A 53,408-nucleotide genomic window follows, 5' to 3' on the forward strand; every position below is an offset into this window, starting at 1 on the left:
GCGCCTTCGGGCGCATCGGCCTCAGTGGTTCCGTCCCAGGCCGAGACGCCCTCGGCGGCCACGTCGGCTGGGGCGGGTGCGGCGCCGACCGAGGGCAGTACGCCGGTGGGGTCGCCTGCCGTGCGGTCGGAGGCTGATGGGGTGTCCGGCTCCGGGAGTGTGGTGCCGCTGGTGGTGGCGGTGGTTGTCGGGTTGGTGCTGGTGGCCGGGGTGGTGTTCTTCGTGGTGCGGAGGCGGGCCGCTGCCCGGTAGGCAGTGGTCGGGCGGTGATCCGTGCACGCGGTGGCGGTAGGGGAAGCCGGTCGTCGGATGTGGATGTCGATGGCCGGCGGGGGAGCCGGGGCGCGGTGGGCTGATGTGCGCGTGGGTGCGTGAGGTGGGCGTGCGGGGTGGGGGTGTGCGCCGGTGTCACCCGGGTGGGTGCTGTCAGTGGGGCCGGGGGGTCGTCAGGGTGGCGGTATGGATACGCAGGAAGCCCGGCGGGCGGCCCAGTTGCGGCGAGCGGCGGCCGCGGCGCTGATCGGTACGGCGATCGAGTTCTACGACTTCTTTCTCTACGGGACGGCGGCGGCGCTCGTCTTCGGTGGGGTGTTCTTTCCCGAACTGGGCAGGGTGGGGGCGCTGTTGGCGGCGTTCTCGGTGTACGCGGTGGCGTTTCTGGCGCGGCCGCTGGGGGCGGTGGTGTTCGGGCACTTCGGGGACCGGCTGGGGCGGAAGCGGATGCTGGTGGTGTCGCTGCTGCTGATGGGGCTGTCGACGGCCGCGGTGGGGCTGATGCCGGGGTACGAGGTGTGGGGGTGGTGGTCGCCGGTGGCGCTGGTGGTGCTGCGGGTGTGCCAGGGCGTGGGGCTGGGCGGGGAGTGGGGCGGGGCGGCGCTGCTGATCGCGGAGAACGCGCCGGCCGGGCGGCGCGGGCGGTACGGGGCGTTTCTGCAGCTCGGGCCGGTCAGCGGGTTCGTGCTGGCGAACGGGGTGTTCCTGGTGCTGCAACTGGTGCTGGACGAGAGGGCGTTCGCCGCCTGGGGCTGGCGGGTGCCGTTTCTGGCGTCGTTGGTGCTGGTGGCGGTGGGGCTGTTCGTCCGGCTGCGGATCGAGGAGACGCCGTTGTTCCGGGCAGGGGAGGAGCGGGGCCGACCGCCGGTGGTGGAGGTGTTGCGCGGGCACTGGCGGACGGTGCTGATCGGCTGCGGCGCGATCACCGTGGGGTACGCGCTGTTCTATCTGACCACCACGTACGCGCTGGCGTACGCGACGACGGGGCTCGGGGTGCCGAGCACGCTGCTGCTGTCGATGCTGCTGGTGGGCGCCGCGGGGAAGGGGGTGACGGTCTGGGTGAGCGCACGGCGCAGTGACCAGTGGGGGCGCCGGCGCACCCTGCAGATGGCGACGGGGCTCGCGATGGCCTGGTCGCTGGTGCTGTTCCCGCTGCTGGAGACGGTGCGCAGGCCACTGATGTTCCTGGCCCTGGCGGGGGCGATGGTGGTGCTGGGGTGTCTGCTGGGGCCGGTGGCGGCGTTCCTGCCGGAGCTGTTCCCGACCAGGGTGCGCTACACGGGGGCGGCGCTGACGTACAACCTCGGCGGTGTGGTGGGCGGGGCGACCACCCCGTTGATCGCGACCAGGCTGACCGAGGCGTACGGGACGGCGGAGCCGGTCGGCTGGTATCTGGCGGGGCTGGGGGCGGTGGCGCTGCTCTGTCTGCGGCTGCTGCCGGAGACCAGCGGTGCGGAGCTCGGGGCTGTCGGGGTGGACGGCGGACGCCGCCGGGCGCCCGTGCTGGGGGCGGATCCGGCGGCGTGACGCGGGTGGGGCGACCGGGCTCAGGCGGCCTGGGCGGCCAGGGCGGCGCGGCCGGCCAGCAGGACGGCGGTGTGCTTGGCGACCCGCTCGCCGAGGTGCTCGGCGGTGGCGATGTCGGCCTTGTGCACGGCGTCGGCGCCGAGGTCGGAGGGGGTGGAGGCGGTGGCACCGGCGAAGAAGCCGAGGCGGTTGAGGTCGTTCTCGGTGCCGGTGCTGGAGTTCCAGCCGGGCTTGAGGCCGAGGCTGACCCAGCTCATGCCGTGCTGGAAGGCCAGGGTCTGGAAGAAGCCCAGGGTGCCGGCCTTGTCACCGCTCTTGGAGGCGGAGTTGGTGAAGCCGGCGGCGACCTTGTCCAGCCAGGCGTCGCCGAACCAGCGCTTGCTGCTGGCCTCGGCGAAGGCGTGGAAGGCGCCGGAGGCGGTGCCCATGTAGGTGGGTGAGCCGAAGACGATCGCGTCGGCGGCGTCCAGCTGGGCCCACTGCTCGTCGGTGATGGTGTCGACGGCGACCGAGACGACCTCGGCGCCGGTGGCGGCGGCGCCGCGGGCCACGGCCTCGGCGATGACGGCGGTGTGGCCGTAGCCGGAGTGGAAGGCGATGGCGACGGTCGGGCGGATGGCGGTCATGGCGTGGGCGCTCCTGGGAGGGAGGGATGGGGGCACGGGAGAAAGCTCGAAGGGCAGGCCGGAAGGGGCGGCGTTCCCGGCCTCCCGAAGGTCTCCAATATAGACCAAGTCTCTATTGGTTACCAAGGGTGGATCGGAGACCTTCCCCGTTACCCTGGAGGGCATGACGACGCAGGAGCGCTCCCCGGCCGGGCCGGAGCGGGCCCATGAGCTCGATGTCTTCGCTCAGCTCTGTCCGAGCCGGGCCATGTTCGCGGAGCTGGCGGACAAGTGGTCGATGCTGATCCTGATGAGCCTCGGCGAACTCGGCCCGCAGCGCTTCTCCGAACTGCAGCGCGCGGTCGACGGGGTCAGTCGCAAGATGCTCACCCAGTCGCTGCGCACCCTGGAGCGGAACGGCCTGGTGCGTCGTACGGTGCACCCCGAGACGCCGCCGCGCGTGGTCTACGACCTGTTGCCGCTCGGCCGTGAACTGGCCGTGCTGGTGGCGCCGCTCGGGCGCTGGGCCGAGGAGCACACCGAGTTGATGCTCGCCGCCCGCGAGGAGTTCGACCGGGCGCACGCCGACGGCTGAGGCCGGTGCGGCCGGCCGGAGCCGATTTCCCTTCTGGCCCGCCAGCCGTGTAATGTCTTCCTTGTTCGACCGGTTCGCCCCTATAGCTCAGTCGGTAGAGCGTCTCCATGGTAAGGAGAAGGTCTGCGGTTCGATTCCGCATGGGGGCTCAAGTGAAAGGCCCTCGCCCAACGGCGAGGGTCTTTTTCGTGTCCCCGCACCGGCGTCGGGGTGTACGGGGGCGTGACGCGGCCTAGCGGGCCGGGCCCGGAATGCGCTGTGATGGTGCGTCATCGGCCGCCCGCCCCAACGGGCGTGGACGCGGGCCGGACCCCGACCTGGAGGGCGTCATGGGCGTTCGACTCGTGGTGGTCGACGACCACCGGCTGCTGGCCGAGGCGCTGGCCGCCGCGCTCCAGCTGCGCGGCCACCGAGTGCTCGCGGTGGGCTCGCCGGCCGGCGCGGCCGCCGACCTGGTGGCCGGCCGTCGACCCGAGGTGTGTCTGCTCGGGGTAACCGGTCCGGCCGAACCCGGCGCCTTCGACGGGCTGCGCCGGATCCGCCGGGAGCGGCCCGAGGTGGCCGTCATCGTGCTCGGGCCGGTCGGTGAACTGCGCGGTGTGGCAGGCGCGTTCGCGGCCGGGGCGGCGGGCTACGTGCCCAGCGACGAGCGGATCGAGGTGGTCGAGCGGGCCATCGCCCGGGCCCGGGCGGGCGAGGCGGCGGTCGCGGTGGACGTCCTGCGGGGCGCCTTCGACCAGTTGCTGAGACCGGCCGCCGAGCCGGACGACGAAGCCGTCCGGCTGCTACGGCTGCTGACCCGCCGTGAGGTCCAGGTACTGGCCCGGATCGCGGACGGCGAGGACACCGCGGCGATCGCGGCCGGGATGCGGATCGCCGCCAGCACCGCCCGGACCCACGTCCAGCGGGTGCTGATGAAGCTCGGCGCGCGCACCCGGCTGGAGGCGGCGGCGGTCGCGGCCAGGACCGGGCTGCTGGAGCGGATGGCCCAGGGCTGAGCGGGCGGTTCCGGCGGCGGCCGGGCCCGGCGGACGGTCGCGGCCGGATGGTCCGGAAAGGGCTCCCGGGTGGTCCGGAGCACCCCCGGCGGCCAGGGAGAATAGGCCCCAGTCGTACGTACGTCACCGATGGCCCGCCGAGGCGGCGGACCATCGCCCGCTGGAGGTCTCATCATGAGTAAGTACCTGGTCACGGGTGGCGCCGGCTATGTCGGCAGTGTGGTCGCCGCCCACCTGCTGGAGGCGGGACACCAGGTGACCGTCCTGGACGACCTCTCCACCGGCTTCCGCGAGGGCGTGCCGGCCGGGGCCGAGTTCGTGTCCGGACGCATTCAGGACGCCGGCGAGGTGCTGGACGGCTCCTTCGACGGGGTGCTGCACTTCGCCGCCTCCTCGCAGGTCGGCGAGTCGGTCGCGGACCCGGAGAAGTACTGGCGCAACAACGTGGCCGGCTCGCTGGAGCTGGTCGCCGCGATGCGCAAGGCCGGTGTGCGCAAGCTGGTGTTCTCCTCCACCGCCGCCGTGTACGGCGAGCCGGAGGTCGTCCCGATCGCCGAGACCGCCCGCACCTCGCCGACCAACACCTACGGTGCCACCAAGCTGGCCGTCGACCACCTGATCACCAGTGAGGCCGTCGCCCACGGCCTGGCCGCCGTCTCGCTGCGCTACTTCAACGTGGCCGGCGCGTACGGCGCGTACGGCGAGCGGCACGATCCCGAGTCGCACCTGATCCCGCTGGTCTTCCAGGCCGCCCTCGGGCAGCGCGAGCACATCGCGGTGTACGGCGACGACTACCCGACCGCGGACGGCACCTGCATCCGCGACTACATCCACGTCGCCGACCTGGCCGAGGCGCACCTGCTGGCGCTGGACGCGGCCAAGCCGGGCGAGCACCTGATCTGCAACCTGGGCAACGGCAGCGGCTTCTCGGTGCGCGAGGTGATCGAGTCGGTCAAGCGGGTCACCGGCCGGGAGATCCCGGTGGTGACCTCCGGCCGCCGGGCCGGCGACCCGGCCGTGCTGGTGGCCTCCGCCGAGCGCGCCCACCAGGCGCTGGGCTGGACCCCGCGTCGTCCGAACCTGGACGACATCGTCGCCGACGCCTGGAAGTTCACCCTGGAGAAGAACGGCCAGTAAGGCTCGAAGGCTCCGGTCCGAGGCGCCGCTCCCACCGGTCGGGGGCGGCGCCTCGGGCATGTCCGGGCGCCGGTCGTCGGCGTGCGGTCGTCGGTATGCGGGTCGTCGGCGCGCGGCCGTCAGTGCGTGGCAGTCAGTGCGCCGGGCGCGCGGCATAGGCGCGCAGGAACGCCTGTACGCCGGCCGTGATGATCTCCGTCGTCTCCTGCCCGGTGAGCGGATGCGCGCCCCAGTACGAGCGCTGGGTGACCTCGGTCCCGGTCAGCAGCACGAAGTGCTGGGCGGCGCGCGCCGGGTCGGGCGCGTCCAGGAGGCCCTGAGCGGCCAACTCGCCGAACCGGTTGCCGAGTTCGGCCATGGCCCGGCGCGGCCCGGTCTGCTGCCAGGCGTCCAGCAGAGCCTTCGGCAGATGTCCGGCCTCGGCGTTGATCTGCCGGACCAGCGCGAAGTGGTCGGCGAACTCCGTGAGCGCGCTCACCCAGGCCAGGCCGAGGGCGGTGAAGTCCGCCTCCAGGTCGGTGACCTTGGCCAGGGTGCGCCCGATGACCTCCAGGTGGGCGTCCCTGACCTGCCCCGCGCTCTCCTGGACGACGGTCTGGAAGAGCAGTTCCTTGCCCGCGAAGTGGTTGTAGATGGTCCGGGTGGAGACCCCGGCCTCCGCCGCGATGGCGTCGATGCCGGCGCGGGTGTAGCCGTCGCGACCAAAGACCGTACGGGCGGCCCGGGTGATGGCCTGACGCTTCTCGGCGAGCCCTCGGCGGGGCCGGGGCGTCGTCTCGTCCTGGCTGGTCATCGAGGCTCCTCCGAGAAAGATGCAGTCATCGTTTTACTCATTGCCATACACGTTGTACTTTACCTGACGTACCGTCCGGCCGGGCGGCGACCGTCCGGTGAAACGTCGCAACCCTGGAGACCGCAATGCCCGAGACCCTTCGTCAGGCCACGCCCGAGACGCCGGCCACGGCCCCGTACCGGCTCGCCGTCATCGTCGGCAGCAGCCGGCAGGGCCGCTTCGCGCCCACCGTCGCCGACTGGTTCCTGCGCACCGCCCGGGGCCGGGACGACCTCGACCTCGACGTCATCGACCTGGCCGACCACCCGCTGCCCCGCCTGGGTGACGAGCCCACCGCCGAGCAGGCCGGGCGGCTCGCCGCGCTCTCGCCGCGACTGGCCGCCGCCGACGCCTTCGTGGTGGTCACCCCCGAGTACAACCACAGCTTCCCCGGCGTCCTCAAGGACGCCATCGACTGGCACCGCGCCGAGTGGCAGGCCAAGCCGGTCGGCTTCGTCTCCTACGGCGGACTCGGCGGCGGGCTGCGCGCGGTCGAGCAGCTCCGGCTGGTCTTCGCCGAGCTGCACGCCGTCACCGTCCGGGACACCGTCAGCTTCCACGGCGCCTGGGCCGTCTTCGGCGACGACGGCGAGCCCGTCGACCCGGCCGTCCCGAACGGGGCCGCCAAGGGCATGCTCGACCAGCTCACCTGGTGGGCGCACGCCCTGCGGGACGCCCGCACCGCCCGCCCGTACGCGGTCTGACCTGCCCGCCCCGACCACCCGTCAAGAGCCGCGCACCCGGGCCGGGCCCCCGAAGCCCGACCGTCCAAGGGGCCGATGAGCGCCGCCGTACCCGCCGCCACCACCGCGGCACCCGCCCCACCCCGCCCGCGCACCGCCGCGGTCGTGGCCCTCGGCTCGCTGGTGACCGTCCTCGACGCCACGATCGTCGACGTCGCCCTCAACCGCCCTGCCGAGGGCTTCCAGGCCCCCCGGCCGCCGTCCACCACGCCGGCCGGCGGCCGGGGCGGCGGGGGGGGGCTGACGCCCCCAGGCACCGACACCCCCGCAACCACCGGCCCCGGGCCGCTTCCGAGCGCCAAGTGGCAGCAAATTCGCACCTCCTGACGAAACTTCACCAAACCCCCGCCCGGCCGCCCCCTACCCCGTACGCTGAATTCGGTACCGGTGGGGGCCGGCGCCTGGGCCCGACCGGCCGTCCGGGGGGTGGGCCGAGGAGACGTACCCAGGTCGCGGCACCGGAGTCTGGGCCGTCGCCCCGGGCGCGGGCCGGGTCTAGCAGGGGGGAAGTGGCAATGGGGCGGATCCGCGTCCTGGTGGTCGACGACCACCGGATCTTCGCCGAGGCACTGGCCGCGGCGCTCACCGCCGAGCCCGACGTCGAGGTCGGCGCCGCCGGCAGCGCGGCCGCCGCCGAGCGCGCGCTCGAGCGCGCCGCCACCGAGGGCCGCGCCTTCCACGTCGTCCTGATCGACGCCGACCTCGGCGGCGAGGGCGTCCTCGGGGGAGCGCGCAAACCCCGCCAGCCCGGCGCCGACCCGCCCGATGCCGCGCGGCGGCGCCTGCCGCCCAGCGTGCCCGCGCCCCGCCGTCCGGCCGTCGCACCCGCACCGCCGGCCGGCTCGTCGCCCCCGCACCAGGCCCCGCACCCGGCCGAACCGCAGCGGTCCGAACCGCACCGGCAGGAGCCGTACCGGCCCGAGCTCCGCCGCCAGGAGATCCAGCGGCCGGAACCGTACCGGCAGGAGCCGCACCGGCCCGTCCCCCCGGCGCCCGACGGCATCACCCTGCTCGCCCGGATCCGCCGCAACCACCCCGGCCTGAAGGCGATCGTCCTGGCCACCGCCGACGACCCGCACCGCGCCGCCCGGGCCCTGCACGCCGGCGCCACCGGCTGGGTCGCCAAGGAGAGCTCGCTGGCCCGCCTCCTGGCCGTCATCCGTGGCGTCCTGCGCGACGAGACCCACCTGCCGCCCGCCCTGCTCACCGGTGTCATCCGGGAGCTCACCACCGCGCGACGGGACCGCACCGAGAGCGAACGCCTCGTCGACACCCTCACCCCGCGGGAGAAGCAGATCCTGCGCTGCATGGTCGCCGGCCTCGGCCGGCAGGCCGTCGCCGAACGCCTCTACCTCTCCCCGCACACCGTCCGCACCCATATGCAGAACGTCCTCGGCAAGCTCGGGGTGCACTCCACCCTGGCCGCCGTCGCGGTCGCCCGCCGGGCGGGCGTCAGCCCGTCCGAACCGGCCGTCCCCAGCGCCCCACCATCCGTCGCCTCGACCACAGCTCCCGGCGCCGGCTCCCCGTGACACCCCGGTACCGACTCAGGTTCGTCAGGTCAGGGAAAACCGGGGGCAGATGTCGCCGCACCGTACTTCCGCACGCCCGCATACGGTCCGGAACGGCTCACACCCGGCCCGGAACGACCCGGACCGGAACGGTCCCAGCGCCGCCGCCGTACCCCCGACCGGCCTACGCACCCTGATCGTCGGAGCCGGCCGCCGGCGCGGGGGCCGGCCGGGGGTGCGCTCAGCCCGGGATATTGTCGAACGGGGCGACCAGCTGCCGCAGCAGCCCGGCGAGTTCGCCCTGCTGCCCGGCGCTGAGCTGGGCGAGCAGCTCGCGCTCGTGGGCGAGCAGCCCGGCGAGCGCCTGATCGGCCCGGTCGCGCCCGTCGTCGGTGAGCCGGACCAGCACACCGCGCCGGTCGTCCGGGTCGGGCAGGCGCTTGACCAGGCCCTTGCCGGTGAGACGGTCGATCCGGTTGGTCATGGTGCCGGAGGTGACCAGGGTCTGGGTGAGCAGCTGGCCGGGGGAGAGCTGGTACGGGGAGCCGGCCCGGCGCAGCGCGGTCAGGACGTCGAACTCCCACGGCTCCAGGCCGTGCTCGGCGAAGGCGGTCCGGCGGGCGCGGTCGAGGTGCCGGGCGAGTCGGCTGACCCGGCTGAGCACCTCAAGTGGTTCCACGTCGAGGTCGGGGCGCTCTCGGCGCCATGCTGCGACCAGGCGGTCGACCTCGTCCTCCATGACGATCAGTGTATCGGGGGATGTGTCGATGTGAAGTCTCTTGACATCGAGAAATGTAGCGTGGAGGCTGCGCCTGGATATCTTGATGTCGAGATACTTGTGAGGACGATCATGAGCACCCCCGTCTGGGACCCGGAACAGTACCTGCGCTTCGCCGACGAACGGACCCGCCCGCTGCGCGATCTGCTCGCCCGCGTCCCCGCCGTTCCCCACGAACCCGCCGCCACGATCCTCGACATCGGCTGCGGCCCCGGCAACTCCACCGCCGTCCTGCGCCGACGCTGGCCCGAAGCCCGCATCACCGGCATCGACAACTCCGCCGAGATGCTCGCCACCGCCCGCACCGAAGGCGAACCCACCGCCGACTACCGGCTCGCCGACGCCCGCGACTACGACCCGGCCACCGCCGCGCCCGACCTGATCGTGTCCAACGCCACCCTCCAGTGGGTGGACGGGCACCTCGCGCTGCTTCCGCGCTGGGCCGACGCCCTCAGGCCCGGCGGCGTCCTCGCCTTCCAGGTCCCCGGCAACTTCGGCTCACCCAGCCACACCCTGCTCGCCGAACTCCGCCGCGACCCCCGCTGGCGCGACGCCGTCGGCGACAACGCCACCCGCGCGGGCGTCCACCGGCCCGCCGAGTACCTGGCCACCCTCGCCGACGCCGGCTGCGCCGTCGACGTCTGGGAGACCACCTACAGCACCCTGCTCACCGGCGCCGACCCCGTCCTGGAATGGGTCAAGGGCACCGCCCTGCGCCCCGTCCTCACCCGGCTCACCGACCCCGTCGAACGGGCCGCCTTCCTCGCCGAGTACGGTGCCCTGCTCCGCGAGGCCTACCCCGCGGGACCGCACGGCACCGTCTTCCCGTTCCGGCGGATCTTCGCGGTGGCCGTCCGCCGCTGAGCATCGCCGGTACCTCCGGGGCCGGTACGCCCACCGCCGGGCGCTCAGGCCTTCCGCTCGCCGACCAGCTTCGGGTGCCGCTCCATCCCCTCCAGGCCGTGCCAGGCCAGGTTCACCAGATGCGCCGCCACCTCCGCCTTCTGCGGCTTGCGGACCTCCAGCCACCACTGCCCGGTCAGCGCGACCATTCCGACCAGCATCTGCGAGTACATCGGGGCAAGGCGGGCGTCGAAGCCCCGCGCCTTGAACTCCAGCCCGAGAATGTCCTCCACCTGCGTCGCGATGTCGCTGATCAGCGACGCGAACGTTCCCGTCGACTGCGCCACCGGGGAATCCCGGACCAGGATCTTGAAACCGTCCGTGGAGGTGTCGATGTAGTCCATCAACGCGAACGCCGCCTGCTCCAGCAGCTCCCGCGAGTGCCCGCCCGTCAACGCCCCCGTCACCATGTCCAGCAGGAGCTGCATCTCGCGGTCCACCACCACCGCGTACAGCCCCTCCTTGCCGCCGAAGTGCTCGTACACCACGGGCTTGGACACCCCGGCCCGCTCGGCGATCTCCTCCACCGAGGTGCCGTCGTAGCCGCGCTCCGCGAACACCGACCGGCCGATCTCCAGCAGTTGCTCCCGCCGCTGCTTCCCGGTCATCCGCACCCGGCCGCCCCGGCGGCGGGGCGCCGGTGCGGTGGTACCCGTCGGGGCAGCGGCACGCGGACGGGCCTGCGCCGCACCCGGCGCGGCGTCCGTCCGCGGGCTCTCGTGGCCGCCTGTGCTGTCTGCGCTGCTCCCGTTCACCCCTACATCATGCTGCAGGCGAGCCCTCATGCGGCGCGGCGGGCGGCGATCCGCTGTGCGTCCGGCCAACGGACGTCGCGGGCCCACCCGGCCAGCTCGAACCAGCGGATCAGCCGTGCCGAGGAGTCGATCTGGCCGCGCAGCACGCCGTGCCGGGCCGAGGTCGGGTCCGCGTGGTGCAGGTTGTGCCAGGACTCTCCGCAGGAGAGCACGGCCAGCCACCAGACGTTGCCGGAGCGGTCACGGGAGCGGAACGGGCGCTCGCCGAGCGCGTGGCAGATCGAGTTGATCGACCAGGTGACGTGGTGCAGCAGTGCCACCCGAACCAGCGAGCCCCAGAAGAACGCGGACAGGGCACCCTGCCAGGAGAGCGTGACCAGCCCGCCGACCAGGGGTGGCAGCAGCATCGAGATCGCGGTCCAGAGCCAGAACAGCCGGGAGATCCGCCTTATGGCCGGGTCGTGGACCAGATCCGGCGCATAGGTCAGCTGCGGGGTCTGCTCCTCGTCGAAGAGCCAGCCCATGTGCGCCCACCAGAGGCCCTTGAGCAGGGCCGGGATGCTCTCCCCGTAGCGCCAGGGCGAGTGCGGGTCGCCGTCCTTGTCGCTGTACCGGTGGTGCTTGCGGTGGTCCGCCACCCAGCGCACCAGCGGTCCCTCGATCGCCAGGCTGCCGGCCACCGCGAGGGTCAGCCGCAGGGCCCGGTTGGCCTTGAAGGCGCCGTGGGTGAAGTAGCGGTGGTAACCGATCGTGATGCCGTGGCAGGTGAGGAAGTACATGGCGGTGGCGATCGCGAGGTCCGTCCACCCCAGCCCCCAGCCCCAGGCCACCGGCGCGGCGGCGAGCAGCGCGGTGAAGGGGACGGCGATGAACAGCCCGAGCGCGATCCGCTCGGCGAGCCCCTGTTTCTCCCCGCCGCGGGTGGCGGAGAGCAGGGTCGGGGCGGTGTCGGCGGAGAGCGCGGTATCGGCGTGTGCCTCGCCGGCCTGGATGGTCATGGGGTGTCCCTTGGGGGAGGGGGCGGAGGCTACGTTTGCGTAACTTACGGCATCGTAGGTTGCGCTCCGCCACGAAGGAAATACGGCACCCGGGGGCGCTTTAGTGAATTCACTCGACTGGATGGATGAACCCGGGACCGGGCCCGTGTCCGGACGGATCGCCCACCGGATCACCGCGTCCGGGCCGGGGTGGCCGGCCCGACGGCGGGGCGGGCGGGCCCGGGTGCCTGTCCGTCAACGTCCCCGGCGGCGCGGACCCCTACCGGTGGATCGCGGGGCGGCGGTCGGGAAATGGAGGTGGATTACGGCGCCGTTCACCCCGTAGTCTTGGGCGAGCGCGCCCTGGCGGCACCGGGGCGCGGTGACGGTACCGTCCCGGATCGTCTAAGGGCAGGACAGCTGGTTTTGGTCCAGCTTATGGGGGTTCGAATCCTCCTCCGGGAGCACCTCAGAGGCCGTGTGGCCGGTGCGGGGCAGACCCGCGCCGGCGTTGCGCCGGGCTGCCCCGCACTATCCTCGAAGCGCCGGGGCGCAGACGTGCGGATCCGCTCCCCGGCCCGCACTGCCCTCTCTGTGAACCGACTGAGGAGCCTCCCCCCGTGAGTGCCAATTCGCCTGCCGCCGTTGTCGTGCTTGCCGCCGGTGGCGGGACCCGGATGAAGTCGAACAGCCTGCCCAAGGTGCTGCACGAGGTGTGCGGGCGGTCGCTGGTGGGCCACGCGGTCGCGGCGGCCCAGGAGTTGACGCCGCAGCAGCTGGTCGTGGTGGTCGGGCACATGCGGGAGAAGGTGCGGGAGCACCTCACGGCGCTCCACCCGGCGGCGCGGGCCGTGGTGCAGGAGGAGCAGAACGGCACCGGGCACGCCGTCCGGACGGCGCTGGAGGCGCTGGCCGCGGACGGGGTGGAGCTGGACGGCACGGTGATCGTCACCACCGGGGACGCGCCGCTGCTGACCGGGGCGACGCTGCGCTCGCTCGCCGAGGCGCACGCCGAGCAGGGCAACGGCGTGACGGTGCTGACGGCCGTGGTGCCGGACCCGTTCGGCTACGGGCGGATCCTGCGCGACGGGGCCGACGGCGCGGTCGCCGCGATCGTCGAGGAGAAGGACGCCTCCGACGCCCAGCGGGCCATCGGCGAGATCAACTCCGGGGTCTTCGCCTTCGACGCGAAGCTGCTGGCCGAGGCCCTCTCCCGGGTGACCACGGACAACGTGCAGGGCGAGGAGTACCTGACCGACACCCTGGAGATCCTGCGGACGGCCGGCCACCGGGTGGGCGCGGTCGTGGCCGCGGACTACCGGGACATCCTGGGCATCAACGACCGGGTGCAGCTGGCGCAGGCCCGCCGGCTGCTGAACGACCGCCTGCTGGAGCGGGCGATGCGCGAGGGTGTCACCGTGGTGGACCCGGCGACGACCTGGTTCGACGTGCAGGTGTCCTACGAGCCGGACGCGGTGGTGCTGCCCAACACCCAGCTGCAGGGCTCCACCCACCTCGGCGAGGGCTGCGAGGTCGGCCCGAACTCGACGATCAAGGACACCCGGATCGGCGCCGGCGCGCGTGTGAGCAACGCCACGACGGACGGTGCGGAGGTGGGCGACTTCGCCGTCGCGGGGCCGTACGCGTACCTGCGGCCGGGGGCGAAGCTGGCCCGCAAGGCGAAGGTCGGCACCTATGTCGAGGTGAAGAACTCGGAGCTGGGCGAGGGCGCCAAGGTGCCGCACCTGTCGTACATCGGGGACGCCACGATCGGTGAGGGCACCAACATCGGCGCGGCCTCGGTCACGGTGAACTACGACGGGGTGAACAAGCACCGCACGGTGATCGGGGCCCACTGCCGCACGGGTTCGGACAACATGTTCATCGCTCCGGTGACGGTCGGCGACGGCGCCTACACCGGGGCCGGCTCGGTGATCACCGCAGACATTCCGCCGGGCGCCCTGGGGGTGAGCCGGGCGCAGCAGCGCAACATCGCGGGATGGGTGGAGCGCAAGCGTCCGGGCACCACGTCGGCGCAGGCCGCGGCCGCCGCGACGGACGGGGCCGACGAGCGCTGAGGAGGCCGGCGGGGCTCCGAGGGCCGGTCCCGGGGCGGACGGTTTCTGCGCGGGCGCGTAACCTTGGGGACATACGTGCGCCATAGGGCTTACCGCCCGTGTCAAGGCGTACCGACATTCCCCCGACCCCTGTCGCGAGCGGGCCTGTGCCTGTCCGCGGTGCGGACGGGTTCAGCGTCAGCAACGCGAGGAGACGGTGCAGTGAGCGGGATCACGACGTCGGGTGAGAAGAAACTGAAGCTCTTCTCCGGCCGTGCCCACCCCGAACTGGCGAGCGAGGTGGCCGCGTCGCTGGGGACCGAACTGGTTCCGACGAAGGCGCTGGACTTTGCGAACGGGGAGATCTACGTCCGCTTCCTGGATTCGGCGCGTGGTGCGGACTGCTTTGTGATGCAGAGCCACACGGCTCCCATCAACCAGTGGATCATGGAACAGCTGATCATGATCGACGCTCTGAAGCGGGCCTCCGCGCGGAGCATCACGGCGATCCTGCCGTTCTACGGCTACGCCCGCCAGGACAAGAAGCACCTGGGCCGTGAGCCCATCTCCGCCCGCCTGATCGCCGATCTGCTGCGGCAGGCGGGCGCGGACCGGCTGATGGCGGTGGACCTGCACACGGCGCAGATCCAGGGCTTCTTCGACGGCCCGGTGGACCACCTGTTCGCGCTGCCGCTGCTGGCGGACTACCTGGGCGCGAAGGTGGACCGGGACCGGCTGACCATCGTGTCGCCGGACGCGGGCCGGGTGAAGGTCGCGGACCAGTGGTCGGACCGGCTGGGCGCACCGCTGGCGATCATCCACAAGCGCCGTGACATGACGCAGGCGAACACCATCCTGTCCGCCGAGGTGGTCGGTGACGTCAAGGGCCGGGTCTGTGTCCTGGTCGACGACATGATCGACACGGCCGGCACGATCTGCGCCGCCGCCGACGCGCTGTTCGACAACGGTGCCGCGGACGTGATCGTGGCGGCCACGCACGGCGTGCTGTCCGGTCCGGCGGCGGACCGCCTGAAGAACTCGCGGGTCAGCGAGTTCGTCTTCACCAACACGCTGCCGACGCCGGCCGAGCTCCAGCTCGACAAGATCACCACGCTGTCGATCGCCCCGTCGATCGCCGCGGCGATCCGCGAGGTGTTCGAGGACGGCTCGGTCACCAGCCTCTTCGAGGGTGTGCACTGACGAAGCCCCGCGCAGGCGGCCCCGGTCCCTCGCGGGCCGGGGCCGCCGCCGATTTCGCGGGAGGCCGCCGGTGCGGTTAGACTCGTGAAACTGCTCGGCGAGGGATGCCGTGTGCCTGCTTGCCGGGTGCCCGCTCCGTGATCGACGCGCTGCCGGTGCCGGATTTCCGATGGCCGGCAGAGGTCGTGCACCGCCGAGTGACCCCCGAACGTACTGAGGGTGTGGTCCCGGCGGTTTTTCGCGTTGCCTGCACCCCCGCGCCATTTTCACGAGGAGTGCAGTCGTGTCCGAGATCCGCATTGCCGCTGAGACCCGTACCGAGTTCGGCAAGGGTGCCGCCCGTCGTGCCCGCCGCGCCGGCCTCGTCCCCGGAGTCGTCTACGGCCACGGCCACGCCCCGGTTCACCTGAACCTGCCGAGCCACGCCCTGATGATGGCGCTGAAGACCCCGAACGCCCTGCTGGTCGTGCCGATCGAGGGCAAGGACGAGTACGTGCTGCCGAAGGCCGTCCAGCGTGAGGCCATCAAGCGCACCATCGAGCACGTCGACCTGCTGCTGGTGAAGCGCGGCGAGAAGGTCACCGTCGAGATCCCGGTGCACACCGAGGGCGAGCTGGCCCCCGGCGGCAACCTGCTGGAGCACGTGCTCAACGCCCTGCCGATCGAGGCCGAGGCCACCCACCTGCCCGAGTCCGTGACCGTCTCGGTCGAGGGCCTGGAGGCCGGTGCCTCGATCCACGCCAAGGACATCACCCTGCCGGCCGGCGTCACCCTGGCCGTCGAGGCCGACGCCGTCGTGCTGCAGGTCATCGGCGCCCAGGCCGCCCCGGCCGAGGAGGAGGCCGAGGAGGCCGAGGCCGGCGCCGAGGCCTGAGCCTCCCGCCAGTCACTGACACCGCTGCCCCGGCCGCTCCCGTACTGGAGCGGCCGGGGCAGCGGTGTGTCCGGGATGATGTCGACGAGGGTCGAGTTCGAGGAGCGTGGGATGAGCGAGGACGCGTACGAGGGGCCGTGGCTGGTGGTCGGGCTCGGCAACCCGGGTGAGCAGTACGCCCGGAACCGGCACAACATCGGGTTCATGGTGGTGGACCTGCTGGCGCAGCGGATGGGCGCGCGGTTCAAGGCGCACAAGAGCCGGGCGCAGGTGGCCGAGGGGCGGCTGGGCGGCCGGCGGGTGGTGCTGGCGAAGCCGATGTCGTTCATGAACCTCTCGGGCGGTCCGGTGACCGCGCTGCGGGACTTCTACAAGGTGCCGGCGTCGGCGCTGGTGGCGGTCCACGACGAGCTGGACATCGACTACGCGGCGCTGCGGCTGAAGCTGGGGGGCGGCGACAACGGTCACAACGGGCTGAAGTCGATCACCAAGTCGCTGGGCCCCGACTACCACCGGGTGCGGTGCGGTATCGGCCGTCCGCCGGGGCGGATGGAGGTCGCGGACTTCGTGCTGAAGGACTTCTCCAGTACCGAGCGCAAGGAACTGGAGTGGTTCGTGGACCGCTCGGCGGACGCGGTGGAGGCGCTGTTGTCCGAGGGGCTGGAGCGGGCGCAGGGGACGTACAACTCCTGAGCGGTGACCGGGCGTCAGCCCGGCGGCCGCCACGCCGGGCGGGTACGCAACAGTCGTACAACGCTTGGCCGTCCAAACCTGAATAGGTGTGAGAAACCTGTGCGCGATCGGATAGCGTCGGGAGGGTACGCGAACGGGTCCTGGGGAGTTCTCGATGCGGAGATTGCGGCCGGTCCGAGTGGTGCGGCTGAGGCAGCTCGGACGGCGGGTGGGTACGGCCGGTGCGCTGGGGGCGGCCGGAGTGCTGCTCTCCGGTGGCGGTCTGGCACATGCGGAGTCGGTGGCGGAGCCCGATCCGGGTGTGGTGTCCCCGGAGCCGGTGTCGGCGCAGCTGGGGCCGGTGCTGGGCGGTTCGGTCGGCGGTGACGCGGGCCTGCTGGCGGTCGGCGGCGGTCTGGTCGTGGCGGCCGGCGGCGCGGCGCTCTGGCTGAAGCGCCGTCGTGCGGGCGATCCGGGGGAGTAACGCACGTGGTGTCCGGCGGGGCCGGTGTCCGGGTTCCGGGCACCGGCCCCGCCGTGTTCGACCGTGTTCGACGTCCGGTGGTGGAACCGTGGGCCCGCGTCGCGCGGGGGACGGACGGGCCCCGTGGCATCGGGTGATGCCACGGGGCCCGTCCGTCGTCGCGGGGCCGGTCAGCCGGTGTTGCGCAGACCGGCGGCGATGCCGTTCACGGTGAGCAGCAGCGCGCGGGCGCGCAGCGGGTCCTCGGTGAGGCCGGCGGCGACCTCCTCGCGCTGGCGGCGCAGCAGCGCGACCTGGAGGTAGGAGATCGGGTCGAGGTAGGCGTCGCGGACGGTGAAGGTCTGCTTCAGCACGGGGTTGTGCTCCAGCAGTTCGCTCTCGCCGGTGAGGCGCAGGACCTCGCGCAGGGTGAGCTCGTGCTCGGCGATGATCTGGTCGAAGATGTGGTGCAGCTCGGCGGGGACGAGCTGCTCGACGTAGTGGCGGGCGATCCGCAGGTCGGTCTTGGCCAGCGTCATGGCGACGTTGGACAGGAAGTTGCGGAAGAAGTGCCACTGGCCGTACATCTCGTCGAGGACGTCGCCGAGGCCGGCCGCGCGGGCGGCGGCGAGGCCGGAGCCGACGCCGTACCAGCCGGGGACGATCTGGCGGGACTGGGTCCAGCCGAACACCCACGGGATGGCCCGCAGTCCGTCCAGGCCGGCGCCGGAGTCGGGGCGGCGGGACGGGCGGGAGCCGAGGTGGAGCGAGGCGAGCTGGTCGACCGGGGTGGCGGCGAAGAAGTACTTCGGCAGGTCGTCCTGCTCGACGAGGGCGCGGTAGGCGGTGTGGGCGGCCGCGGAGACCTGGTCCATGGCGGCGTCCCAGCGGGCCAGTTCCTCGGGGGCCTGGCGCGGCGCGGTGTGCAGCGCGGAGGCGGAGAGGGTGGCCGAGATGGTCAGTTCGAGGTTCTCGCGGGCCAGCGAGGGCAGCAGGTACTTGTCGGAGATGACCTCGCCCTGCTCGGTGACCTTGATCTCGCCCTCCAGGGTGCCCCAGGGCTGGGCCAGGATGGCCTCGTGCGAGGGGCCGCCGCCGCGGCCGACGGTGCCGCCGCGGCCGTGGAAGAGGCGCAGCCGGATGCCGTAGCGGTGGGCGACGTCGCGCAGCCGGCGCTGGGCGCGGTGGATCTCCCACTGGGAGGTGGTGATGCCGCCGAACTTGGAGGAGTCGGAGTAGCCGAGCATGACCTCCTGGACGTCGCCGCGGAGCGAGACGAGCAGGCGGTAGGACGGGTCGGAGAGCATCTCGTCCAGGATGCGGTCGGCTTCCCGGAGTTCGTCGGTGGTCTCCAGCAGCGGCACGATGCCGATCTTGGCGATGCCGGCGTGGAGGTCGATCAGGCCGGCCTCGCGGGCGAGGACGGTGGCGGCGAAGACGTCGTCGGCGCCCTGGCACATGGAGATGATGTAGCTCTCGACGATCTCGTCGCCGAACCGCTCGAAGCCCTCGCGGATGGTGTTGAAGACGCCGAGGGTCTTGGTGCCGGCGGCGTCGAGCGGGGCCGGGGTGGGGGCCAGCGGGCGGCGCGAGCGGAGCTCCTTGGCGAGCAGCTTCTGCCGGTACTCGCGGGGCATGTCGTTGTAGCGCCAGGCCTCCTCGCCGAGCCGGTCGAAGAGCTGGCCGAGCGCGTGGTGGTGGGCCTCGGCGTGCTCGCGGACGTCCATGGTGGCGAGCTGGAGGCCGAAGGCCTCGATGGTGCGGATGGCGCGGGCGAGGCGCCCGTCGGCGATGAGTTCGCCGCGGTGGGCGCGCAGGGAGTCCTGGATGAGGCGCAGGTCGGCGATGAGCTCGCGGGTGCCGAGGTAGTCGCGGCCGTCGATGTGCGGGGTGCCGTGGGACAGCCGCTCGCGGGTGTTCTCCAGCTTGAGGCGGACGCAGGTGGCCTTGAGGCGGTAGGGCTCCTCGGCGTTCATCCGCTTGTAGCGGGGGCTGAGTTCGGGGAGCGCGTGCAGGTCGTTGTTGAGCGACGCGAGCAGCTCGACCGAGGCGCCGGCGAGGCGCTCCGAGGTGGAGAGGGAGTTGCGCAGGTCGTCGACGGCGGCGAGGGCGTCCTTGATGCCGTACTCGTGCTGGAGGTTGAGGACGTCCCAGGTGACCTGGGGGGTGACGTTGGGGTTGCCGTCCCGGTCGCCGCCGATCCAGGTGCCGAAGGTGAGCGGGCGGACGCCGTCGGGGAGGCTGAGGCCGACCCGGGCCAGCTCCTCGTGCAGCTCCTCGAGGACCTCGGGGACGGCGTCGCGGTAGAGCTCGTCCAGGTAGTAGACGGCGTTGCGGGCCTCGTCGGTGGGCTCGGGGCGGGCGATGCGCAGCTCGTCGGTCTGCCAGAGCAGGTCGATGACCTCGGCGAGGCGCCGGTCGGCCTGGCGCTTGGCGGAGGAGGTGCGGGCCGGGTCGGCGGCGGCGAGACCGGAGGCGAGCTGGTCGCGGTGGACGCGGTCGAGGAGTTCGCCGATCCGGCGGAGCTTGTTGAGGACGCTGCGGCGGGCGGCCTCGGTGGGGTGGGCGGTGAAGACCGGGCGGACCGCCAGGTGGGCCAGGGTGTCGGCGAGGTGCTTGGGGTCGGCCTCGGCGAGCTGGTCGGCGGTCTGGGCGAGGAGGGAGCCCTCGCGGGCGCGGCGGGTGGCGAACTCGCGGCCGCGGTGCACCTGCTCGGTGACGTTGGCGAGGTGGAAGTAGGTGGAGAAGGCGCGGACGAGCTTGGCGGCGGTCTCCAGGTCGATGTCGGAGAGCAGTTCGGCGGTGGCCTCGCCGTTGGTGCGGCTGAGCAGCCGGACCTGTTCGACCAGGCCCAGCAGCTGGGGGCCTTCCTGGCGGACGAGCGTCTCGCCGAGCAGGTCGCCGAGGCGGCGGATGTCCGCGCGCAGGGCGGCGTTGTCCGCGACTGGGCCGGCGGCGCCGACATGGCTGGGGCTGTCCGCCGGGGTGGGGACCGGAGCGGTCACGGCTGGCTCCCTGTGGTGGTGGGGTTCGGCAACGGCTCATCGTCACAGTTCCGCGCGCGTGTGGCGCGTGTGACGCGTGCGGACCGCGCTGTCCGACGCGACCAGCATAGGTGTCGGGAGGGTCGCTGTCCGCGAGGTGGCCGGATGGCGGACAAGATCACACACAGCCCATGTGGTCTGGACCACTTGAGGCCCCGGTGAAGTGTCGCGGCGTATCCGGGTGGGGAGAGGACCCTGTTGCGGCTTAGGCTGTCGGCCATGAGCAAGTCGCCTGGGGAGCGCGTGCCGGTCAGGTCGTTCTGGTGGTGGGAGCGTCGGCGCAGCGCTCTCCTGGACATCGGGCTGGCCGGGCTCGCGGCGCTGGAGTGCGCGGTCAGCGCGGTCACCTTCCTGGCACCCCGGCTTGACCTGGGGCTGCCGGCGATCGTGGGGGTCGCACTGGCCGGGGCGCTGGCGGGTTCCACCCTGGTGCTGCGGCGGCGCTGGCCGGCGGTGCCGGTGATGGTGGCGCTGGTGACGGTGCCCGGCATGTTCGGCGTGCTGCTGCTGGTGATGTCGCTGTACACGATGGCGGAGTCCTGGGAGTGGCCGTCGCGGCGGCTGCGGATGGTGGCGCTGTCGGTGGTGGCGTTCGTCGAGGCGTCCGGCGTGATGCTCGTGTCGATGGTGACGCCCGGCGGCGGGGCGATGCCCGAGCCGCCGCTCTGGGGGAAGGTGCTGCTGTCGGTGCTGGTGGCGGTCGCGCTGACGGTGCCGCCGGTGGTGACCGGACTGTACGTGGGCGCGCGGCGACGGCTGATCGAGTCGCTCCAGGACCGCGCGCACGGTCTGGAGGCGGAGCTGGACCTGCTGGCCGAGCAGGCCAGGGAGCGGGCCCGCCGGGCCCGGCTGGAGGAACGGACCAGGATCGCCCGGGAGATGCACGACGTGGTGGCGCACCGGGTGTCGCTGATGGTGGTGCACTCCGGGGCGCTGGAGCGGATCGTCGCGAAGGACCCGGAGAAGGCGGCGCAGAGCGCCAAGCTGATGGGCGAGGTCGGCCGGCAGGCGCTGAACGAGCTGCGGGAGATCCTCGGGGTGCTGCGGATGTCGGACGAGCAGGCGCCGGAGCCGGACTCGCTGGCCGGGCTGCCGCGGCTGGTCGACCAGTCGCGGGCGGCCGGGATGGCGGTGACGCTGACCGTCAGCGGCAGCCGTCAGGAGTTCACCGGCGAGGCCGAGCAGACCGCGTACCGGGTGGTGCAGGAAGGGCTGACCAACGCGCACAAGCACGCGGGCGGCGCGCAGGTCGCGGTGCTGCTGGCGTACGCGCCGAACGGGGTGCGGGTGAGCGTGGTGAACGCCTGCCCGGGCGGGGAGCGGGGCGCGGCGGCGCTGCCCAGCGGCGGCAACGGGCTGGTCGGGATGCGCGAGCGGGTGGTCGCGCTGGGCGGCACCTTCTCGGCCGGTCCGGAGCGGGACGGCGGGTTCCGGGTGGAGGCGGTGCTGCCGTCCCGGCTGGTGGTCCGGGCCGAGCGGCTGGTCTGACGGCCGGGCACGGCCGGGGTGGTCAGGTCTCGTCGGCGGTGCGCAGCCGCTCGGGGACGGTGCCGAGGATCAGTGTGGAGACGGCCTGGTCAATGCCGTGTCCGAGAAACCACTCGCCGGTGTGGTCCAGGCTGTAGACGCGGCCCTCCTCGTCGATGGCGAGCAGCGCCTGTCCGTACGTCTCCTCGCCGAGCGGGGCGAGCCGGGTGTCCAGGGCGCGGCCGAGGTCGGCGAGGGTGCGCGGCTGGTGCAGGCCGCAGAGCGGGTCCACCAGGAACGGGGTGCGGGCGAGCTGACGCCCCGGTCCGCCCAGGTCGAAGGCGAGGCCGCCGAACTCGGCCCAGGCCTCGACCGCGGCCGGGAACACCGCGTGCTGGACGCCGGCCGGACTGCCGTACGCGACCAGCGCGTCGGCCCACTCCTCGGCCTGCCGGATCTGCCAGCGGCCGGGGTGCCAGCCGGCCGCCTTGAGCTCGGCGGCGACGTCGGCGGGGAAACGGGGGCGGGTCCGGCCGGCGGGCGCGCCGAGGGTGGCCGGCGGCGGCAGCGGCGGGCTGGGCGGATTCAGGACGGGCTCCGGGGGCTCGGGGACGGGGGGCGTGCGGGGCGCGGTCAGCGGCCGGGCGGGCCGACGGCGACGCTCTGCACGGTGAAGTGCTCCAGCAGCGGGACGCAGGACCGGCAGGGCGGGGCGTGGGTGCCGTGCGCCGGGTCGTGCTCCTCGCGGATGCGGACGGTGGTCAGCCGCGCCCCCTTGAGCGCCTTGCGGGCCTCGTGCAGACTCATCGGCTTGCGGGAGGCGCGCTTGGAGCGCTTGCCGTCCACGGTGGTGAGGTACTGGGAGAGCAGGACGGCCTCCGGGCAGCGGCCGGTGAAGCGTTCGCGGTGCTCGACCGGCAGACCGTCCAGGAACTCGCCGACCAGCGGGTGCAGCACCGGGCGCCGGGCGGGCTTGTCGCCGGCCAGGGTGTGCACCTCGCCGCCGCGCAGCGACAGGGCGGCGGCGACGGCGGGCAGCAGACTGTCGCGGTGGTGGCGCAGCAGGGGCGGGCCGTCCGGTTCCCCGGTGGTCATGCGTCGTCCTCCTCCTGTTTTCCGCTGACGGCACGGCTGATGGGGTCAGTCCGGGGCAAGCCTGTCAAATATCCCCGCCATCCGCACAACCGGGGTGCGGAGGTGGGTGGTCGTCAGGGCCGCCCGCGGGGTGACCGGCCGGGCGGGCACGCGATCGTGGCCGGATCCGCACGCCATCGTCACGACTCGTCCCCGGTGGACCCGAATCCACCCCCGGCCGGCGGCGGTGGCCGGTAGCGTTCCAGCAGCGGGCCGAGGGGGTGGCCGGGCCATGGGGATGGCCGGCCGGTCAAGGCAACTCCTTTGCTCGGCACGGCCGTTGAGGCCGCCGTGGCGGGGGCGTCCCGGCGTCGGGCAAGGGGGGTCTTGCGATGACGGAAACCGCCAACGAGGCGTCGGCCGGCACCGGCGCCCGGCTGGTCGCGGACCCGCCGCACGGCACCACCAACTACCAGTCCTGCTGGGTGCTGCCGCCGGACGGCGCCCCCGACCGCGCCGAACTGCTCGCCGGGCTCGCCGGGGCCGGCGTCCCCGCCCGGCGCGGCATCGTGGCCGCCCACCTGGAGGCCCCGTACAAGGGCGCCGCCCGGGTGCCGCTGCCCGCCACCGAACTGCCCGCCACCGAACTGCTCACCCGCCGCGCTGACCCCGAAGGGGAGCAGGATGACCACCGGCACACCCGTCCCACTGGTGGACCTGAAGGCCGCGCATGCCGAGGTCGAGGCGGAGGTCCGGCCCGGCTTCGACCGGGTGCTCGCCACCGGCGGCTACCTCAAGGGCCCCTAGGTGGCCGGCTTCGAGGAGGAGTACGCCGACTTCTCCGGCACCCGGCACCGCGTGGGCGCCGCCAACGGCACCGACGCCCTCGAACTCGCCCTGCGCGCCCTCGGCCTGCCGCCCGGCGGCGGCGTGGTGCTGCCCGCCAGCACCTTCGTCGCCACCGCGGAGGCCGTGGTCCGGGCCGGCCTGCGCCCGGTCCTGGTCGACGCCGACCCCGCCCATCCGCTGATCGACCCGGCCCGCGCCGCCGACGCGCGGCCCGGGGCGGTCGCGCTGCTGCCCGTCCACCTCAATGGCCGGCTCGCCCCGACGGCGCCGCTGCTGGACGCGGCCGACGGCCTGCCCGTGGTGGAGAGGACACCGCCCAGTCCCAGGGCGCCAGGCAGCACGGCCGCGCCTTCCACGGCCGGATCTCCGCCACCGGCTTCCACCCCGGCAAGAACCTCGGCGCGTACGGCGACGCGGGCGCCGTCGTCACCGACGACGACCTGGCCGCCGCCGTCCGGCTCATCGGCGACCACGGCTCGGGCCGCAAGTACGAGCACGAGCGGTTCGGCTTCAACTCCCGGATGGACGCCCTCCAGGCCGTGGTGCTGCGGGCCAAGCCGCGCCGGCCGCCCGCCCGGAACGACGCCCGCCGGGCGCTACCACCGGCTGCTGGCCGGCCTCGACGGTGTCACCCTGCCGCGGACGGCGCCCGGCAACGAGCGCGTCCGGCACCTGTACGCGGTGCGGATCGGTCCGGGCCGCGACCGGGACACCGTCCTCGCCGCGCTCCAGGCCGCCGGCGTCGGCGCCGCCGTCCACTACCCCGTCCCGGTCCGCCTCCAGCCCGCCTTCCGGCACCTCGGTCACGGCGAGGGGGCCTTCCCGGTGGCCGAGCGGGCCGCCCGCGAACTGCTCACCCTGCCGCCGTTCCCGCAGATCACCGAGGTCCAGCAGGAACGCGTCGCCGAAGCCCTGGCGAAGGCCCTCGCGGCCTGAGCCACCACCGGCCGCCGGCCCCGTTCCGGTCTTCCCGGGCGGGGGTCCGGGGCCGGGGCAGACCCCCTACCCTGGTGTCCAGCAAGCGCACCGAGAATTTGCAGCAGCCAGTGGGGGCTCCCAGATGACGACAGGTCGGCCCGGCGTCGCCGCCGCGCCAAACGCGGCGTACGCAGGTCAGGTGGTGCAGTTCCCGGATCCGGTCCGCGCGGAGCGGCACCCCGCCGGGGTCCGGGTGGACGAGCACGGCTACCCGGACTTCGGCCCGTACGCGGCCGCCGCGGCCGAGGTCGCCGACCCGCCGGACGGCTTCGGCGTGGACGAGCTGCGGCTGACCGACTACGTCTCGGCCAACGCCGCGCTGTTCACCCAGGGCCACCCGCTCTGGGCCGACCTGGAGACCGCCGTCGCCACCCCGCCCGGCTGGACCTGGCACCACGCGGTCGGCCGGGCCGCGCCCGGCCGGCGGCGGATGGAACTCGTCCCGGTCGAGGTCAAGGCGCTGCTGCGGCATCACGGCGGGCTGGCCACCTCCTCGGCCGACCACAGCCGCCGGGGCACCCGCCCGCTGCAGGAGCGGCGGCCCGCGCACTTCTCGCTCGCCCGGGACGGCGGCGACCCGATCGGCGTCCCCGAGGACCTGCTGCAGAGCGCCGAGGAACGCCTCGGCTACCGGCTGCCCGGCGCGTACCGCACCTTCCTCAAGCTCGGCGGCGGCCGCGCCCCGGTCGGCGTGGCGCTGGACCCGGAGCTCGGACTGCTGCTCGACCAGCCGTTCCTGACCCTCAGCGAGGAGTACGGCACCGAGGACGTCGTGTACGCCAACAAGTGCCTGCGCGACCACCTCACCAAGGACTACCTCGGCATCGCCTACGCCCAGGGCGGCATCGTGGCGCTCAAGGTGCGCGGCGACCGGGTCGGCTCGGTCTGGTTCTGCCTCTACGACGACGCCCGGGACAACGGCGCGGCCGAGGCCCCGGAGGACCGGGTCGCCCGGCTGCTGCTGCCCTGCGGTGAGGACTTCGACGCCTTCCTGCTCCGGCTGGCCGGCAGCCCGCCGGAGCTGGAGACGGTCGCGGAGCTGATGGTGGACGGCGGGTTCGCCCGCGCCGTGCCGGTGGGCTGACGTGGCCCCGGCGGTGGCGGTGTCCGGCGTGATGGACGCGGTGGGCGCGACAGGTGCGGAACAAGCGGGGACGAAGGGGACAGGGGTGAACCGGGCGTGGTGACGTACGCGCAGGCACAGGAGCTCGCCGAGGAGTGGATCAACGGCGGGGTGCCGCGTCCGCTCCAGCGTGAGGTGCGGGTCCGCGAGTTCGACCTGGGCTTCGTCTGCTGGGCGGTCCAGCCCGCCGACCGGGCGTCGGGTGAGACCGGCGGTTCGGCGGGCGAGGCGCGGCTGGTGATCGCCCGGGACTCCGGGGCCAGCACGCTCTGGCCCGCGCTGCCGGTCAACGAGGTGGTCCGGCAGTACGAGGAGGTGTACGGGCGGCCGGTCGCGGCGAACCCGGCCGGTGCGGCGAAGCCCGCGCCCGGGCCGGTCGAGGCGACGTCCTTCCTGCTCAGCCCGCCGCAGTGGCTCCAGGAGGCGGGCGCCGCGGCGATCGCGGCGGAGGCGGAGCGGCTGGGGACGGCCGCCGCCCCGCGGGCCGCCGCCGCGCAAACGGTCCCGCAGGCCGCCGCTCCGCCGGCGCCCGCCGTGCTGACCACGCCGCCGGCCTCCGAGCGGCCCGCCGGGGACGCGCCGACCATGCTCGCCCCGCCGCCCGGCCCGGCGCCGCAGGCCCCCGTCGCCGATCCCGCCGATCCCGCCGCGCCGCCCACAGCTCCGCCCACAGCTCCGCCTGCCGCTCCGCCGGTCGGCGGTGCCGAGGCGGCTACGGTGCTGCTGCCCGAGGGCCTGCGCACCAACGGCGCCGGTCTGCCCGGTGCGGGCCGGCCCGGTGCCGAGGCGGCCACGGTGCTGCTGCCCGCCGACGGCTACGGGACGCCTCCGTCCCCGCCGCCGGCCGGCCCGGCGGTGGAGCCCGCGCCGACGGTGCTGGCCTCGCCGGACGGTCTGCCCGGGCTGATGGGTCTGCCCGGGGCGCCCGGCCCCGGTGTACCAGGCCCCGGCGCGCCCGGGACGCCACCGCCCGCCGGTCCGGCCGTGGAGCACGCGCCGACCATGCTGGCCTCGCCGGACGGCCTGCCCGGGCTGATGGGCCTGCCCGGGGCCCCCGGCCCCGGTGTACCAGGCCCCGGCGCGCCCGGGACGCCACCGCCCGCCGCGCCCGCGCCCGCCGTGCCGCAGGGCGTCCCCGGCCGTAACCCGGTCGGCGCTCCGCCGCCGCCCCCGCCGGGCGAGCTGCGGCACACCCCGGGCGGCGGCACGCCCGTGGCGGCCGTCGGCGGACGCAACCCGGCCGCCGCCCCGCCGCCCCCGCCCCCGGCGGGCCTGCGCGGCGCCGACGGTCCGCCCGCCGCGCCCGCCGCTCCGCCCGCCGCGCCCGGTGCCGGGGCGGCGTACGAGCGCACCCAGCTCGCGAACGCGATCGACCTGTCGGCCGCCGGTGCCGCCCCGGGCGTGCCCGGCGACCCCGGCACGCCGCCGTCCGGGGGCCCGGCCGTGCCGCCGCCACCCGGCGCCGCGGGGCCCGGCGCGCCCGCGTCCGGCTACGGCTACCCGGCCGCCCCGGCCCCGGCAGCGGCCCCGGCCGCTCCGCCGGCGCCCGTCCCCGGCCCTCCGCAGGGCGCCCCGGTGCCGCCCGGCGTGCCCGCCGTCGGCCCGGGCTACTTCGCGGCGCTCAGCTACCGCGGCCCGGACGGTTCCGAGCAGAAGCTGCTCCACCGCAGCGAGCCCGGCACCCCGCACCCCGAGTGGAAGATCCTCCAGGACCTGCGGCGGCTGAACGTTCCGCCGGAGCAGGTGCTGGAGCTCTACACCGAGCTGGAGTCCTGCGACCTTCCGGGCGGCTACTGCCACCGGATGATCGCCGCCTCCTGGCCGAACGTCCGGCTGACCCACACCGCCGACTACGGCCGGGACCACCACACCCGGCAGGCCGGCATGGCCCAGCTGCTCGACCACCTGGACGAGCTGCACCAGCTGGCCTCCGGCGCCCAGCGGGTGCGCCCGTTCCGGGTGCCGCTGCCCGCCCCGGGAAGTGTCCCGCCGCTGCCGCCGCTCGCACCGCAGCAGCTCGCCCAGGAGCTCGGCCAGGCCTTCGGCCCGAACGTGTTCCGCTTCGAGCAGCGCGCCGTCGCCCGGCAGGGGGTGCCCGAGCCGGTGGCGCAGACCCTGATGTGGGCGGGCCTGCCGCGCGAGTTCGGGCCGTTCTTCTGGGCGCAGGCCCAGGAGGGCCGCCCGATCCCGACGCTCGCCGAGCTGGCGGTCGAACGCGGCCTGCCGGCCGGCCCGGACTTCGGCGGCTACCTGGTGCTCGGCAACGACTACGGCCGCCAGCTCTGTGTGCAGTACGGCACAGCGCACGTGGTCGCGGTGGACGTCGACGGAACCGGCGAGCCGCCCCGGTTCGTCAACAGCGGTGTACCGGAGTTCGTCCGCGCGCTGGCCCTGCTGGGCCGGATGTGGCGGCTGCGGTACGGGCTGACGCCCGATCAGGCCGGCCGCTGGACAACCGACTTCCAGGCCCAGCTCGCCGCCGTCGACCCGGCGGCCCTCCAGTCGGCGGACACCTGGTGGGCCGTGCTGCTGGAGCAGTTCTGGGACGGTCTGCTGTAGCGGACCGCCCCCGGTCCACCCAGGTGGAAGGGGTCGTTCCGCTGTCCGGAACGGCCCCTTCGCCGTGCTGCTGCGGCTCTGCCTCATTGGGGTTTCGCCACGATCTGCGCAAAATAGGTCAAGAGGATGGGTCTATTCGGCCGGTCCTCACCGCGTTTCGATCCGTAAGACGTTCGGTTCCAGACTCGGTTCCCGATCCGTCCGATCCGTCCGATCATGGGCTCCGCAGCCCGCGACACGAGGGGAAGAGCCCATGAGCGACGCCGTCCCCCAGCACGGCTTCACCGCTGCCCGGCGCGGTTACGCGCCGGAGCAGGTCGACCGAGCCCTGGCCGCTCTCACCGCACAGCGCGACGAGGCGTGGGAACGGCTGAGCGTGCTCGGCGCCGGGATCCGGGAGATGGAGCGTCGGCTGGCCGACATCCGGCAGGCCGCCGCCGACGCCCCGGAGCCGGACTACGAGGTGCTCAGCGAGCAGGCCCTGGCGCTGGCCAGGATGGCCGAGAACGAGGCCAGGGCCGTCCGCGACGCCGCCGAGCGGTACGCCGAGGACAACCGGGACGACGTCTACGAGGCCGGCCAGGCGCTGTCCCACGCCGCCAAGGAGTACGCCGCGACCACCCGCGCGGAGGCCGACCAGGCCGCCCGGCGCACCGACGAGCGCACCCGGGCCGAGGCCGAGGCGATCCGCGCCGACGCCGACCGCGACATCCGGTCCGTCCGGGACGCGGCCACCGCTCACGCCGCCAAGGTGCGGGTCGCGGCGGCGGAGGCCTCCGAGCGGGCCGAGGCCAAGCTGGCCGAGCTGCGCCGCCGCGCCGACGAGACGTTCGCCGCGGCCGAGGCCAAGGCGGACGCCGCGGACGCCCAGGTGGCGGCGACCGCCGAGCGCCGGGTCAAGGAGGCCGAGCAGCACCGGGAGACCGTGCTCGGCCAGATCAAGCAGGCGGACGCCGAGGCGCAGGCCAGGGCGGACCAGCTGATCGAGCAGGCCCGGCGCGAGGCCGAGCGGATCAACGCGGCGAGCGAGCGCGAGCAGCGCGAGTTCGAGACCCGCCAGGAGACGGTGCAGCAGCACCTGGACCACATCAAGGCCACCCTCGCCTCGCTCACCGGCGCGGCCGTGGGCGCGCTCGACCCCGCCGAGGCGGCGCGGGCCGGGGCGCGGGACGCGCCGGAGGTGGACTCCGAGGCGGACACCGGCGAGATCGCGGTGGCGAATCTGCGCAAGGACGGTGCGGTCGGGGTCGCCCGTGGGGTCCGGCCGGCCGCCGCCGAGGCGGCGACGGCGGTGCTGCCGGTGCCGCCCGGCCCGGTCACCCCGGGGCCGGTCGCGCCCGCCGGGGCGCCGCCGCGGCCGGCCTCGCCGCCGAGCGGTGCGCCCTCCGGTGGCGCGACCGGCGGCGAGCAGAGGCGGCCGGAGGAGGAGACCCGGATCATCCCCAAGATCGTGATCGTGGACGACGGCAGCGACTACGGCAGCCCGAACACCGTGGGCTACCACCGGCGCTGACCCCGGGCGGTTCCCGCCTCAGGGCGCGGCCGAGGGGCCGTCGCCCGCCAGCAGCCGCATGAGCTTCTCGTCCTGGGCCCTGACCGCCTCCCGCTGGGCGGTCAGGGCCTGCGCGTTGCGGTCGATCAGCTGCCGCTGGTAGCCGGCCAGGACGGCGAACCAGATGCCGCCGAGGTTGCTGCTCGCTGTGCAGTCGGCGTCGGCGCGGGCGGTCGCGATCTCGCTCGCGGTGATCTCCCGGGCGCCCTGGAACCGTCCGGGCAGGACCGCCGGGTCGTCGGCCTGGAACCCGGCGGCGGCCATGCAGCCGGACCAGTTCCGGGTCGCCGCGACCACCCGCTCGTCGCGGCCGGTCGCCCGGAACGACTCGTCGAACAGCCGGCTGACCAGTGCGGTGCCGTTGCCCGGGGGCGAGCCGATCCGTTCCGCCGCCTGCCGGTCGCAGTCCACCCGGGCGGCGTCGTACGCCTCGCCGGATCCGGCCGGTGACCCGACCGGCCGGGGTGCGGTCCGCGTCGGCGGGTGGAATCCCTGCACGGCAGCGGCCCCGGCCCCCAGATACCCCCAGGCGCCGGCCGGCAGGGCGGTCGCGTTGTCCGGCGCCTGCGCGGGCTGGAGGCCGTCGCCGCCGAACGCGGTGAATCCGGCCCGCCGCATACACGAGACGACCAGCGCATTCCTGGCCTGAATCTCTTTCACGGCGCTCTGGTCATTGCCCTGATAAGCGGAGAGCGGCAGTCCGGTCATTCCGCCGCGACCGGATTCCGGGGCTTTCGGCGAGTCGATCGCCGGCGGCGTCGGCGAGGATTCCGCCGAACCGCCTCCGGGGAAAGCGGTGCAACTTGCCGAAAGGGTCGAAAAAGCAGCCGCCAGGGCGATGGCGGTGAATCGTCCCAAATGTGGTGGACGTGCCAAGCTTCTGCTCCGTTCCTCAGGCCCGGCAAGGCTGATCGGACCCTAGCGCATTCCCCCTGGGTTCGTTTCGGGGGTGCCCGCGGTACTGCGGCTTGGCCGGAAAACAGCTGTTCGGTAGCAGGCCTCCATGTAAATCTCTGGAGTCGCAACAGCTGTCGATGGAGGGGTTTCATGATTCGCCGCACAAATCCCCGCAAGGATCGCCGTACGGGAAATATCAGGGCGAGCAGGATCGGCGTGCTCGCCGTTCTGGCCGCCACCGCCGCCGCGCTGCTGCCGGTGGCCGATGCGAACGCCGTGAACCGGATCGACTGCGGTAACCACACCGATTACGCGAAGGTGTACAACTACGGCTACAGCGGCCAGCTCTGCTTCGCGAACGACGGGTGGATGTCGGTCCGTATCTACAACGTCGACCGGATCGACGCCGGTAACAACCGGGTCATCACGTACCTCGGCGGCGGGCTCGGCTCCTGGACGGTCTTCAACTGGGAGCAGTACGACTTCAACGGCAACCAGGGCCACCAGGTGATGATGTACGACATCAACCTCTCCCGCTGGTAGCCGGCGCGAGCCGTTGTCCTCCACGGGGTGCCGGGCGGGTGCGGACGCCCGGCACCATCCCGTGGTCGCCCTCCCGGCCCGGTCACAGCACCTCGACCGCGGCGCCCGACAGCCGGCGGCGGCAGTCCAGCACGTACCGGGCGTGCGTGGTGACGGCCTCGTAGTCGAACTCGTCGTGGTCGGCGAGCAGCACCACCGCGTCCGCCGCCGCCAGCTCCTCCGGTGTCGCCTCCACCCGGCGGACGGCGGCGAACGGATCGCCGTGCGGATCCTGCTCGGCGGCCCGCTGGCCGGGGATCACCGGCTCCGGGACGTGCACCCCGACCACCACGTGCGGGTCGGCGGCCCGGACCTCGGCGCCCATCCTGGTCAGCAGTTCGGCGACCCGGGCGGCCGGCGTCTCCCGGGCGTCCCCGGTGTTCTTCTTGTAGGCGAGCCCGAGCAGCAGCACCCGCGACCCCTTCACCGAGCGCCGCCGCTCGTTCAGCGCCTCGGCGAGCCGCCGCACCACGTAGTCGGGCATGTGGCTGTTGACGTCGTTGGCCAGCTCGACGAAGCGGAACGACTGGCCGAGTGCCCGCTCCACCCGCCAGGACAGATAGCAGGGGTCGATCGGCAGGCAGTGCCCGCCGACGCCCGGCCCCGGGGTGAAACGCAGATAGCCGAACGGCTTGGTCGAGGCGGCGTCGATCGCCTCCCAGACGTCGATCCCGAGGTCGTGCGCGAACATCGCCAGTTCGTTGACCAGCGCGATGTTCACATGGCGGAAGGTGTTCTCCAACAGCTTGGTCAGCTCGGCCTCCTTGCAGGAGGAGACCGGTACCGTCCGCTCGACCAGCTGTCCGTAGAAGCCCTCGACGGCCGTCAGGGCCGCCGGGTCCACACCGGAGACCACCTTCGGGGTGTTCTCCAGCCGCCAGGTCGGGTTGCCCGGGTCGATCCGCTCGGGGCTGTAGCCGAGGTGGAAGTCCCGGCCGGCGGTCAGGCCCGAGCCCTCCTCCAGCAGCGGCGCGAGCAGCTCCTCGGTGGTGCCCGGGTAGGTGGTGGACTCCAGGACCACCGTCGCCCCCGGCCGCAGGTGCTGGGCGAGCAGCCGGGCCGAGGACTCGATGCAGGACAGGTCGGGCACCCCGTCGCGCAGCGGCGTCGGTACGGTGATCACCGCGATGTCGAAGCCCGCCACGTCGGCCGGGTCGGCGGACGGCAGATAGCCGCCGCTCTCCAGCAGCGGGCGCAGCCGCTCGGAGGGGATGTCCTCGACGTACGACTCGCCGACCGCCAGCCGTTTGATCCGGCGCTCGTCCACGTCGTAGCCGACCACCCGGTGCCCCACTTCGGCCGCGCGGACCGCCAGCGGCAGCCCCACATAGCCCTGGCCTGCGATGACAACGCGCATGACGAAGAACCCCCTCCATCGCGACGCCCCCAGACCCCTCCGGAGCGTCCCCACACGGCCTTCACAACAGGGTAGGGAGCGGTGGCGGGGCGGCGTGCGCGTTCGGGCAAACGGGCGGGCGGTCCGGGCGCGGCGGCGCGGAGCGGACGAGGCCGAGACCCGTGGCGTCCTCCAGGAAAGGACGCCACGGTTCCCGGCGCTTGGGCGGGCGCCCCCACCCAGGGTCGCCCGGCCTCGCACCCCCGACCCCCATCGGGTGTGCGACTGTGCCGCCACAGCCATCCCCCACGGTTGGGTGCGGCGGGCACATTCACCATGGTGCGCGATCTCCATGGACGGCCAGTGACAGGAGTATGTCCAGTTCGTGGCAGATCGCGAAGCCGTGTGCGCGGCCCGGTGGCCGGTGGTTCGTCCGCGCCCCGGCCGCGCCCCGGCCGTGCCGTGGCCGTGCGCCGCGTGCGCGTCTGCGCCGCGGCGTAGGCTGGAGACCCCCGGCCGCACGGCGTGCCGGGCCGTTCGCGTTGCCCCGGCGGGCCTTCGTCGCCCGGGGGCAGCACCAGCCACGGGACGAAGAAGAGACTCCAGATGAGCCTGACCGGACTGCTCGATGTCGTCGCGCGGGACGCGGCCCTCGCCGAGGCGATCGAGGCCGCGACCGCCAGCGGTGCCGCCGCCGGCGGCCGCCGCCACCTGGACCTGGTCGGCCCGCCCGCCGCCAGACCGTTCGCCGTCGCGGCGCTGGCCCGCGCGCTCGCCGCGCAGGCGGCGGGGGAGCGCGGCCGGCCGGTGCTGGCCGTCACGGCCACCGGCCGGGAGGCCGAGGACCTCGCCGCCTCGCTCCGCTCGCTGCTGCCACCCGACGCGGTGGCCGAGTTCCCGGCCTGGGAGACGCTGCCGCACGAACGGCTCTCGCCGCGCTCGGACACCGTCGGCCGCCGGCTGGCCGTGCTGCGCCGGATCGTGCACCCGCGCGCGGACGACCCGGCGGCAGGCCCGGTGCAGGTCGTCGTAGCCCCCGTCCGCTCGGTGCTTCAGCCGCAGGTGAAGGGGCTGGCCGAGCTGGAGCCGGTGGCGGTCCGGCGAGGTGAGTCGCACGACCTGGAGGAGGTGGCCCGGCGGCTGTCGGCCGCCGCCTACGCCCGGGTCGAACTGGTCGAGAAGCGCGGCGAGTTCGCGGTGCGCGGCGGCATCCTGGACGTCTTCCCGCCGACCGAGGAGCACCCGCTGCGGGTGGAGTTCTGGGGCGACGACGTCGAGGAGATCCGCTACTTCAAGGTCGCCGACCAGCGCTCGCTGGAGATCGCCGACTTCGGCCTCTGGGCGCCGCCCTGTCGTGAGCTGCTGCTGACGGACGAGGTCCGGACGCGCGCCGCCGCGCTGGCCGTCGAGCACCCCGGGCTGGCCGAGATCCTGGACAGGATCGCCGAGGGCATCGCGGTCGAGGGCATGGAGTCGCTGGCACCCGTCCTGGTGGACGACATGGAACTGCTGATGGACGTGCTCCCGCTCGGCTCGGTCGCCGTGGTCTGCGACCCCGAGCGGGTCCGCACCCGGGCGGCCGACCTGGTGGCGACCAGCCAGGAGTTCCTGCACGCCTCGTGGGTGGCGGCCGCGGCCGGCGGGGACCGGCCGATCGACCTGGAGGCGATCGACGTCTCCGCCGCCTCGCTCCGTTCGCTGGCCGAGGTGCGCGAGCACGCCGAGGAGATCGGCCTGCCCTGGTGGTCGGTCAGCCCGTTCGCCACCAGCGAGTCCTCGGTGGACTCCGTCCTGGAGTTCGACGCCAACACGCTGACCCTCGGCATGCACGCGGTCGAGGCGTACCGGGGTGACACCGCCCGGGCGATCGCCGACGCCAAGGAACGGCTGGCCGCCGACTGGCGGGTCGTCATGGTCACGGAGGGGCACGGCCCGGCCTCCCGGCTCGCCGAGGTGCTCGGCAACGAGGGGATCCCGGCCCGGCTGGTCGCCGACCTCGCCGAGGCGCCCACCCGGGACGTCGTCCATGTCTCCTGCGGCTCGATCGAGCACGGCTTCGTCGACGAGGCGCTCAAGCTGACCGTGATCACCGAGACCGACCTGTCCGGCCAGAAGTCCTCCACCAAGGACATGCGCCGGATGCCGTCCCGGCGCCGCAACGCGATCGACCCGCTGGCGCTGGCCGCCGGGGACTACGTCGTCCACGAGGCGCACGGCGTCGGCCGCTACGTCGAGATGGTGCAGCGCACCGTGCAGGGCGCGACCCGCGAGTACCTGGTGCTGGAGTACGCGCCGGCCAAGCGCGGCCACCCCGGCGACCGGCTCTTCGTGCCGACCGACCAGCTGGACCAGGTCACCAAGTACGTCGGCGGCGAGGCCCCGACCCTGCACCGGCTCGGCGGCGCGGACTGGGCCAAGACCAAGCAGCGGGCCAAGAAGGCGGTCAAGGAGATCGCCGCCGACCTGATCAAGCTGTACTCGGCCCGGATGGCCGCCCCCGGCCACACCTTCGGCCAGGACACCCCGTGGCAGCGCGAGCTGGAGGACGCCTTCCCGTACGCGGAGACGCCCGACCAGCTGACCACCATCGCCGAGGTCAAGGCGGACATGGAGAAGTCCGTCCCGATGGACCGGCTGATCTGCGGCGACGTCGGCTACGGCAAGACCGAGATCGCGGTGCGGGCGGCGTTCAAGGCGGTGCAGGACGGCAAGCAGGTGGCGGTGCTGGTGCCGACCACGCTGCTGGTGCAGCAGCACTTCTCCACCTTCGCCGAGCGCTACGCGAACTTCCCGGTGACGGTGAAGGCGCTCTCCCGGTTCCAGACCGACGGCGAGGCGAAGGCCGTCCTGGAGGGCCTGTTCGAGGGCTCGGTGGACGTCGTCATCGGCACCCACCGGCTGTTCTCCTCGGAGACCCGCTTCAAGGACCTCGGCCTGGTCATCGTGGACGAGGAGCAGCGGTTCGGCGTCGAGCACAAGGAGCAGCTGAAGAAGCTGCGCGCCAACGTCGACGTGCTGACCATGTCGGCCACCCCGATCCCGCGCACCCTGGAGATGGCCGTCACCGGGATCCGCGAGATGTCCACCATCACCACCCCGCCGGAGGAGCGGCACCCGGTGCTGACCTTCGTCGGCCCGTACGACGAGAAGCAGATCTCGGCCGCGATCCGGCGTGAACTCCTGCGCGAGGGCCAGGTGTTCTACATCCACAACCGGGTGGAGTCGATCGACAAGGCGGCCGCCCGGCTGAAGGACCTCGTCCCCGAGGCGCGGATCGCCACCGCGCACGGGCAGATGGGGGAGACCCAGCTGGAGAAGGTCGTCGTCGACTTCTGGGAGAAGGAGTTCGACGTCCTGGTCTCCACCACGATCGTGGAGTCGGGCATCGACATCTCCAACGCCAACACCCTGATCGTGGAGCGCGGCGACACCTTCGGGCTCTCGCAGCTGCACCAGCTGCGCGGCCGGGTCGGCCGAGGCCGCGAGCGCGGGTACGCGTACATGCTGTACCCGCCGGAGAAGCCGCTGACCGAGACCGCGCACGAGCGCCTCGCCACCATCGCCCAGCACACCGAGATGGGCGCCGGTATGTACGTGGCGATGAAGGACCTGGAGATCCGCGGCGCCGGCAACCTGCTCGGCGGGGAGCAGTCCGGGCACATCGCGGGGGTCGGCTTCGACCTCTACATGCGGATGGTCGGCGAGGCGGTGGCCGAGTTCCGCGAGTCGCTGGCGGGCGGCGGCGAGCCGGAGGAGGAGCCGCTGGAGGTCAAGATCGAGCTGCCGGTGGACGCCCATGTGCCGCACGACTACGCGCCGGGCGAGCGGTTGCGGCTCCAGGCGTACCGCTCGATCGCGGCGGTCAACTCGGAGGCGGACATCACCCAGGTCCGCGACGAACTCGTGGACCGCTACGGGAAGCTGCCCGAGGCGGTGGAGAACCTGCTGATGGTGGCGGCGCTGCGGCTGTACGCCCGCCGGTGCGGCATCTCGGACATCACCCTGCAGGGTTCCAACGTCCGGTTCGGGCCGGTGGAGCTGCGCGAGTCGCAGCAGCTGCGGTTGAACCGGCTCTACCCGCGCAGCCAGGTCAAGGCCGCCGCCCGGCAGTTGCTGGTGCCCCGGCCGACGACCGGCCGGATCGGCGGCAAGCCGCTGGTCGGGCGTGAACTGCTGGGCTGGTGCGGTGAGTTCCTGTCGGCGATGTTCGACGACCTGGCGGGGGCGAAGAAGTAGCGGGCGCCGGGGGTCTGCCCCCGGGGGGGCGGCGGTCCCGGGCGAACTGCCCGGGGCCGCCGTTGCGTGTTGCGCGGGTGGGGCACGCGTGCGCACCCTCCTCCAGTGACCGGGACTTGCCGACGGCCCCCCGGTCTCCCGCACCCGCGGGCATGACTTTCGACAGATCCGCCCCGCGCCGCCCTTCCGTACTGTCGTCTCCGTGCGAACAGGTGGACAGCGGTGGGACGGGTGGCTGGACGGCGGGCTGCTGGCGGTGGCGGCGGCGGCGACCGGGTGGAGTGTGTTCAGTCTCTGGTGGGCGCTGCCCGCGACGGCGGCCGCGTTCCTGGCGGGGCGGCGGACGGCGCGGGCCCGGTCGGCCGTCGCGGTGTTCGCCGGGCTGGTCGCCGTCGGGCTGGTGGCGGTGGCGGTGGTGCCGCGGTGGTTCGTGCTCGGGACGAGGTTCGTCCTGCTCTCGGTGTGCGTCGCGATGGGGCCGTGGCTGCTGGGGCGGTTCTGGCGCCAGTCGCAGGAGCTGGTGCGGGCCGGGTGGGAGCGGGCCGAGCGGCTGGAGCGCGAGCAGTGGCTGGTGGCGGAGCAGGCCCGGCTGCGGGAACGTGCCCGGATCGCCCAGGACATGCACGACGCGCTCGGCCACGATCTCAGCCTGATCGCCCTGCGGGCGGGGGCACTCAAGCTCGCACCCGGCCTGGCACCGCCGCACCGGGAGGCCGCCCAGGAGATCCGGGCGGGCGCCGCGGTCGCGGTGGAACGGCTCGGCGAGGTCATCGGCGTCCTGCGGGACGACGACGGGGGAGCCCCCCGTGGTCCGGCCGACGCGTCCATCGCGCAACTGGTCGTCGAGGCCGCGGCTGCCGGCCTGGACGTCCGGCTGGCCGTCACGGGCGAGCCGGACGGGCTGCCGAGGGCGGCCGAGCACGCCGCCTACCGGGTGGTGCAGGAGGCGCTGACCAACGCGGCCAAGCACGCACCGCGGGCGCTGGTCACCGTCGAGGTGGCGTACTCGGCGCAGGGGGCCCGGGTCGGGGTGGCCAACGGGCCGTCCCCGGCCGCGCCGGCGCCGGCGACCGGTGGGCGCGGGCTGATCGGACTCGCCGAGCGGGTCCGGCTGGCCGGCGGGGTCTTCACCCACGGCCCGGGGCCCGACGGCGGCTTCGAGGTGGTGGCGAGCCTGCCGCGGGTCCGCCCCGCGAACACCGCCCCCGCCCCCGGTCCTGGCTCCGCCCCCGGTCCTGGCTCCGCCCTCAGCCCTGGCTCCGCCCCTGGTCCCGCGTCCTCCGTACGGGTGGCGGAGACCCGGACGGCGGAGACGGCGGGGGAGCTCCGGCGCGCCCGGCGGCGGGTGGTCCGGGGGCTGGCGGCGGCGGTTCTGGTGCCGCTGGCGACCGGCCTGGTGCTGGTGCTCGCCGTGCGAGGATGGGCCTTCCACGTCACCAGCCAGGCGGTGCTGGACCCGGCCGGCTACGCGTCGCTCCGGGTCGGTCAGGACCGGGCCTCCGTGCGAGGCGTCCTGCCGGAGCGTCAGCTCACCTACCGGCCGCCCGCCATGGCGGCGGTGCCGCCGGCCCCGTCGGGAGAGGGAGTCGAATGCGAGTACTACGCGATGTCCGCGGATCTGTTGGTCGACTGGTCGGGCGACGCGTACCGGCTCTGCTTCCAGGGGCAGGTGCTGGTCTCGCTCGATGCTCTGCTCCGGTGAACGCGGGAGGCGGGCGGTGACGATTCGTGTGGTGATCGCCGATGACGAGCCGATGGTCCGGGCCGGAGTGCGCGCGGTGCTCAGCACCGACCCGGGCATCGAGATCGTCGCCGAGACCGGGGACGGCCGGGACGCCGTCGAACTGGTCCGGCGGCACCGGCCGGACGTCGTGGTGCTGGACATCCGGATGCCCGGAGCGGACGGTCTCACCGCCGCCGCCGAGATCCGCCGGACCGGCGCCGCCACCGGGATCGTCATCCTGACGACCTTCGGCGAGGACGACTACATCCTGCGGGCCCTCGGCGGCGGCGCCAACGGCTTCCTGATCAAGTCCGGCGAGCCGGAGGAACTGATCGCCGGCGTCCGGGCGGTGGCGGACGGCGCCGCCTACCTCTCACCCCAGGTGGCCGCGCGGGTGGTCGCCCATCTCGCCGCGGGCGGTGCGGGCGGGCCCGCCGACCGCCGGACCGCCGCCCGGGACCAGGTGGCCGGGCTGACCGTCCGGGAACGCGACGTGCTGACGCTGATCGCCGCCGGGCTGTCCAACGGTCAGATCGCCCGCCGGATCGGCGTGGTGGAAGGCACCGTAAAGGCCCATGTGAGCTCCATCCTGGCCCGGCTCGGCGTGGCCAACCGCGCGGCCGCCGCCGTCCTCGCGCACGAGGCCGGCCTGACCGTCGGCGGTTCGTGCGCGGGTGGCCCGCGCGACTGACGGCGCCAGCAGCAGCGGCCCCAGCAACGGCACGCCGCCCAGCGCGGACACCGCCCCGGTGGCGAGCGGGAGCAGCGCGACGACCACCGCCGCCGTGACGGTGGCGCCCAGGGCGGCCCCGGCGGCCACGTCGTGCGGGTAGTGCACCCCGGCCGCCACCCGCAGCGCGGCCGTGGCGCCGCCGACGGGTATGACGAGCAGGGCCCAGCGCGGCCGCAGCAGCACCAGGCCGGTGGCCAGGGCGACGGCCAGGGTCGCGTGGTTACTGGGGAAGGACCAGTCGCCCGGCGGCGGGCACTCGGCGACGGCCGGCACCCCGGGCAGCGCACGGCAGGGCCGCTCCTCGTCGACGATCAGCTTCAGCACCTCGCTGGTGCCGTACGCGAGCACCGTGCCGAGGCCGGTGAGCACGACCCCCGCGACCGGTCCGGCGGCGCGCCGACCGCGCGCCGTCCACCAGCGGAGCGCCAGCAGCAGACCGAGCACCAGCAGCCCGGCCTCGGTGGCGGGCTCCATCAGCGAGCCCAGCCAGTGCGGTGCGTCGGCGACCGCCTCGACCACCCGCCGGTAGCCCGTGGCGGACGGGCCGCCGACCACCCGGGCCGGTGCCTCCTCGCCGCCGCCCGCCGGGGCGAGCCACCCGACCACGCCGGCGCCCGCCCCCAGCAGGGCCACCGCCGACGCCACTCTCGGGCCCGTCGCGCCCGTCGCACCCGTCGTCCTGGCCGTGTCGGCGGCGGCCGTTCCCGTCGTGGTCGTGTACGTCCTGACCGTTCTCCTCATGCTCACCGACGGTAGGAGCGGCCGACGCCGGAGGCCCGGCCCGAAAGTCAGACGGGACCCTGGACGATCGTCAGGGTTGACAGCCGGGCTCCCGCTCCGCTGAGCCGTTCGGGCCACGGTCCGCGCGTCGGGCGCACGGCCGCCCTACCCTCGGGGAAACGCCCGGCCGGGCCCGCCGCCACCCCCGGAGACCAGCCATGCACCGTCGGACCGCCGCCGCGGGTGTCCTGCTCGCCGTCTCGGCGCTGGCCGCCTGCGGGAGCGACGGCCTGACGGCGGGTACGGCGGTGGTCCTGGACGGCCGGCGGATCCCGGTCGGCGCGGTGGAGGCCCGGGTGACGCAGCTGCGGGCCGCGCCCGGCGGTGCGTCGACGGACGTCCGGCAGCAGCCGGACGGGCTGGTGCGGCGGGCCGTCGCGGACCTGGTGCTCGACGCGGTGGTCGCCCGGGCGGTGGCCGACCGCGGCCTGGCCGTCGGCGGCGCCGAGGTCGCGGCGGTCCGGGCTGCGGAGGAGGGCCGGTACGGCGGTGCCGGTCCGCTGGCCCGGGTGCTGGCCGCGCGCGGCGTCCCGGCGGCCGGGGCCGACGCCTACTACCGGCGGCAGCTGGGTATCCGCGGCCTCGCCGCCGCGGCCGGGCAGGACGCCGGTACCCCGGCGGGCGACGCCACCGTCCGCCGGGCGCTGGCCGATGCCGCCACCACGCTCCACCTGCGGGTCAACCCCCGCTACGGCGGTTGGGACGCGGAGCGGGCGGTGCTGCTCCCCGACGCCCCGCCCTGGCTGGCCCGGTAGGGCCCGCCCCGCCCCGCCCCGCCACTCCGCCGGACCGCCGCCCGAAACCGGGACGCGGCGGGCCACCGGGGCCGGGTAGGTTCGGAGGGTGACGAATCCTCCGCCCGCGAAGCTGATCCTGCTCACCACCACCCACCGGGTGGCCCCCGGCCTGCTGGCCTGGCCCGCCTGGGAGGCGCTGCGCACGGCCGGGCGCGTGCTGGCGGCCGACGCCGACCACCCCCAGCTGGCCGCGGTGCGCCAGGCCGGGGTCGAGGTGGACCTCGTGCCGGCCGGCTCGGCGCCGGCCCTCGCCCGGCTGCTGACCGAGCCGGCGCCCGGCGCGGGCCCGACGGTCTGGCTGGGCGGCCCGGACGGCGACCCTGGCCTGACCGACGCGCTGGCGCGTCTCGCGGTCGAGCACGCGGGCGAGGTGCCGGAGATCGAGGTGCTGCCCGGCTCGTACGACCTGCCGGGCGCCCGGCTGCTCGACCTGGTCTCCGTGATGGACCGCCTCCGCTCGCCCGGCGGCTGCCCCTGGGACGCCGAGCAGACCCACGCCAGTCTGGTGAAGTACCTGGTGGAGGAGGCGTACGAGCTGGTCGAGGCGATCGAGGAGGGGGACCGCGACACCCTGCGCGAGGAGCTGGGGGACGTCCTTCTCCAGGTCTTCTTCCACTCCCGGATCGCCGAGGAGCACCCCACCGACCCGTTCTCGGTGGACGACGTGGCCGGGGACATCGTCGAGAAGCTGATGTACCGCCACCCGCATGTGTTCGGGGACGTCGAGGCCGAGGGCGCCGCCGAGGTGGAGGCGAACTGGGAGCAGCTGAAGGCCGCCGAGAAGTCCGAGCGCGAGTCGGTGCTGGACGGCGTGCCGGCCGGGCTGCCCGCGCTGGCGTACGCGGCGAAGCTGGTGTCGCGGGCGCGCCGGGCGGGCTTCACGGGCGTGCCGGACGAGCCGTACGAGCTGCCCGCCGAGCTCACGGCGGAGTCGGCGGGCAGGCTGCTGCTCGCGGTGGCGCAGCGGGCGCACGACGCGGGGGTGGACGTGGACGCCGCGCTGCGGGCGGCGGCGCGCGGCTACCGGGACGCGGTGCGCGCGGCCGAGGGGCTGAAGCCCGAGTAGCCGGGACTGCCCGGGCGGCCGGCTGCCCGGGCAGTCCCGGCAGGGGTCAGACGGGCTGGACGCTCTCCACCGGCCGGCGCTGCGGCGGGACGACCTCACCGATCGCCTCGCCGACCAGGGCGAGCAGCTCGGCGAGCCGTTCCAGGTCGAGGTGGTCGGGCAGCTCGGCGAGCGAGATGATCCGCTCGCCGTCCGGACCGGCCACACAGAACAGGTCGATCGGGCCGAGGTGCTTCTCGGCGGTGTCGACCAGGGCGGCGATGTCGCTCGGGCGGTGGATGTCGCCGCAGACGCCGACGACCGGGCAGCCCGGCCGGTCGAGCTCGGCGGCGAGGTCCTCGGCGATGCCGACCCGCAGGTCGGCGACGAGCACCCCGGAGGCGCCGGCGGAGGTGAAGCGGCGGGCGAGGTCGGCACCCGACCCGCCGTCGAGTACGGCGATGACCACGACTGCCCCGGCTACCCGCATGGTGCGCTCCTTCCAGTGGACGGCACCGCACCGTCGCCCACATTTTTTCGTTGGAGGATCGTAGGCACGTCCTGACCCTCCGCAACAGGGATTACCCCTCAGGTGACCAGGCTCACGCCTGCCGGGCCGGACTTACCCACCGGATACGGTCGTCCCATGCCAGTTCAGCCCGATTCCGCCCGCCCGCCGCTTTTCACGTGGGAGTTCGCCGCCGACCCGTACCCCGCGTACGCGTGGCTGCGCGAGCACGCGCCGGTGCACCGCACCACCCTGCCGAGCGGGGTGGAGGCCTGGCTGGTGACCAGGTACGCGGACGCCCGGCAGGCGCTCGCCGACGGCAGGCTCTCCAAGAACCCCGCCCACCACAGCGGGCAGGCGCACCGCACCGGCCGGGTGGGCATTCCGGGGGAGCGGCAGGCCGATCTGATGACGCACCTGCTGAACATCGACCCGCCGGACCACACCCGGCTGCGCCGGCTGGTGTCGAAGGCGTTCACGCCGCGCCGGGTGGCCGAGTTCGAGCCGCGGGTGCAGCAGCTCACCGACCGGCTGATCGACGGCTTCGCGGAGCGCGGCTCGGCGGACCTGATCCACGAGTTCGCCTTCCCGCTGCCCATCTACGCGATCTGCGACCTGCTCGGCGTGCCGTCCGAGGACCAGGACGACTTCCGGGACTGGGCGGGCATGATGATCCGCCACGGCGGCGGTCAGCGCGGTGGCGTCGGGCGCGCGGTACGGAAGATGCGGGCGTATCTGCTGGAGCTGATCCACCGCAAGCGGGCCGACCTCGGCGACGACCTGATCTCCGGTCTGATCCGGGCCAGTGACCACGGCGAGCACCTGACCGAGAACGAGGCCGCGGCGATGGCCTTCATCCTGCTCTTCGCCGGCTTCGAGACGACCGTCAACCTGATCGGCAACGGCACCTACGCGCTGCTGCGCAACCCCGGCCAGCGGGCCCTGCTGCAGGACTCGATCGTCCGCGGCGAGACCGCGCTGCTGGAGACCGGCATCGAGGAACTCCTGCGCTACGACGGCCCGGTGGAGCTGGCCACCTGGCGCTTCGCCACCACCCCGCTGACCATCGGCGGGGTGGACATCCCGGTCGGTGACCCGGTGCTGGTGGTGCTCGCGGCGGCGGACCGGGACCCGGCGCGGTTCTCCGACGAGAACACCCTCGACCTGGCCCGGACGGACAACCCGCACCTCGGCTTCGGGCACGGCATCCACTACTGCATCGGCGCCCCGCTGGCCCGGTTGGAGGGCCGGGCCGCACTGGCCACGCTGCTCTCCCGGCTGCCCGATCTGCGGCTTGCCGAAAGCCCGGAGAATCTGCGGTGGCGCGGTGGTCTGATCATGCGTGGACTTCGTGAACTGCCGGTCGAATTCACCCCGGAGAGGCCGTCGTCCGAGACCGTCGACTGAGGTTTCCGGCGCGTCAGTCGGGTGCCGTCGACCCGCTCCACGTGGCCTGAATCACCATTAAACCGGACATAGCACCTCGGTTGGTAGGCGCATGACCACGGGCCGTAATTTCTGTGTGATGTGGGCGATATGAGCTTGTGATTGATGTGATGATCTGTCTAACCTCCCTGGAGTCCGCTGCTGCGGACCTCGTGCGCGGGACGCCGAATCCTGCCCGCCGCGTCACGGGAAATCGACCAGAACCCTTGGGCAGGGGCGGGGGAACCAGGTTTGTTGCCGTCCCCCACGGCTTGGGGTGAAGCCGCCCGCGCGGGCCGAGACGTTCCGCGTGACGCGGCCGGGCCACCTCCCGGTCCGAACCCGACAGCTCACCTCGCAGGCGTGCGGAGAGGGACATCTTCATGCTGTTCGTTGGAACTGGCCGTCACCGTCGTCGTACCCAGGCCGAGAAGGCCATCGCCGTCGCCGGTGTGGCCGGCGTCGGACTCGCGATGCCGCTCCTCACCGCCTCCGGTGCCTCGGCCGCCCCCGCCTCCACCTGGGACGCGGTCGCCCAGTGCGAGAGCGGCGGCAACTGGAGCATCAACACGGGCAACGGCTTCTACGGCGGCCTGCAGTTCACCTCCAGCACCTGGAAGGCGTACGGCGGCAACGCGTACGCCGCGCAGGCCAACCAGGCCAGCAAGGCCCAGCAGATCTCGGTCGCGGAGAAGGTCCTCGCCTCGCAGGGGCCGGGCGCCTGGCCGGTCTGCTCCCAGAAGGCCGGCCTGACCAAGGGCGGCGCCCCGGCCGCGGTCGACACCTCCGCCGCCGCCAAGCCCGCCACGCCGAAGCCGGCCCAGCCGAAGCCGGTTCAGCCGCAGGCCCAGAAGCCCGCGCAGAAGCCCGTCCAGCAGCAGGCCCCGCAGCCGGCCGCGAAGCCCGCCCAGCCCGCGCAGCAGAACACCCAGGCCCCGGGCTTCTCCGGCAAGGCCGGCTGGGACGCCGACGCGAAGGTGTACTGGTACCAGAACAACGGCGCCTGGTACTGGACCAGCCACCAGAGCGTCTACCAGCAGTACGCCGGCCAGGCCGCGAGCCAGGACTTCCGCCCGGCGGCCGCCCAGAGCGCCCCGGCCGCCGCGCCGAAGAGCGGTCACGGCTACACCGTCCAGTCCGGCGACACGCTGTCCACCATCGCCGCCGCCCAGGGCGTCTCCGGCGGCTGGCAGGCGCTGTACGACGGCAACCGCGGCACCGTCGGCGGCAACCCGAACCTGATCGTCCCCGGCCAGGTGCTCACCCTCGGCTGAGTCCCGCACAGGCGACAGCGGGCGAAGGGGGCCGGATTCGGCCCCCTTCGCCCGCTTCCGGCCCCGTCCATGGGGCAACCAGGTGAACTACCGGTGGGTAGGCAGGCCACACGCTGAGACGGGACCGAGGTCAGCGTGGCCCTGAGAGCCCGTGCGGTTAGGCTCTGGTCGTAACGACTCCGCAATCGTCCCGCCGACATCATCACCGTCAGCCGGACCCCTGCTTCCGCTAGGAGATGCCTCGTGCCGTCCATCGATGTCGTCGTAGCCCGTGAGATTCTCGACTCGCGTGGGAACCCCACGGTCGAGGTCGAGGTCGGCCTCGACGACGGCAGCACCGGCCGTGCCGCTGTCCCGTCGGGTGCCTCGACCGGCGCCTTCGAGGCGCTGGAGCTTCGCGACGGTGACAAGAACCGCTACTTCGGCAAGGGCGTGGAGAAGGCCGTTCTGGCCGTCATCGAGCAGATCGGCCCGGAGCTGGTCGGCTACGACGCCACCGAGCAGCGCCTGATCGACCAGGCCATGCTCGACCTGGACGCCACCCCGGACAAGTCCTCGCTCGGCGCCAACGCCATCCTGGGCGTCTCGCTGGCCGTCGCGCACGCCGCCGCCGAGGCCAGCGACCTGCCGCTGTTCCGCTACCTGGGCGGCCCGAACGCGCACGTCCTGCCGGTCCCGATGATGAACATCCTCAACGGCGGCTCGCACGCGGACTCCAACGTCGACATCCAGGAGTTCATGATCGCCCCGATCGGCGCGGAGTCCTTCTCCGAGGCCGTCCGCTGGGGCGTCGAGGTCTACCACACCCTCAAGGGCGTGCTGAAGGAGCGCGGCCTGTCCACCGGCCTCGGTGACGAGGGCGGCTTCGCGCCGAACCTGGACAGCAACCGCGAGGCCCTGGACCTCATCGTCGAGGCCATCCAGAAGGCCGGCTACGTCCCCGGCAAGGACATCGCGCTCGCCCTGGACGTCGCCGCCTCCGAGTTCCACGAGGACGGCGCCTACCAGTTCGAGGGCAAGGCGCTCTCGGCCAACGAGCTCATCGAGTACTACGCCGAGCTGGTCGCCGCCTACCCGCTGGTCTCCATCGAGGATCCGCTGGACGAGTCGGACTGGGACGGCTGGAAGGCCATGACCGTCAAGCTGGGCGACAAGGTCCAGCTGGTCGGCGACGACCTGTTCGTCACCAACCCGGTCCGCCTGGCCAAGGGCATCGAGACCGCCACCGCCAACGCGCTGCTGGTGAAGGTGAACCAGATCGGCTCGCTGACCGAGACCCTGGACGCCGTCGAGCTGGCCCAGCGCAACGGCTACCGCTGCATGATGTCGCACCGCTCCGGTGAGACTGAGGACGTCACCATCGCCGACCTGGCCGTCGCCACCAACTGCGGCCAGATCAAGACCGGCGCCCCGGCCCGCTCCGAGCGCGTCGCCAAGTACAACCAGCTGCTGCGCATCGAGGAGATCCTCGACGACGCCGCCGAGTACGCCGGCCGCGGCGCCTTCCCGCGCTTCAAGCACGAGGGCTGAGCCCTTCCGGCCCGGTCCCTCGGCCGTCCGGTAGCGCACGCCTGACCGGTGCCCCGCCGTTCACCCCGTAGGGTGGACGGCGGGGCACCGTCGCGACCAGGAGGGGAATCGGGAGATGGCAGGCTGGAGGATTCCGGGCTTGGCGGCCCGTCCCCGGTTCACGAGCCGGGCGACCGTCCTCGTCCTGGTGCTCTGCTCGCTGGTGGCGATCCTCGCCTACCCGACCCGCCAGTTCATCTCCCAGCGCTCCGAGATCTCCGCCCAGCGGGCGAAGGCCGAGCACACCCGGCAGCAGGTCGAGCAGCTGCGCCGGGAGAAGGCCCGCTGGCAGGACCCGGAGTACGTCAAGGCGCAGGCCCGCGCCCGGCTGCACTACGCGATGCCGGGGGAGACCCCGTACATCGCGGTGGACCCGGCCGGCCAGGGCGCCACCAAGTCCTCCGTCAGCTCGCCCGCCCCCTCCGAGGGCGCGGCCCACGGCCCGGTGACGGCGGCCAAGCCCTGGTACGCCAGCGTCTGGGACTCGGTCGACGCCGCCGACACAGCCGACACCGCCGCCCTGGCCCCGCCCTCTCCACCCGCCCCCGCCCTCGCTGGAGACAGCTCCCCCCATGACCACTGAGAACCACCCCACCGTCTCCGACTCCGACGTCGCGGCCATCGCCGCGCAGCTCGGCCGGGTCCCGCGCGGACTGCGCGCGGTCGCACACCGCTGCCCCTGCGGCAACCCGGACGTCGTGGAGACGGCCCCCCGGCTCGCGGACGGCACGCCGTTCCCGACCCTGTACTACCTGACCTGCCCCAAGGCCGCCTCGCTGATCGGCACCCTGGAGGCGGACGGCGTGATGAAGGAGCAGACCGCCCGGCTCGCCGAGGACCCGGAGCTGGCCGCCGCCTACCAGAAGGCGCACGAGGACTACATCGCCCGCCGGGACGCCATCGAGGTGCTGGAGGGCTTCCCGAGCGCCGGCGGCATGCCGGACCGGGTGAAGTGCCTGCACGTACTGGTCGGCCACTCGCTGGCGGCCGGACCGGGCGTCAACCCGCTCGGTGACGAGGCGATCGGCATGCTGGAGGACTGGTGGGCCAAGGGCCCGTGCGTCTCCGCCGACGAGGTCGAGGCCGCCGGTGGGCGGGTCGCGCGCAACCGCGCCAAGGAGCACGACCACGAGGCCGTGATCGCCGCCAAGCAGCGGAAGGCCGAGGAGCGCGCCGCGAAGAAGCGCGCCGCCGAGGAGGCCGGCCAGGACGACCGGGAGGCCGGCGCATGAGCGTCACCCGGGTCGCCGCGATCGACTGCGGCACCAACTCGATCCGGCTACTGGTCGCCGACCTGGACCCGGAGACCGGGGAGATCACCGACCTCGACCGCCGGATGGTCATCAACCGGCTGGGCCAGGGCGTGGACCGGACAGGGCGGCTGCACCCGGACGCGCTGGCCCGCACCTTCGCGGCCTGCCGCGAGTACGCGGAGGTCATCTCCGGGCTCGGCGTCGGCCCGGACCGGACCCGCTTCGTCGCCACCAGCGCCTCCCGGGACGCCGAGAACAGCGACGAGTACATCAGCGGCGTGCGCGGGATCCTGGGTGTCGAGCCCGAGGTGGTCAGCGGCGACGAAGAGGCGCACCTCTCCTTCGTGGGCGCCACCAAGGAGTTCACCGGTGGTCAGTTCCCGGCGCCCTATCTGGTCTTCGACCTCGGTGGCGGCTCCACCGAGTTCGTGCTGGGCACGCGGGACGTGCAGGCGGCCCGCTCGGTGGACATCGGCTGCGTCCGGCTGACCGAGCGGCACTTCGGCGGCGCCGAGCTGCCGACGCCGGAGCAGATCTCCGCCGCCCGGGCACACATCGCGGCCGAGCTGGACAAGGCCGAGGAGACCGTCCCGCTGACCGGTGCGGCCACCCTGGTGGGCCTGGCCGGGACGGTCACCACGGTCTCCGCGATCGCCCAGGACCTGCCCGTGTACGACTCCGAGGTGATCCACCACTCGCGGATCACCAGGGAGCGGGTGGCGCGGATCGCCGACGAGCTGCTGGCCGCCACCCACGCCCAGCGCGCGGCCATCCCGTCGATGCACCCCGGCCGGGTGGACGTGATCGCGGCCGGCGCGCTGGAGCTGCTGGAGATCATGGAGCGGACGGGCGCCGCCGAGGTGGTCGTCAGCGAGCACGACATCCTGGACGGCATCGCCTGGAGTATTGCCCGCTGACCTTCCGCGGGCCTTACCTCTCCGGCCCCGGAGCCCCGATCGGGGCTCCGGGGCCGGGGCGCGCCCGGGGCCGTGCGGGAAAGTTCGTGAATTTCTTCACATGACGATCCAGTCATTCGTCGCAGTCGTTGGCCCACTCCGTCCGAAATATGGGACCAAAGGTCCGTCCGGCGTGCCGACCGTTGGATCGTAGGTGAGGCTCCCCTGGGGGTTTGAAAATCGAAATCATGCACGGGAACCCAGGCGCGGCACGGATCGTTGCTGCTCAGCCGGGTCATTCGAACGCGCGTGCTCTCCCGGGGCTCCGGTGGGTGGTGGGGCTGTACTCCTGAGCCGGGAAATGGGCCGCGAAGTGTAGCACAGGGTGTCCAGAAGCTTGTGACTGGGCTCACGAAGGCTGCTCCGAACGGTGCTGGATACTTTCGGATATGAGCACCACGGAGCGTCCTCGCATCCTCATTGTCGGCGGTGGTTACGTCGGCCTGTATGCCGCGATGCGCATCCTCAAGAAGATGCGTTACGGCGAAGCGACCGTCACGGTCGTCGACCCGCGGTCGTACATGACGTACCTGCCCTTCCTCCCCGAGGCGGCCGGCGGCAACGTCGCGCCCCGCAACCTCGTTGCCCCGCTGCGCAGCGCCCTGAAGAAGGCGGAGGTGCTCACCGGTGCGGTCACCGGTGTGGACCACGCCCGCAAGGTCGCCACCATCCAGCCGGCGGCCGGCGACTCGTACGAGCTGCCCTTCGAGTACCTGGTCGTCGCGACCGGCTCGGTCTCCCGCACCTTCCCGATCCCGGGTCTGGCGGAGCACGGCATCGGCATGAAGACGGTCGAGGAGGCCATCAGCCTCCGCAACCACGTCATGGCGCAGCTGGACAAGGCCGAGTCCACCACGGACGAGGCGGTCCGCCGCAAGGCGCTGACCTTCGTCGTCATCGGCGGTGGCTTCGCCGGTGTCGAGACGATCGCCGAGATCGAGGACATGGCGCGCGACGCCGCCAAGATCTACCGGACCGTCAGCCGTGACGACATGCGCTTCATCCTGGTGGAGGCGGCCAACCGCATCCTCCCGGAGATGGGCCCGGACCTCGGTCTGTGGACCAAGGAGAAGCTCGAAGAGCGCAACATCGAGATCTACATCGAGACCTCGATGGACTCCTGCGTCGACCAGCACGTCGTGCTGAAGAACGGCGTCGAGGCCGATGCCTCCACCATCGTGTGGACGGCCGGTGTGAAGCCGAACCCGGTGCTGGCCAACTTCGGCCTGCCGCTGGGCCCGCGCGGCCACGTCGACACCGCCCCGACCCTGCAGGTCCAGGGCTTCGACTACGTCTGGTCCGCCGGCGACAACGCCCAGGTGCCGGACCTCGCCGCCGGCGAGGGCGCCTGGTGCCCGCCGAACGCGCAGCACGCGGTCCGTCAGGCCGCCGTCCTCGGCGACAACGTCATCTCCGGGATGCGCGGCTTCCCGCAGTCCGAGTACAAGCACAAGAACCTCGGTGCGGTGGCCGGTCTCGGCCTGCACAAGGGTGTGGCGATCCTCTTCGGCAAGTACAAGCTGAAGGGCCGTCCGGCCTGGTGGTTCCACCGCCTGTACCACGGCGCCATGGTCCCGACCATGAACCGCAAGATCCGCGTCTTCACCGACTGGACGCTGGCCGTGTTCCTGAAGCGCGAGGCCGTCGGCCTGTCGCAGATGGAGAAGCCGTTCGAGGCGTTCCAGGAGGCTACGGCGCCCGCGCCGAAGCCCGCCGTGGCGGCCAAGCCGGCCGCGGACAAGGAACTCGCCAGCAAGTAAGCGACTGACACCCCGGCGTGGGAGCGTCGGGGTATGAGTCGGAGGCCCTCCGCCCGGCAACGCCGCCGGACCACGACCTCCGTGGTGCTCAGCCGGCCCGTGCGACCGGGCGGAGTACAAGAAGTACGGGAAGTCCCCCGCCGAACCCTCCGGCGGGGGACTTCCCGTTTTCCTGTTCCCGGCTTCCCGGCTTCCCGGCTTCCGGCCTTCCCCGGCCGGCGGTCAGTCGGTCTTGATGCTCTCCAGGATGTCCAGCTTGGAGGCCCGGCGGGCCGGCCAGAAGGCGGCCACCAGGCCGACCACGCCGGCCAGTGCCAGGAAGAGCAGCAGCTGGCCGAAGGGGAGCACCGTGGTGAGGCCCTGCAGGCTCGACTTCAGCGTGCCGTTGATCGCCCAGGCCATGAAGCAGCCGAGCAGGACACCGATGCCGGCGCCGAAGACCGAGATCACCACGGACTCCAGCCGGACCATCCGCTTGATGCCGGAGCGGTCCAGGCCGATCGCCCGCAGCATCCCGATCTCGCGCTTGCGCTCGAAGACCGACATGGCCAGCGTGTTGATCACCCCGAGGATCGCGACGATCACGGACATCGCCAGCAGTCCGTACATCATGTTCAGCGCGAAGGTGATGGTCTGGCTGAACTCGTCGCGGACGTCCTGCTTGGACTGGACCTCGATCACCGGGTTGGCGCCGGTGGCGTCCTTGAGCGACTGCTTCAGCTTGTCGGTGGCGCCGTCGGCGCCCTTGACCAGGACGTTCCTGATGTAGGGCTGGGGATCGTGCTTGACGATCTCGCTGTTGGCCAGTGCGGCCCCGCCGACCATCCCGCCCTTCTGGTAGACACCGCCGACGGTGACCTGGCCGGTGGACTCGTCCGGGTAGGTGATCTTGACGGTCGAGCCGGTGGTGAGGTTGCCGTTCTTGGCGACATCCTCGTCGATCAGGATCTGGCCCTGGCCGAGCCCGGCGGTGGAGCCGCTGGTCAGCTTGACCGAGACGAGCTTGTCGAAGGAGTCCTGGTTCAGCCCGGTGATCTCCTGGTTCTTGCCGTTGAGGTCCCAGTAGACGGTGGTGAACGGCGAGGAGGCGGTCACCCCGGGGGTCTTGGCGATCTCGGCCGGGACCTTGTCCGAGAGGCTCATGCCGTTGGCGGCCCCGACCAGGTAGTCGGCCTTCAGGGAGCTGGTGACGGCCTTGTCTATCGCGTCGCCGACCGAGGCGCCGATCACCGTCAGACCGCTGACCAGGGTCAGGCCGATGGTGAGCGCGGCGGCGGTGGCCGCGGTGCGGCGCGGGTTGCGCACCGCGTTCTGCCGGGCGAGCTTGCCGGGCATGCCGGCCAGCTTCCCGAGGACCGGGCCGATCAGGGCGATGACCGGGCGGGAGAGCAGCGGCAGCAGGACGAAGACGCCGACCAGGGCCAGCACGGCGCCGACCGCGACCGGCATCCGGCCGTCGCCGTTGCCGGTGGACGCGCCGTAGGCGATCAGCGCGGCGCCGCCGGCGGCGCCGATCGAGCCGATCGTGTTGCGGACCACCAGACTCTTCTGGCTGCTCGGCTGGTCACCGCTGCTCATCGCGGCCACCGGGGCGATCCGGGAGGCCCGCATGGCGGGCAGCAGGGCGGAGAGCACCGTCACCACGATGCCGACCACCAGGGTGACGGCCACGGTGAGCGGCTTGATCACCAGCGGGCCGCTGGGCATCCCGCTGTCCATCGCGCCGACCAGGGACTGCAGCCCGGCACCGATGCCGACACCGACCACCAGACCGGCCGCGGCGGACAGGGCACCGATCGCCAGGGCCTCGATCAGCACGGACCGGGTGACCTGCTTGCGGCTGGCACCGATCGCCCGCAGCAGCGCGAGCTCCTTGGTGCGCTGGGCGACCAGCATGGTGAAGGTGTTGGCGATGATGAAGATGCCGACGAAGAGTGAGATCCCGGCGAAGGCGAGCAGCATGGTGCGCATGCTCTCGGTGCCGCTGGTGATCATCTTCTGCTCGTCGTCCTTGAGCTGCTGACCGGTCTCGGCGTTGAGCTGCTGGCCGGCCGGGAGCTTCGGCTGGACCTGGGAGAGCAGCGCGTCCTCGGTGGTGCCGGGCTTGGCGGCGAGCACGATGCTGCTGTAGCGGCCCGGCTCCAGCAGCAGCTGCTGGGCGCTGGCGCGGTCGAACAGGGTGAGCGTGCCGCCGGTGTTCACCACCGGGTCGTCGGTGGTGAAGATGCCGGTCAGCCGGGCCTCGATCACCGGGCCGTTGGAGGCGAGCCGGACGGTGTCGCCGACCTTGTAGCCGCCCTTGTCGGCGGTCTTGCGGTCGAGCGCGATCTCCTTGGCCGTCTTCGGGCCCTGGCCCTCGGCCATCGGGTAACGCGGGTCCTTGCCGTCCTGGCCGGGGGCGAAGTTGGCGCCCTTGGCGCTCCACGCCTTGCCGATCAGATTGCCGCTGCGGTCGGCGACCCCGGTGAAGCCGCTGACCACGCCGCGGGCCTGGGCGGTGCCGGGGAGCGCGGCGAGCTGCTGGACCGTGGCGTCGGTCAGGGTGGCCGAGCTCTTGTCGCTCTTCTCCCGGGCGCTGGCGGAGGAGCCCGCGGCCCGGTCGACGATCTGGACCGACACGTCGGTGTAGCTCTTGGAGTTGCTGTCCCGCATGGCCTTGCCGAAGGTGTCGGAGAAGACCATGGTGCCGGCCACGAAGGCGGTGCCCAGCATGACGGCCAGTGCCGTCATCAGCAGTCGGCCCTTGTGGGCCAGCACATTGCGCAGTGCGGTGCGATACATGGGGTGTCCTGGGGTCACGTAGGGACGGGCGGCTGCCGGCGGAGCGTCAGCTCGTACGGCCCTTGGCGTCGAAGCGGCGCATGCGGTCCAGGACGGTGTCGGCGGTGGGGTGGACGAGTTCGTCGACGATGCGGCCGTCGGCGAGGAAGACGACGCGGTCGGCGTAGGCGGCGGCGACGGGGTCGTGGGTGACCATGACGACGGTCT

General features: G+C 73.4%; 43 protein-coding genes, 2 tRNA genes, 5 pseudogenes and 1 riboswitch (1 of these 51 only partly in view). Of the genes and pseudogenes, 36 read left to right on the forward strand and 14 right to left on the reverse strand.

Annotated elements, in window-relative coordinates:
• A protein-coding gene (mycP, locus tag ACIQIB_RS27235) for a type VII secretion-associated serine protease mycosin (protein ID WP_400761239.1) crosses the window boundary here: on the forward strand, nucleotides 1-252 show its 3' end. It extends 1,047 nt beyond the left edge of the window; only the last 252 of its 1,299 coding nucleotides appear in the window; its start codon lies off the left edge, out of view; the stop codon is at nucleotides 250-252.
• Between the two features lie 207 nt (nucleotides 253-459).
• Nucleotides 460-1,800: an MFS transporter gene (locus ACIQIB_RS27240; RefSeq protein ID WP_363606964.1), complete on the forward strand. Its 1,341-nt coding sequence runs from the start codon at nucleotides 460-462 to the stop codon at nucleotides 1,798-1,800.
• A 20-nt stretch (nucleotides 1,801-1,820) separates the two neighbouring features.
• Here ACIQIB_RS27240 and ACIQIB_RS27245 read toward each other — a convergent pair whose 3' ends face one another.
• A complete protein-coding gene (locus ACIQIB_RS27245; RefSeq protein ID WP_363606966.1) occupies nucleotides 1,821-2,426 on the reverse strand; it encodes a flavodoxin family protein in 606 nt (201 codons plus the stop codon).
• A gap of 163 nt (nucleotides 2,427-2,589) precedes the next feature.
• On the opposite strand from ACIQIB_RS27245, the gene ACIQIB_RS27250 reads away from it, so the two are divergent.
• The 4 genes from ACIQIB_RS27250 to galE all read left to right on the forward strand — a co-directional run bounded on the left by ACIQIB_RS27250 (nucleotide 2,590) and on the right by galE (nucleotide 5,135).
• On the forward strand, nucleotides 2,590-3,000 hold the full coding sequence (locus ACIQIB_RS27250) for a winged helix-turn-helix transcriptional regulator (protein ID WP_400657003.1): 411 nt from the start codon (nucleotides 2,590-2,592) through the stop codon (nucleotides 2,998-3,000).
• Between the two features lie 76 nt (nucleotides 3,001-3,076).
• Nucleotides 3,077-3,149: transfer RNA gene (locus ACIQIB_RS27255), tRNA-Thr, on the forward strand.
• Nucleotides 3,150-3,329: 180 nt separating this feature from the next.
• Nucleotides 3,330-3,998, forward strand: a complete 669-nt coding sequence (locus tag ACIQIB_RS27260) for a response regulator transcription factor (RefSeq protein WP_363606969.1) — start codon at nucleotides 3,330-3,332, stop codon at nucleotides 3,996-3,998.
• Between the two features lie 174 nt (nucleotides 3,999-4,172).
• Entirely contained in the window at nucleotides 4,173-5,135 is a 963-nt protein-coding gene (gene galE, locus ACIQIB_RS27265) for a UDP-glucose 4-epimerase GalE (protein WP_400657000.1), read from the forward strand.
• A gap of 133 nt (nucleotides 5,136-5,268) precedes the next feature.
• On the opposite strand, the gene ACIQIB_RS27270 is transcribed toward galE, so the two are convergent.
• A complete protein-coding gene (locus ACIQIB_RS27270) occupies nucleotides 5,269-5,928 on the reverse strand; it encodes a TetR/AcrR family transcriptional regulator (protein WP_400761241.1) in 660 nt (219 codons plus the stop codon).
• A gap of 125 nt (nucleotides 5,929-6,053) precedes the next feature.
• Between ACIQIB_RS27270 and ACIQIB_RS27275 the strand changes: the two genes are divergently transcribed.
• From ACIQIB_RS27275 to ACIQIB_RS27285, 3 genes are all read left to right on the forward strand, one after another.
• Nucleotides 6,054-6,671 carry an NAD(P)H-dependent oxidoreductase gene (locus ACIQIB_RS27275; RefSeq protein ID WP_363606973.1) on the forward strand — a complete coding sequence of 206 codons (618 nt, stop codon included), beginning with the start codon at nucleotides 6,054-6,056 and terminating at the stop codon, nucleotides 6,669-6,671.
• A 75-nt stretch (nucleotides 6,672-6,746) separates the two neighbouring features.
• On the forward strand, nucleotides 6,747-7,037 hold the full coding sequence (locus ACIQIB_RS27280; protein ID WP_400761243.1) for a hypothetical protein: 291 nt from the start codon (nucleotides 6,747-6,749) through the stop codon (nucleotides 7,035-7,037).
• A gap of 188 nt (nucleotides 7,038-7,225) precedes the next feature.
• Nucleotides 7,226-8,242, forward strand: coding sequence for a response regulator transcription factor (locus ACIQIB_RS27285; protein ID WP_363606975.1), 1,017 nt, complete (start codon nucleotides 7,226-7,228; stop codon nucleotides 8,240-8,242).
• A gap of 220 nt (nucleotides 8,243-8,462) precedes the next feature.
• Here the strand turns inward: ACIQIB_RS27285 and ACIQIB_RS27290 are convergent, their stop codons facing one another.
• Nucleotides 8,463-8,960: a MarR family transcriptional regulator gene (locus tag ACIQIB_RS27290; RefSeq protein WP_363606976.1), complete on the reverse strand. Its 498-nt coding sequence runs from the start codon at nucleotides 8,958-8,960 to the stop codon at nucleotides 8,463-8,465.
• A 111-nt stretch (nucleotides 8,961-9,071) separates the two neighbouring features.
• Here ACIQIB_RS27290 and ACIQIB_RS27295 point away from each other — a divergent pair, with 111 nt between their 5' ends.
• Nucleotides 9,072-9,863, forward strand: a complete 792-nt coding sequence (locus ACIQIB_RS27295) for a trans-aconitate 2-methyltransferase (protein ID WP_363606977.1) — start codon at nucleotides 9,072-9,074, stop codon at nucleotides 9,861-9,863.
• A gap of 44 nt (nucleotides 9,864-9,907) precedes the next feature.
• Here the strand turns inward: ACIQIB_RS27295 and ACIQIB_RS27300 are convergent, their stop codons facing one another.
• Both ACIQIB_RS27300 and ACIQIB_RS27305 read right to left on the reverse strand, forming a co-directional pair.
• Nucleotides 9,908-10,510: a TetR/AcrR family transcriptional regulator gene (locus ACIQIB_RS27300; protein WP_148643184.1), complete on the reverse strand. Its 603-nt coding sequence runs from the start codon at nucleotides 10,508-10,510 to the stop codon at nucleotides 9,908-9,910.
• A gap of 173 nt (nucleotides 10,511-10,683) precedes the next feature.
• Complete coding sequence (locus tag ACIQIB_RS27305; protein ID WP_363606978.1) at nucleotides 10,684-11,655, reverse strand: fatty acid desaturase; 972 nt, start codon at nucleotides 11,653-11,655, stop codon at nucleotides 10,684-10,686.
• A 373-nt stretch (nucleotides 11,656-12,028) separates the two neighbouring features.
• Between ACIQIB_RS27305 and ACIQIB_RS27310 the strand changes: the two genes are divergently transcribed.
• The 6 genes from ACIQIB_RS27310 to ACIQIB_RS27335 all read left to right on the forward strand — a co-directional run bounded on the left by ACIQIB_RS27310 (nucleotide 12,029) and on the right by ACIQIB_RS27335 (nucleotide 16,921).
• Nucleotides 12,029-12,099: transfer RNA gene (locus ACIQIB_RS27310), tRNA-Gln, on the forward strand.
• A gap of 155 nt (nucleotides 12,100-12,254) precedes the next feature.
• Complete coding sequence (glmU, locus tag ACIQIB_RS27315; RefSeq protein ID WP_400656989.1) at nucleotides 12,255-13,712, forward strand: bifunctional UDP-N-acetylglucosamine diphosphorylase/glucosamine-1-phosphate N-acetyltransferase GlmU; 1,458 nt, start codon at nucleotides 12,255-12,257, stop codon at nucleotides 13,710-13,712.
• 201 nt (nucleotides 13,713-13,913) lie between these two features.
• Nucleotides 13,914-14,891, forward strand: coding sequence for a ribose-phosphate diphosphokinase (locus ACIQIB_RS27320; protein ID WP_363606981.1), 978 nt, complete (start codon nucleotides 13,914-13,916; stop codon nucleotides 14,889-14,891).
• Nucleotides 14,892-15,174: 283 nt separating this feature from the next.
• Entirely contained in the window at nucleotides 15,175-15,765 is a 591-nt protein-coding gene (locus tag ACIQIB_RS27325) for a 50S ribosomal protein L25/general stress protein Ctc (RefSeq protein ID WP_363606983.1), read from the forward strand.
• Between the two features lie 111 nt (nucleotides 15,766-15,876).
• A complete protein-coding gene (gene pth / locus ACIQIB_RS27330; protein WP_363606984.1) occupies nucleotides 15,877-16,458 on the forward strand; it encodes an aminoacyl-tRNA hydrolase in 582 nt (193 codons plus the stop codon).
• Between the two features lie 154 nt (nucleotides 16,459-16,612).
• Nucleotides 16,613-16,921, forward strand: a complete 309-nt coding sequence (locus ACIQIB_RS27335) for a hypothetical protein (RefSeq protein WP_363606986.1) — start codon at nucleotides 16,613-16,615, stop codon at nucleotides 16,919-16,921.
• Nucleotides 16,922-17,091: 170 nt separating this feature from the next.
• Here ACIQIB_RS27335 and ppc read toward each other — a convergent pair whose 3' ends face one another.
• Nucleotides 17,092-19,827, reverse strand: coding sequence for a phosphoenolpyruvate carboxylase (gene ppc / locus ACIQIB_RS27340; RefSeq protein ID WP_363607025.1), 2,736 nt, complete (start codon nucleotides 19,825-19,827; stop codon nucleotides 17,092-17,094).
• Between the two features lie 336 nt (nucleotides 19,828-20,163).
• Here ppc and ACIQIB_RS27345 point away from each other — a divergent pair, with 336 nt between their 5' ends.
• A complete protein-coding gene (locus ACIQIB_RS27345) occupies nucleotides 20,164-21,432 on the forward strand; it encodes a histidine kinase (RefSeq protein ID WP_363606987.1) in 1,269 nt (422 codons plus the stop codon).
• Between the two features lie 22 nt (nucleotides 21,433-21,454).
• Here the strand turns inward: ACIQIB_RS27345 and ACIQIB_RS27350 are convergent, their stop codons facing one another.
• Both ACIQIB_RS27350 and ACIQIB_RS27355 read right to left on the reverse strand, forming a co-directional pair.
• The gene (locus ACIQIB_RS27350; protein WP_400761264.1) at nucleotides 21,455-21,979 is read right to left on the reverse strand and encodes an SUKH-3 domain-containing protein; all 525 of its coding nucleotides are present in this window, start codon (nucleotides 21,977-21,979) and stop codon (nucleotides 21,455-21,457) included.
• Between the two features lie 65 nt (nucleotides 21,980-22,044).
• The gene (locus ACIQIB_RS27355) at nucleotides 22,045-22,506 is read right to left on the reverse strand and encodes a YwqJ-related putative deaminase (protein ID WP_363606988.1); all 462 of its coding nucleotides are present in this window, start codon (nucleotides 22,504-22,506) and stop codon (nucleotides 22,045-22,047) included.
• 663 nt (nucleotides 22,507-23,169) lie between these two features.
• Here ACIQIB_RS27355 and ACIQIB_RS27360 point away from each other — a divergent pair.
• The 6 genes and pseudogenes from ACIQIB_RS27360 to ACIQIB_RS27385 all read left to right on the forward strand — a co-directional run bounded on the left by ACIQIB_RS27360 (nucleotide 23,170) and on the right by ACIQIB_RS27385 (nucleotide 29,507).
• Nucleotides 23,170-23,292: a hypothetical protein gene (locus ACIQIB_RS27360; RefSeq protein ID WP_400761246.1), complete on the forward strand. Its 123-nt coding sequence runs from the start codon at nucleotides 23,170-23,172 to the stop codon at nucleotides 23,290-23,292.
• Nucleotides 23,293-23,625 (forward strand): annotated as a pseudogene (locus tag ACIQIB_RS27365) (DegT/DnrJ/EryC1/StrS family aminotransferase); the annotation flags it as partial.
• 71 nt (nucleotides 23,626-23,696) lie between these two features.
• A pseudogene (locus tag ACIQIB_RS27370) lies at nucleotides 23,697-24,270 on the forward strand (DegT/DnrJ/EryC1/StrS family aminotransferase).
• A gap of 124 nt (nucleotides 24,271-24,394) precedes the next feature.
• Complete coding sequence (locus ACIQIB_RS27375) at nucleotides 24,395-25,396, forward strand: SMI1/KNR4 family protein (RefSeq protein WP_363606990.1); 1,002 nt, start codon at nucleotides 24,395-24,397, stop codon at nucleotides 25,394-25,396.
• 96 nt (nucleotides 25,397-25,492) lie between these two features.
• Complete coding sequence (locus tag ACIQIB_RS27380; RefSeq protein ID WP_400761248.1) at nucleotides 25,493-27,994, forward strand: SUKH-4 family immunity protein; 2,502 nt, start codon at nucleotides 25,493-25,495, stop codon at nucleotides 27,992-27,994.
• A gap of 253 nt (nucleotides 27,995-28,247) precedes the next feature.
• On the forward strand, nucleotides 28,248-29,507 hold the full coding sequence (locus tag ACIQIB_RS27385) for a hypothetical protein (RefSeq protein ID WP_363606993.1): 1,260 nt from the start codon (nucleotides 28,248-28,250) through the stop codon (nucleotides 29,505-29,507).
• An 18-nt stretch (nucleotides 29,508-29,525) separates the two neighbouring features.
• Here ACIQIB_RS27385 and ACIQIB_RS27390 read toward each other — a convergent pair whose 3' ends face one another.
• On the reverse strand, nucleotides 29,526-30,206 hold the full coding sequence (locus tag ACIQIB_RS27390) for a hypothetical protein (RefSeq protein WP_400761251.1): 681 nt from the start codon (nucleotides 30,204-30,206) through the stop codon (nucleotides 29,526-29,528).
• A 387-nt stretch (nucleotides 30,207-30,593) separates the two neighbouring features.
• On the opposite strand from ACIQIB_RS27390, the gene ACIQIB_RS27395 reads away from it, so the two are divergent.
• On the forward strand, nucleotides 30,594-30,986 hold the full coding sequence (locus tag ACIQIB_RS27395) for a beta/gamma crystallin domain-containing protein (RefSeq protein ID WP_363606996.1): 393 nt from the start codon (nucleotides 30,594-30,596) through the stop codon (nucleotides 30,984-30,986).
• 82 nt (nucleotides 30,987-31,068) lie between these two features.
• On the opposite strand, the gene ACIQIB_RS27400 is transcribed toward ACIQIB_RS27395, so the two are convergent.
• Nucleotides 31,069-32,382 carry a nucleotide sugar dehydrogenase gene (locus ACIQIB_RS27400; RefSeq protein WP_363606998.1) on the reverse strand — a complete coding sequence of 438 codons (1,314 nt, stop codon included), beginning with the start codon at nucleotides 32,380-32,382 and terminating at the stop codon, nucleotides 31,069-31,071.
• A gap of 585 nt (nucleotides 32,383-32,967) precedes the next feature.
• Between ACIQIB_RS27400 and mfd the strand changes: the two genes are divergently transcribed.
• The 3 genes from mfd to ACIQIB_RS27415 all read left to right on the forward strand — a co-directional run bounded on the left by mfd (nucleotide 32,968) and on the right by ACIQIB_RS27415 (nucleotide 39,011).
• The gene (gene mfd, locus ACIQIB_RS27405) at nucleotides 32,968-36,597 is read left to right on the forward strand and encodes a transcription-repair coupling factor (RefSeq protein WP_363606999.1); all 3,630 of its coding nucleotides are present in this window, start codon (nucleotides 32,968-32,970) and stop codon (nucleotides 36,595-36,597) included.
• Nucleotides 36,598-36,799: 202 nt separating this feature from the next.
• The gene (locus tag ACIQIB_RS27410; protein ID WP_400761255.1) at nucleotides 36,800-38,299 is read left to right on the forward strand and encodes a sensor histidine kinase; all 1,500 of its coding nucleotides are present in this window, start codon (nucleotides 36,800-36,802) and stop codon (nucleotides 38,297-38,299) included.
• Entirely contained in the window at nucleotides 38,283-39,011 is a 729-nt protein-coding gene (locus tag ACIQIB_RS27415; RefSeq protein ID WP_400656966.1) for a response regulator, read from the forward strand. The genes ACIQIB_RS27410 and ACIQIB_RS27415 overlap by 17 nt, the downstream gene beginning before the upstream one ends.
• A gap of 138 nt (nucleotides 39,012-39,149) precedes the next feature.
• Here the strand turns inward: ACIQIB_RS27415 and ACIQIB_RS27420 are convergent.
• Nucleotides 39,150-39,794, reverse strand: a pseudogene (locus ACIQIB_RS27420) (phosphatase PAP2 family protein); the annotation flags it as partial.
• A gap of 197 nt (nucleotides 39,795-39,991) precedes the next feature.
• Here ACIQIB_RS27420 and ACIQIB_RS27425 point away from each other — a divergent pair.
• On the forward strand, nucleotides 39,992-40,588 hold the full coding sequence (locus ACIQIB_RS27425; protein WP_400761258.1) for a hypothetical protein: 597 nt from the start codon (nucleotides 39,992-39,994) through the stop codon (nucleotides 40,586-40,588).
• 88 nt (nucleotides 40,589-40,676) lie between these two features.
• Nucleotides 40,677-41,696, forward strand: a complete 1,020-nt coding sequence (locus tag ACIQIB_RS27430; RefSeq protein WP_363607004.1) for a MazG family protein — start codon at nucleotides 40,677-40,679, stop codon at nucleotides 41,694-41,696.
• A 46-nt stretch (nucleotides 41,697-41,742) separates the two neighbouring features.
• On the opposite strand, the gene ACIQIB_RS27435 is transcribed toward ACIQIB_RS27430, so the two are convergent.
• Nucleotides 41,743-42,165: an SDR family NAD(P)-dependent oxidoreductase gene (locus ACIQIB_RS27435; RefSeq protein ID WP_363607005.1), complete on the reverse strand. Its 423-nt coding sequence runs from the start codon at nucleotides 42,163-42,165 to the stop codon at nucleotides 41,743-41,745.
• Nucleotides 42,166-42,321: 156 nt separating this feature from the next.
• On the opposite strand from ACIQIB_RS27435, the gene ACIQIB_RS27440 reads away from it, so the two are divergent.
• The 7 genes and pseudogenes from ACIQIB_RS27440 (at nucleotide 42,322) to ACIQIB_RS27470 (ending at nucleotide 50,420) form a co-directional block, all read left to right on the forward strand.
• Nucleotides 42,322-43,590, forward strand: a complete 1,269-nt coding sequence (locus ACIQIB_RS27440) for a cytochrome P450 (RefSeq protein WP_363607006.1) — start codon at nucleotides 42,322-42,324, stop codon at nucleotides 43,588-43,590.
• A gap of 224 nt (nucleotides 43,591-43,814) precedes the next feature.
• A riboswitch (cyclic di-AMP (ydaO/yuaA leader) is annotated at nucleotides 43,815-43,986 on the forward strand.
• 5 nt (nucleotides 43,987-43,991) lie between these two features.
• Complete coding sequence (locus tag ACIQIB_RS27445) at nucleotides 43,992-44,882, forward strand: transglycosylase family protein (RefSeq protein ID WP_400761261.1); 891 nt, start codon at nucleotides 43,992-43,994, stop codon at nucleotides 44,880-44,882.
• Between the two features lie 243 nt (nucleotides 44,883-45,125).
• Complete coding sequence (gene eno, locus ACIQIB_RS27450) at nucleotides 45,126-46,412, forward strand: phosphopyruvate hydratase (protein ID WP_363607009.1); 1,287 nt, start codon at nucleotides 45,126-45,128, stop codon at nucleotides 46,410-46,412.
• A gap of 139 nt (nucleotides 46,413-46,551) precedes the next feature.
• Nucleotides 46,552-47,034, forward strand: a complete 483-nt coding sequence (locus ACIQIB_RS27455) for a septum formation initiator family protein (protein WP_363607010.1) — start codon at nucleotides 46,552-46,554, stop codon at nucleotides 47,032-47,034.
• Nucleotides 47,006-47,518: pseudogene (locus ACIQIB_RS27460) on the forward strand (DUF501 domain-containing protein); the annotation flags it as partial. The gene ACIQIB_RS27455 and the pseudogene ACIQIB_RS27460, both read left to right, overlap by 29 nt.
• Nucleotides 47,519-47,679: 161 nt before the next feature.
• Nucleotides 47,680-48,621 (forward strand): Ppx/GppA phosphatase family protein, encoded by a 942-nt coding sequence (locus ACIQIB_RS27465; RefSeq protein ID WP_363607011.1) that lies wholly within the window; start codon nucleotides 47,680-47,682, stop codon nucleotides 48,619-48,621.
• 428 nt (nucleotides 48,622-49,049) lie between these two features.
• A complete protein-coding gene (locus ACIQIB_RS27470) occupies nucleotides 49,050-50,420 on the forward strand; it encodes an NAD(P)/FAD-dependent oxidoreductase (RefSeq protein WP_363607012.1) in 1,371 nt (456 codons plus the stop codon).
• Nucleotides 50,421-50,642: 222 nt separating this feature from the next.
• Here the strand turns inward: ACIQIB_RS27470 and ACIQIB_RS27475 are convergent, their stop codons facing one another.
• A complete protein-coding gene (locus ACIQIB_RS27475; protein ID WP_363607013.1) occupies nucleotides 50,643-53,201 on the reverse strand; it encodes an FtsX-like permease family protein in 2,559 nt (852 codons plus the stop codon).
• Between the two features lie 46 nt (nucleotides 53,202-53,247).
• Nucleotides 53,248-53,408: pseudogene (locus ACIQIB_RS27480) on the reverse strand (ABC transporter ATP-binding protein); the annotation flags it as partial.

This window comes from Kitasatospora sp. NPDC092286 (assembly GCF_044755565.1).
Classification (GTDB): Bacteria; Actinomycetota; Actinomycetes; order Streptomycetales; family Streptomycetaceae; genus Kitasatospora.

What these genes read in the sequence shown, in the direction of transcription:
- ACIQIB_RS27240 (WP_363606964.1), top strand. Translation starts at nt 460, where the DNA reads ATGGATACGCAGGAAGCCCGGCGGGCGGCCCAGTTGCGGCGAGCGGCG.
- ACIQIB_RS27245 (WP_363606966.1), bottom strand. Translation starts at nt 2,426, where the DNA reads ATGACCGCCATCCGCCCGACCGTCGCCATCGCCTTCCACTCCGGCTAC.
- ACIQIB_RS27250 (WP_400657003.1), top strand. Translation starts at nt 2,590, where the DNA reads ATGACGACGCAGGAGCGCTCCCCGGCCGGGCCGGAGCGGGCCCATGAG.
- ACIQIB_RS27260 (WP_363606969.1), top strand. Translation starts at nt 3,330, where the DNA reads ATGGGCGTTCGACTCGTGGTGGTCGACGACCACCGGCTGCTGGCCGAG.
- galE (WP_400657000.1), top strand. Translation starts at nt 4,173, where the DNA reads ATGAGTAAGTACCTGGTCACGGGTGGCGCCGGCTATGTCGGCAGTGTG.
- ACIQIB_RS27270 (WP_400761241.1), bottom strand. Translation starts at nt 5,928, where the DNA reads ATGACCAGCCAGGACGAGACGACGCCCCGGCCCCGCCGAGGGCTCGCC.
- ACIQIB_RS27275 (WP_363606973.1), top strand. Translation starts at nt 6,054, where the DNA reads ATGCCCGAGACCCTTCGTCAGGCCACGCCCGAGACGCCGGCCACGGCC.
- ACIQIB_RS27280 (WP_400761243.1), top strand. Translation starts at nt 6,747, where the DNA reads ATGAGCGCCGCCGTACCCGCCGCCACCACCGCGGCACCCGCCCCACCC.
- ACIQIB_RS27285 (WP_363606975.1), top strand. Translation starts at nt 7,226, where the DNA reads ATGGGGCGGATCCGCGTCCTGGTGGTCGACGACCACCGGATCTTCGCC.
- ACIQIB_RS27290 (WP_363606976.1), bottom strand. Translation starts at nt 8,960, where the DNA reads ATGGAGGACGAGGTCGACCGCCTGGTCGCAGCATGGCGCCGAGAGCGC.
- ACIQIB_RS27295 (WP_363606977.1), top strand. Translation starts at nt 9,072, where the DNA reads ATGAGCACCCCCGTCTGGGACCCGGAACAGTACCTGCGCTTCGCCGAC.
- ACIQIB_RS27300 (WP_148643184.1), bottom strand. Translation starts at nt 10,510, where the DNA reads ATGACCGGGAAGCAGCGGCGGGAGCAACTGCTGGAGATCGGCCGGTCG.
- ACIQIB_RS27305 (WP_363606978.1), bottom strand. Translation starts at nt 11,655, where the DNA reads ATGACCATCCAGGCCGGCGAGGCACACGCCGATACCGCGCTCTCCGCC.
- pth (WP_363606984.1), top strand. Translation starts at nt 15,877, where the DNA reads ATGAGCGAGGACGCGTACGAGGGGCCGTGGCTGGTGGTCGGGCTCGGC.
- ACIQIB_RS27335 (WP_363606986.1), top strand. Translation starts at nt 16,613, where the DNA reads ATGCGGAGATTGCGGCCGGTCCGAGTGGTGCGGCTGAGGCAGCTCGGA.
- ACIQIB_RS27345 (WP_363606987.1), top strand. Translation starts at nt 20,164, where the DNA reads ATGAGCAAGTCGCCTGGGGAGCGCGTGCCGGTCAGGTCGTTCTGGTGG.
- ACIQIB_RS27355 (WP_363606988.1), bottom strand. Translation starts at nt 22,506, where the DNA reads ATGACCACCGGGGAACCGGACGGCCCGCCCCTGCTGCGCCACCACCGC.
- ACIQIB_RS27360 (WP_400761246.1), top strand. Translation starts at nt 23,170, where the DNA reads ATGACCACCGGCACACCCGTCCCACTGGTGGACCTGAAGGCCGCGCAT.
- ACIQIB_RS27375 (WP_363606990.1), top strand. Translation starts at nt 24,395, where the DNA reads ATGACGACAGGTCGGCCCGGCGTCGCCGCCGCGCCAAACGCGGCGTAC.
- ACIQIB_RS27385 (WP_363606993.1), top strand. Translation starts at nt 28,248, where the DNA reads ATGAGCGACGCCGTCCCCCAGCACGGCTTCACCGCTGCCCGGCGCGGT.
- ACIQIB_RS27395 (WP_363606996.1), top strand. Translation starts at nt 30,594, where the DNA reads ATGATTCGCCGCACAAATCCCCGCAAGGATCGCCGTACGGGAAATATC.
- ACIQIB_RS27400 (WP_363606998.1), bottom strand. Translation starts at nt 32,382, where the DNA reads ATGCGCGTTGTCATCGCAGGCCAGGGCTATGTGGGGCTGCCGCTGGCG.
- mfd (WP_363606999.1), top strand. Translation starts at nt 32,968, where the DNA reads ATGAGCCTGACCGGACTGCTCGATGTCGTCGCGCGGGACGCGGCCCTC.
- ACIQIB_RS27415 (WP_400656966.1), top strand. Translation starts at nt 38,283, where the DNA reads ATGCTCTGCTCCGGTGAACGCGGGAGGCGGGCGGTGACGATTCGTGTG.
- ACIQIB_RS27425 (WP_400761258.1), top strand. Translation starts at nt 39,992, where the DNA reads ATGCACCGTCGGACCGCCGCCGCGGGTGTCCTGCTCGCCGTCTCGGCG.
- ACIQIB_RS27435 (WP_363607005.1), bottom strand. Translation starts at nt 42,165, where the DNA reads ATGCGGGTAGCCGGGGCAGTCGTGGTCATCGCCGTACTCGACGGCGGG.
- ACIQIB_RS27440 (WP_363607006.1), top strand. Translation starts at nt 42,322, where the DNA reads ATGCCAGTTCAGCCCGATTCCGCCCGCCCGCCGCTTTTCACGTGGGAG.
- ACIQIB_RS27445 (WP_400761261.1), top strand. Translation starts at nt 43,992, where the DNA reads ATGCTGTTCGTTGGAACTGGCCGTCACCGTCGTCGTACCCAGGCCGAG.
- ACIQIB_RS27465 (WP_363607011.1), top strand. Translation starts at nt 47,680, where the DNA reads ATGAGCGTCACCCGGGTCGCCGCGATCGACTGCGGCACCAACTCGATC.
- ACIQIB_RS27470 (WP_363607012.1), top strand. Translation starts at nt 49,050, where the DNA reads ATGAGCACCACGGAGCGTCCTCGCATCCTCATTGTCGGCGGTGGTTAC.
- ACIQIB_RS27475 (WP_363607013.1), bottom strand. Translation starts at nt 53,201, where the DNA reads ATGTATCGCACCGCACTGCGCAATGTGCTGGCCCACAAGGGCCGACTG.